The organism is Vibrio sp. 10N.261.51.F12 (genome assembly GCF_041471725.1).
Taxonomy (GTDB): Bacteria; Pseudomonadota; Gammaproteobacteria; order Enterobacterales; family Vibrionaceae; genus Vibrio.
In genome coordinates, this window is record NZ_JBFROV010000026.1 from 1 (window position 1) to 57,671 (window position 57,671).

A 57,671-nucleotide genomic window follows, 5' to 3' on the forward strand; every position below is an offset into this window, starting at 1 on the left:
TCGTCTTGGTCAACGTCACTGATATCCACTTTCGCGCCCACTGTCAGGTCGCCTGTAAGGTCATCAATGTCGTCGGTATTATCTTCGGTTACTTGACCTGATGAGGTACCTGAAATAACAGGGAGATCATTGCTGCCTGTTATTGTGATAACGACCTCTTCTGTCGTTATCGCACCTTTGTCATCGGTGACACTAACGGTGTAAACAATGTCTTGCGTTGCTCCATCTTGAAGGCTTTGGGTTGCATCAGAAGTATCATCTAACGTGAATGTCCAGTCTCCTGAAATGGGATCTATGACAAAGTCACCATAATCACTATCACCACTAAAACCGAAACTTGCTATGGAATCAGCATCTACGTCGGTAGAAATCACTGTCCCTGTTACTGTTGCCGCGCCAGGAACATTATCACCAGATTCAGTCACCGCACCGGACAAATCACTCATTGAATCGATTACGGGTACATCATTGGTTCCCGAAATAGTAATAGTGACAACTTCGCTATTCACGGCACCAAATTCATCCGTCACATTGACCGTATAGCTAATGTCTTTAGTCTGCCCTTCCTCCAGAGCTTGCGTGTGAGCTGATTCATTATCTAACGTAAACGTCCAATCACCATTACTCAGAACTTCCAACTCACCGTAATCACTCACGCCGTCATCGATAGAGAATAACAATTGAGCGTCTGCGTCGACATCATCACCAAGCAGCGTCCCTGTCGCAGTAGGAATACCTGCGACTATGGTTCCATCATCTAGATGGCCACTTTCGGAAACAGCGCCAGTTAAATCGCTCTCACTCGTAATAAAAGGTTGGTCGTTTGTCCCTGTAATAGTGATGGTAATAGTGTCAGTACTTACCGCTCCAAATTCATCACGAATCGTGACAATAAAACCTTGTTCGTGAGTTTCGCCTTCTTTTAAAGCTTGGGATTGGGGAGAGGTATTGTCGAGAGTGAACGTCCATTCTCCATCTGCTGTGACATTCATTGACCCGTAGTCACTTGCGCCGTCTTCGATGAAAAATGTAAGGTTGGCATTGGCGTCAACATCGGAGCCGATTAATGTACCAGACGCAGCAGGAGTACCATCAACTAACGTCCCATCATCTAAATTTCCCGCCTCAACAACATCTCCTTGAAGATCGCTCGTTGACAAAATTTGTGGTTGGTCATTGGTACCTGTAATCGTAATCGTGACCGGTTGAATAATAAACGAACCATTGTCATCTTCTGCTTTGACGTTGTATACAACCGTAACTTCTTCTCCTTCTCGGAGTTCCTGCGTCACGGCAGAATCATTATCTAAATTGAACGTCCAAGCACCATTTTCGGGATTTACATTAAATTCACCATAGCCACTATCACCTTCAAAGGAGAAAGTAAGGTCACTATCTGAATCAGTTGCACGAATAATACCAGCCGCATTATCTTCTCCTGGCACTAGGGTTCCATCGTCAAGAACACCTGCTTCACTCACAGTGCCCGTTGTTCCTCTTGGGTCTACAATAACAGGACTATCATTGGTTCCAGTGATACTAATGGATATCACTTCACTACTTGTCGCACCAAATTCGTCTGTCACCGTCACGGTAAAGTCTAATTGCTTAATTTCACCTTCCGTGAGCGCTTGAGTCGCGTTGGATTCATTATCTAGCGTAAATGTCCATTTACCATCATCATCAAACGTAAGTTCACCAAAGTCAGTTGATCCATCAACTACCTCATAACTCAATGCCGCATCAGCGTCGACATCTGTTGCTACAAGGGTTCCTGTAGCAACAGAGTCATCACCAATGCCATCACCAGCTTCGGTAACCGTACCGCTCGTATCGCCACTCGCGCCAAATGTTGGTGCATCATTTGTCCCTTGAATGGTAATAGGAAGTGTCTGGGTAACTTGAGCGCCCTTATCATCCGTTACAGTAACAGTAAAACTTGTCTCAATCGTTTCACCTTCCTTTAACGCTTGGGTCGCGGGTGCATCGTTATCTAACGTAAATACCCATTCTCCTGTTATTTCATCGACAGCAATCGTTCCATAGTCACTTGTCGCATCCTGAACACCGAATATTAAGCTAGCATCCGTATCATTATCGGTTGCTTCTATTTTGCCACTTGCCGTGGCCACCCCACTAACCGCTGAGCCATCATCTAAGCTTCCTGCTTCAACAAGTTGTCCAGAACCAACCTCAATGATTTCGGGGATATCATTGATAGGATTGATGCTAACCAACACACCACCAGTTTGTACGGAGTTATCAGCGCCTTGCCCATCATCAACCGTATATGAGATTTGACCAGCATCATCGCCTAAGGTGTATTCTTCAGGCGCATCAAATTGCAAGCTCTCAAACTCCGACTTCGACAACACCTGTCCGATAGTCACTGGCGTGCCGTCAGCAAGTGTTAGGGTTCCTAGTTTAGGAAGCTCGGTAATTGTGAGTATTAACGTGTCGTTGTTCGGATCAGAAGGGAATGAAAGGTTTAACTCACCGTCCAGAGATTCCTCATCAAAGCTACGGCTATCAAACACGGTAACAGGTGCGGAGTTAGTTAATACATTCAGCAGGGTTTGGGATTGTGTTGGGGTAAGGTTGTCTCGAGCAAGGCCTTTAGTTTCGAAAAAGGTAGCAGCCAATACTTGATCATGTGTGACTTCTATGGTCGCCGCATTGGTAATACTTGAGCTTAAGTTTTCGCCAGCCGCCGCCGCTTTTTCTTCATTTTGGGTTGGATCTTGTCCCGCTTCGATCTGAGCAATGATGTCCGCGGCACTTTGTTCATCAGACTGGCTAAATTGAGCTGACTGGATAATTTGGCCGTTTTCACCAATGATATCAACACCAACAAGGTCATTGGTCGACTGGCCGTCAATGACAGAAAGAACGACATCTCCTTCCTGAAGCGCCATACCTTCAGCTAACACCTTAAGCTGACCTTTTTTATCAAGAACTAACGTACCCGTAATACTTGCCAGCCCCAAAAATACTGCAAAACCCATAGCGCGCTCCTTTACACCCAAGACTGTCGATACATATCTATAGAATAATCAATAACAAAACAGCAAATTGCCTACGTATAACTGCATACACAATAGTATAGGTAGGCTAACTAACATTTCGACTTTATATAACACTAAATACCAGATTTAATTACAAATATATATCAGAGAGTTGTATTATTTTCTATGATTCTCAGAAACGAAAAACACAGTCTCTAAAACAAGACTTAAAAAAGAAGGGAGTATCAGCGTTTGTTAATTATTTTAGCTTTAGGGAAGCGAGAACGGGTTATACCTACAGTGTATCTAACAACTCGGCATTGACGCCAAAACCTGTCTTATGCTCTTCAATCACCACTTCACTACGAGTTTGGATAACACCGGGTAGGGTACCCAATTTAGTGGACATAAATGATTGGTATGACTTCATGTCTTTGGTGCGTACTTTAATCATGGTGTCAAAGTCACCCGAAAGAGAATAACATTCCTCAATTTCTGGCATTAGGTCTACGGCTTTGGCAAATTTTTCAAAAATGGAGAAGCTCGTTTGGTCGAGTCTGATATGGATAAACACTTGAACATCTAAGCCCAACTTTTCTGGATTTAGTTCTGCATGATAACCAAGAATGAACCCATCTTTTTCTAGACGTTTCACTCGATCGGAGCAAGGAGAAGTGGTGAGGTTAACTTGTTTGGCCAACTCTACAATCGGCATTCGACCTTTACGACTTAAGATTCGCAGTATTTCTAGGTCAATTTTATCTAATGCAGTTACAGCCACTATAATATCTCGAACAAATATTGTTATTCGATTGTAAGGTAAATGTACGCATTGTAAAAACGTTATCGATCACACTCTGCGACTAATCTTACTTCGCTGATCATATTTTCAGCCAAGCACAAAAGTCGCTAAGTATGATTGAGCTTATATCTAAGGTAAGTAAATTTACTCTTAAGCAAGATTGGCTTGTTGAGTTAACACAGGTTTAGCCTCAACTTGATTCTCTTGATTGCATACACGGCAAATAATGTGACGTTCCATTTTGTAGTAACCACTGCCACTGACTAATTGAGACATCAGCTGTTGAAAGCTTTGTAGTATCGATGTGCTTTCATTTGGGCTGCGCTTCATCACCGCTTTGTGTGCTGTTTTCTTCTTGCACGCCGCACAGTAGTTAGTTGGCATTTTGCTATTCTCCTAGTGGTCTGATCATTTGCTGACCATATTGTGTTCAAGGTTGAGTCGATTAGAAAACGATCATTGCAGAAAATGTGGATTACATTCCAAATCTATGTCATTTATTTGCGAATTTTTGATCAAGATGTCGAAACTTACTTACAAATTTATCGATATATCGAATTGCGACCACAAATTAGTCGCAATTCTCATTCATTCCTAGAAAAGATCCTATCTAGATAAAAAACGTCTAACACAAAAAAAGCCCACGAGAATCGTGGGCTTGAGCAAGTCAATCAAACACTATTTTGCCGGTTTAATCCTAAAGAAAATTGCAAATAATACCGGTACCACAATCAGTGTTAGTACAGTAGCGAATCCAAGCCCAGCCATAATCGTAACGGCCATTGAGCCAAAGAACGCATCAAACACCAATGGGATCATACCCAATATGGTCGTCAAGGCCGCCATGCTGACAGGACGAACACGACTCACGGCACTATCAACAATGGCAAGGTATGGATCTTTACCCGTGCCTAATTCCAGGTTGATCTGATCCATGAGTACAATGCCATTCTTCAAGATCATGCCACTTAAGCTCAACAAACCCAACAAGGCAGTAAAGCTAAATGGCATACCGGAAAGCAACAATCCAAAGGCTACACCGATAATCGACAACGGTACCGTAAGCCAAATCACTAATGGTTTTTTAAACGAGTTAAACAACAGCATTGTGATGATAAACATCAACAAATAACCCATTGGCAATGACTTAAACATGCTTTCTTGCGCATCTTTAGACGATTCGTATTCCCCACCCCATTCTAATGAATAGCCCTCTGGCAGAGCAATCGCTTCAACCTGTGGTTGGATACGAGCAAATAAGGTCGCTGCCGTTTCATTACCCAATACATCATGATCGGCAAGAACCGTCAATGTACGCTTTCTATCACGACGTTGGATCAAAGGCTCGCTCCAATCCAATGTGACATCATCAACCACTTGTTCAACAGGCACATAGGTCTGAAGCATCGGGCTCCATATTGATATGTTTTGCAGCGACGAGTAGTCCACTCGCTCCTCTTCGGTTAAACGCGTGACAATCGGTAGTCGCTGAGTTCCATCACGAAACACACCTATTGCATTGCCACCAAAGGCGAGTTGCAACGTATTCGATAAATCTTCTTTTGAAATCCCGAGTCGACGAGCTTTTGATTCATTAAATTGTGGCACCAGCTCCTTGGTACGTTCTCGCCAATCATGGCGGATATTGCGAGCACCTGAATCAGCGAGCAAGATATCTTCAACCTGAACGGCCACGTCTCTCAATATCTGTGGATCCGGCCCGATTATTCGCGCTTCAATCTTAGAGGCTGGCGAAGGTCCAAACTCCATCAAACGTAACTGGAATGACGGCGCAGCAAATTCATGCGATAGCGTATTATCAAGCTTGTGTAACAACGCAAACATATCGTCGCGGCTCGTCGCTCGGACCTGAAGTTGTGCATAAGCTTCATAACTTTTTTCCGGCTGATACGTCAGCATGAATCGTTGCAAGCCCTGACCGACCGATGTAGACACAAAGTCAACGTCGTCTTGAGCGCTAATGTACGCTTCCACTTTTTCAGTCTGCTTTAGCGTTTGACGAATGTCTGTACCTTCAGGCATCCACATATCAACAAAGAACATCGGAGTGTTAGAAGCTGGGAAAAATGATTGTTTTACCATGCCAAATGCCATAATTGCAGCAATGAGCATCGCGACCATACCCGCTACCGTTAGCCAGCGCAGTTTAAGAGCAAGCTCCAACGACCAGCGGAAACTGGTAAACAAGAAGCCTTTATAAGGGTCCTCTATTTCAGTCTTAGCGGTCGGCTCCTCTTCTTTCAACATTAAGTCTGCAAGAAACGGCGTCAATGTTAATGCGGTTATCCAGCTTAAGAACAGCGAGAAGCACAACACCCAAAACAATGAACCCATAAATTCACCGGTGGCGTCTTGGGATAGCCCGATAGGCGCAAACGCGGTAATGGCAATCACTGTCGCACCCAATAACGGCCATTGTGTTTGTTTCGCAATTGCCTTCGCTGCTTCGGTTTTTGTTTTGCCTTGTTTTAGACCAACCAATATCCCTTCAACGACAACAATCGCGTTATCCACCAGCATACCTAGGGCAATAATCAACGCGCCAAGGGAGATCCGATGGAGTTCTATATTGTTGATACTCATTAAGATAAAAGTACCAAGTACCGTTAATAATAAAACGATGCCGATGATCAGACCGCTACGCACGCCCATTGCAAACAACAACACAACGATAACGATCGCCACCGCTTGTGCTAAGCTAACCACAAAGTCTTTTACCGACTTATCGACTTCCGCCGATTGATTATAGAAATAATCAAGATTGACGCCCGCAGGTTTAATATTCTCCAATTCAGCAAGCTTTGCATCAAGTACATTCCCAACATCTACAACATTGACCCCGGATGTAAATGAAATCGCCAGATTAATAGCTGGTTTGCCATTAAAAGTGATGACATTCGATGGCTTTTCTTGGATACCTTTTGAAATCGTTGCAACGTCTTTTAATCGAATGAGATTACCGGTATCACGACCATGGATAATTAAATTCTCCAGCGATTCGACAGAGTTAAGGTTACCGTTAGGACGAATCGCTAGGTTGTCACCATTAATCATGATCTCACCAGCAGACTGAACACTGTTTTGCTGATTCAGTAGACCGGCGACAGTATTCATATCCAGATTGAGTGCCGATAATCGGTTAAGAGATAACTCAACAAACAGCATCTCTTGCTGATCACCCGCAATCGCGACCTTACCGACGCCATCAACCAACTCAATCTCACGGCTTAAGTAATCGGCATAACGTTTGAGTTCGACATAATCATACCCATCACCGGTCAACATGATCATCACGCCAAACACATCACCAAAATCATCAATGATTTGTACAGAGTTCACACCGCTTGGCAAACTCGGCTTCAAATCATTAATTTTTCGACGCATTTCATCCCAAATCTGTGGCAATTCGTCTGGACCATAATCCATACGCATACTGACCGTAATCTGCGACATTCCATCCGATGACGTTGACTTGATATTGTCGATATAAGGCAGCTGTCTGATCTGCTTTTCCAGTGGATACGTGAGCTCTTCTTCTACTTCTGTCGAGGTCGCACCTGGATAAGTCGAAATAACCATGGCATCTTTAATCGTAAATGCAGGGTCTTCGAGGCGCCCTAAATCCATAAACGATATAATGCCGCCAGCGGTCAAAATGACGATAAAAAGCCAGCTAATCACACGATTTTTAATTGAATATTCCGTCAGACTCATTACTCTTCATTCCCCTTGAGCGCAACGAACTCGCCATCTCGAAGCTTTCTTAAACTTGAATTTATCAACACGTCACCTTCAGTAACCCCTTGGTCAACAATGACACCAAAACTATTAATTTGGTCAACATGCACTAAGGTTTTGATGGCTTTCCCATCGATGTATTTCCAAACATAAAATTCAGCTGGCGACGTACCAGGCTCTAAGACTGTCATCGGTAATTGGTACCCTTGAATTGAACTCAAGCCAGCAGCAACCATATCAACGTGCACTGCCACACTCGTCCCTGGTAAAATACTTTGTTTAGGCTGTGGCATTTGCAACCATAATTCATAAGCGCGAGAGGTAGCATCGGGTTCACTAGAATGCTCTAGGTATTGCATAGTTAACCCCTGATCTCTACCTGGGAAAAAGGCCAGCGGTTGATAATTGTTGCTCTGTGTATCCGGTGTCATCGACGCCAAAATATAATCTGACAAGCTGATTTTTACGTAGACTTTGTCCGCTTGGTATATTGAAGCAATGGTTTCAGCTGGGCTGGTGTTCTCAAATCGCTCTTTCACGACATCGGCTACAACGCCTGTAAAGGGGGCACGCAAGCTCGTGTATTGAATCTGATGTTGCATATTTTGGTAGCGCGCCTTCGCCAACTGTTTATTAGACGTCAACTCATCCAGTTCAGAGCTCGAGATCATGTCCTTGGCAAACAATTCAGCTCCACGACGTAGCTGTTTGGTCGCTAATTCAAATTGTGCTTGAGCATCTCGGTACTGTTGCTGTAATTTTCTGTCATCTAGTTTTGCAATCACCTGACCTTTCTTAACTGACTGACCGGGCTTTACAAGAAGATGAGCGATCTCGCCACTAATGCGAAAAGCAAGATCGGTTTGCTCCGCCGTTACCACTTGACCACGAAATTCACGAAATTGTTTTGATACCGGTTGAGTGACGTCAAATGACTCAACGGTCATCTTGGCGGCACTGCGCATCGCCACATCTGAATTACAGCCTTGCAAACCAATCAACGCTAGGGTGAATGTCATGAAAAATAACGTCTTCATTAGATGCCACCTTCACGAGTCCACAACTTAACTTGTTGTCCCTCAATTAGATTTCTTGCACCGGCCACCACGACTTGGTCGCCATGTTGAAGGCCCGCCGTAATTTCACCTTGCTCATTGAGCATCAATTTAATTTGATGCACCTCTTGAGTTGACGGCTCAAATCGCCACACTTGGCCTTCGCCATCTTGTTGGTTTATCCATGCACTTAATGGCAGAGAAATAGTGCGATCGGTTGTTTCACGTTGAATGTAAACCTGCCCAGACATTCCAGACAATATATTGATATTATCTGGTTTTTTTATTGATACTGAGGCCGTATAACTGTTCGTGTCGAGATCTGGCTGCATCGCTATTTCACGAAATGTCGCTTCAATTTGTTGGTTTCGGTGGCTGTCTAAGGTGACAAAAAATAGCTGTTCTTTAAGCTCAGCAAATGTCATGGATTTCACAACAGGAACCGGAATCGAAAAGGTCACATCCAATTCATTGCTGCTAATTAGATTCAATATCGGTTGTTTCTCGCCAACGACTTCGTACGCCTTGTGATAGGTCATTGAAATCACGCCATCAAACGGGGCAATAATTTGGGTATACCCTAGGTCTGATTTTGCTTGCTCCAACGCCGCTTCAGCAGCCTTATATTGCGTTTCTTGACGATCAAACATATCTGCGCTGATGAGCTTTTTCTTAAACAATTGCTGAGCGCGAGTAAGCTGAGAGTCTGCCAAATCAAATTCCGCCTGGCGAGCATCCAATGCCACTTGATAGTCGGTCGGATCTAGCGTCGCAAGGATTTCTCCCGCCTGTACCGACTCACCCATCTTAACGTCTATTGATGCTACCTGGCCCCCTACCTGAAACGATAGTTGCGCTCGATCGGTTGCATCGACTTGCGCCAAATAATTATTGATTGGCGCAAAATTTAACGCCGGAACCTCAATCACCTTAACGGGCTTGATCACCGGTTCATGAACTTCTGACTGAGCTGGATGGCATCCCGACAGGCTGATGGCAGCCAGAGCAGGAAAAACAATCACAGCACTTCGTTTGAATAGACGATAAGTGTTCATAGTATTTATCTCTGATATTGTAATTATACTTTACAGTTGTGCAGTATATGTATAATTTACACAAGATCAATAGTTACTGCACATGTGTATAGTATAATTTTTTGTCTGATTCAGAGCTGTTTTGGTTATATACCCACAAACCTCTATAAAGCATTCTTGATGAGTCATTGATGTACGCCTTGTCGATTGATAGGCACATGCAGTACCCTATATAGGCGTATCAAAATTAAAGAAGGTATCGAGTGGAGAAGAAAAAAGGTCGCCGCAGCGCTACTGCAGCAGAAGAGACAAAAACCATCATATTGACCGCCGCCGCAGACATGTTCTGTGAGCTTGGCTATGAACGGGTGTCAATTCGCAATATCAGTGAAAAAGCGGGCGTATCGCACAGTTTGATCCGTCATCACTTTGGTAGCAAAGATAAAATTTGGTATTGCATCAGTGACCATTTGCACGCGTACATGCAAAAGTACATCTTACATTTGCTCGGTGAGCTTCCAGAATCAACGCCTGCCAATATCAAGCTGTATCGATTTGCCGTTGAGATGCTCGCGCACGTCATCGTCATTCGACAGCCCATCCAACTCATTGCCGATGCGATGCGCCAAGAGAACGAATTCTTTGATTATTTTATCGATAGTCACGGTGAGATTGAATGTATCGTTCAGCAACTTGTCGACGAATACAATACGGCGCACCCCACTACAGCACTGAACATGCAGGAACTGAAATGGCAGATGATGCTATTTGCGCATGGTGCTGCCTGTATGCTGCCAATGTTAAAGGCAACCTGGTCAAAAGACGGTCTTGATACCGACGCTTGCCTCGTCAAACACTGGTCGCTATTTGAGCAACAGATTGCGTGCCGATTTAACATCGAATCATCGGACCGATTAACGCCCACAAAACTAGACGATATCGTGCATAAAGTAGAGTGTGGCTGGGAAGAAGCACCGTTGTAATCGATGGTATTCATGTCTCTAGCGAAGATTAATGGCGCTCGAGAGTATTAATCTATCTAGAGAATAATAGTGAACCTAAAGGACAGTAATAGACACCAAGCGTACTTATCGGGATAACGCCTCCACGCTACCATAGATATCAATAGTAAAATCACGTTGTTGGATATAGTGATTGGGCGTCAACCCAATGTGTTTTTTAAGGTATCGAATAAGGTGTGGCTGATCACTAAATCCAAATTGATACGCTACCGTCACCCAATCTATATCGGCGCTCTCTCGCTCATAAAGATACGCAAGCATCAACTCAAGCTTGTTCATCGCTTGGAACTGCTTCAGCGTCAATCCAACGACTTTACTAAAACTTCGCTCTAACGTTCTCTGAGAACAGTGAAGCTGCGTGCCTAAGCTTGAAATTGGCATCGTAGCCAACAGAGGTAGTGCTCGTCTTGTGAGCTCACTATGCTGATCTTCCCGTACTGTATCCAACCAGGGTAACAACACATTCGCTAAACGATAGCAGCATTGATCAACATCCGTTCTAGCCAACTCGATCAATGACGACTCTTCCTTTTGTTCAAGGCCGATTAACGCTGCCATTTCAACAGGCGTAACAGAATCCAAAATAGGCTCAGTACCACCAATGTTTAAGCCATACAACGCGCCAACGTTAAACTTGATGCCTAAGTGTGAAAAAGGCTTTGAGTGATCAAGTTGGTAGGTTCGACAATGAGGAAACAACCAATGGCTGCCGCAACCGCTTAAAGGCTCCGAATCCCAATCTTGTGGCACGATATCATGTGCATATTGATAACGCTGAGATGGAGGCGATAGGATTAGATGTCCAGAAGGATCAGGGTTCAGTTTAGGGTATGATGATGTGGTCGAGCCCATTGGCTTTTCTATGAACCAAAAGCATTCTACATACCGAGCGACGACCTCATTTGTGGGCCGCTTTAGCCAGTGGATCATCCCATTCTCCTTGAGTTATATCTCTTGGGGCTATTCAACGGCGAAAGTAAACTGTACAAGGCGGTTCAATGCACGTAGTCCAGCGTTCTCAATCGCTTTTTGAGCACCGATATTGTTTGATTCCGTAGAACACATTGCCGTCAAGCCTTGTTGTTTAGCGGTTTCGATTAAGGCTAATAATACGCCGGTAGCAATCCCTTTACCACGCTCGTCTGGCGCAACAATCATCCCCAAATCTGCGTAATGTGTTTGGTAATCATCAAACAAACGACACTCGCCCGTTGCGAATATTTGCCCGTCAACCCAGTAACCCCAAAGTTCTTGGCGGTCAATTAAGTTACCATAATAGCCTGTTAACCATTCCTCAGGCGCCCCGATACTTTGCACCGAAAATGCCACATACTCCGAGAGTTGCTCTTTAGTCGCAAGCTGAAGAGGAAGGGGGTCTGCGCTGGTCAATAACGCGAAATTACTATGTTGGTACATTTTTGCGTTCACTGTAAAACCCGATGAATTATCTAGGCAAAGAGATTGATAACGAGGCTCGGCAGTACTCACAAATGCGCCTTTGACATCCCCAATGACGGCACTGTTACCTTGCGCAACAAGCGAGAACAACTCTTCAGCCTTAATACCAGACGCTGGTGATAAGTAAAACTGCAACATGTAACTATCACTATTAATCACACAAAAGCCAACCAACGAGCCGTCTTCATAAAATCCAAAATGGTCGGACATTGGTACAAAGCCAAAATGCCACATACCATCTAATGGTGCCGTTGATGAAGCAAAATATTCCGCTTTGAATTCCTTCAATGCCGCTACAGAGTCGATTTTTTTTATGTCTAACATGATGATGTCCATTAAATTGGTTCGTCGTTTTTATTTGCCGAGCATAGATTTTCTTCACCCGATAATGATACGAGTTCACCCTACTCTGGCGTCTTAATAACGAATATATTAACGCTCCATACGGAGAATAGATTGAACAAAAACGACAACTACGACTACAACTACATAGATAAACAAAAGCCCACTGTATGCATACAGTGGGCTTTCTTCTCTTAATTTCTAGGTTACTTATTTATTCATGCGCGGTTGAATCAAGTTGAAACTCGCAGGGATATTGCTATCGAGCACGCCCATAAACTTACCTAGCACACTCTGATCGCCCGTGACTTTCAACGCGCCGCTTGCTAAGGCGTCTTTAACCGTCACTTTGTGTCCAATAATACCAAACAGTGTCATATTGTCGGCTTTCACTGTCGCCGCTGAATCTTCTGGATGAAAGTTCAGCGTCGAATTCATCACACCATTTTCAACCTCAACACCAAATGATTGTCCATTGAGTTCAAAATCAAAGGCAATACGACCAGCATCTAGCGACTTTTGCGGAACGATGCGTGTGGCAAACACATCCATCATGAGATCGGACGGTATCGCTTTAATCACATCAGGGCCTGCTGAGTTTACAACCTGTGGTAGCAAGTCGTTACTACGTAGCTCTTTTGCTGCCATTAGATACCAGTTCCGATTAAGAGCCGTTTCTTCTTGGAAGCCTAGCTGTTCAAACGCATCTGCCATTAAATAATTCGCTTGAGTATTATCTTTGTTATATGCCTCAATATTATTAAGGAGCTGAACCGTAAACGCATAATCACCTTGTTGATAATAATCTAACGCTTTTTCAATAACGATACTCTCGCCACCGAAACTTTCTACGTAACGTTTACCCGTATCCGCATCGGTATGACGCGCAATCTCGACGGGGTTTCCATCGAACCACCCTAGATTATTCACGTACGTCGCAATCACATTGTTTTCAAAGTTGCCGTAGTAGTCGCGGTTGTTCCATTGCTTCATGATTGGATCTGCAATCTCAATATTTTTCGCTATATCACGAGGACGATAACCGTAGTTTGCTAAGCGTGTCGTTTGATCGTTAATGGCTTTGTACAAGTCACGCTGACCTTTCATGTAATTGATCACATCTTCATTGCCCCATGTTGGCCATGTATGAGGACCAAATAGCACTTTGGCACTGTCATGCCACTCCACAATCGCATTGTTGATGTACTTCGCCCACTTTCCTGCGTCACGCGTTTTTGCACCGCGCATCGTGTAGATATTGTGCTGTAGATGATTGACATCCTCAGCCATTGACACGGCGCCCCATTTTGGAATTTCAAAGACCATTTCTGATGGCGCTTCTGATTCAGGAACAAGACGGAAATCAAACTGTAAACCATCGATAGTCACCGACTCTTTTTGTTGTGTGATCTCATGAACGGTGGTTGGTAACCCGTTTGCCCCCGCTGCCACCAATGGACCTAATGCAGCAGTCGTAACGCCCTTCTCATTTTTTGGTAGCAAGAAACCATATTGATAGACAGCTCGACGGCTCATGATGTTGCCAAATAGAACGTTTTCGCCTACCGCATGCTCGACAAAGCCTTGTGGAACATAAACGGGAATCTTGCCGCTAGCGATGTCTTCTTCTGTTGCTAGCCCTGATTTAATGACACCTTCAATACCGCCATAATGGTCTGTGTGTGAATGCGAAATGATAATCGCTTTTAAAGGTCTATTCCCTCTGTGTTTAGCGTAGAGCTCATACGCCGCTTTCATCGTTTCAGGTGAATACTCAATATCATAAAGAATGATGCCGTTGTCTGTTTCTATGACGGTTAAGTTCGACACATCATTACCACGGACTTGATAAATTTTGTTGGGCAACACCTCATACAAACCACCACGGTTAACAAGCTGAGAATGACGCCAAAGGCTTGGATTTACTGTATCAGGCGCCTCTTTACCTTGGACAAATTGCATAGCTGGGACATCGGCAATGCCTTTGATTAGCCCACCATTTTCAAGCGGTGCAATAAAACCACGGTCCACTTCTTCAAAGGCTTTTTTATTGTCAAAATCAAGCTGCTTATACACCTCTTGATTAGCACTAGCCGTATAGGAAGACGCTTCTTTAGAGTTCGATGAAAAATCGTAGCTATCTAGCGGTGCTGCACTGATAGTTTGAGCGACGACCATAGTCAAAGGAAGAAGAGTAAACAGTGTTTTTGTGGATTGTTTCATGTGAACCTCGTTTAATTGATTGCTTGATTAAGCTGACGAGGTGAATATTAGCGAGGTCGCCTAAGACAAACGATGGTGCTACTTTCAGATGTTAACTGAATATAATTCAGTTAACAATATTACCTATAAATACAAACACTTAAACATCGTAAGCTCTATAAAAATTATCGTTTACTGGTAATAAGCGAGGTACAATTAATTATTACGATGGTGATTTAACTCGCTTATTTTTCCAGTTAACAAACTGAGTGATGGCCAAGATAACGAACCAGAGCAACACAAAGGTCACCGCCATATCAAGTGCTCGATGAGCAAACTGGTCAGCGTTTATGCTATCCGCATGGCTATATAAACTAATCGGGATAAGTGTGGCCATAAGCAGTGATATTTCAAAATTTGGAATTTCATGATCGCGCGCTTCCTCACTCATCATTTCATGAATCAGCCAACCAATAAGTACAAAAAGTAACACTCCCCAAGAAAGCAACCACAGATCAGGGCCAGAAGCCAAGACGTTTACCGCCAGGCCTAATAGGCAACCCGTTATTTGAATGGGTAGAATGGTACGCAGACTCTGATGCATCTGCTCTAAGCTCAAGGAAGCCATCGCCCCAATAACCACAACAGCACAAAAAATAGCGGTGTTCACTTCGAAATAAAGATAAAAGCCCAAGACTAAAGTTAATACCAACGTAAAGACACTCGCCTTTGATGTCGTAATTTTGATGGGTTTCACTGTGCTTTCTTGAGGCAACGTAGAGGAGGCATGGCTGGGAATCCATTGATAAAATAGCCAAGCGATAGGCAGCATAATCACAGTAGCGGTCACTAACCCTCGGACTGAATTTTCACCTGGAATATCATACGTGGTATTCACGATCGCCATGAAATAATAAAAAATAGGAGAGGCGTATTGTGGCAGTTTGTGTTCATGTGTTGCTTTGAGCGTGATGAGATAGAAAAAAAAGGAGGACAAGATAATCAACGTCAATTGATGTTGGTAGAATATTTCGCCAACAATGACACCCGTAATAAGAAACTTAAATTGCCTCGTTATACTTTTAGTAATAGGCGCTAAGTTAAACGTTGGCGCCATAATGAGAGTTGGTGCCAAGAGTACAAAGAACACCGGACTTGGCACATCGAGTATAAATGCGATGAGTATTGACAGCGTGATAAACCCAGTGCGACGCAGCCATACTTTATCCTTTTCTAACAACAGAGGGTTCAATAGACATACCTAAATAAAGCTGTCGAATACATGGTAATATTTGAAAAATATTGCCAAAAAAGGCTATCTTCTCGGTACACCATCACCGTCGCTAGCGAACCCGCTACCAATTGTTCTGGCCACTCATTGAGGCTAATTCTAACTTGAATATTTTGGGTTTTTCTTATCCAGCGACTACTTTTACTCGTGTCAGCGAGCTCACCTTCTGTGACATTATTGAGCGCAACCGCCGCATCTATACTCGCAACCTGTCCTTTAAATACCTTGCCCGGTATCGCATCAAAGACAACTGAAACCGTTTCGCCTCGCAAGCGCCCTAGCCCTTTTTCATTGAAGTTTGCCACCAGCCAATGACCTTTTTTAGAGACAACCACTAACTTAGTCTGACCTGCAGACGCAAACTCACCTTTTTGTAACTGCAGATTGGTGACAACGCCAGAATGGTCAGTATAAACCTGTGTCCAATCTAAGTTCAATTTGGCACGTTTTTGCTGGGCAATGGCCACTTGAAGCGGCGCATAAATGCCATCCTCTCCCAATTTTGCTTGGGTTTCTTCAACTTGTGTGAGTGCAATAACATAATTCTGCTTGGCAACCTCAAACGCTTCTAATGTACTTTCGAAATCATCTTGCCCAATTTCCTTGCGAGCAAATAATTGCTTATACCGTTCATAGTGCGAACGAGCACGAGCGAGTTGCGCTTCATTTGATATCACATTCTCTTGTTGCGCTTTCAACTGGAATTGCAGTGAGGATAATGCCTGCTCCGCATTAAGAACGGACATAGTTGCAGTCTCAAAATCAGCCTGATAACCCTGTGAATTTATTGTAAATAAAGGACTGCCGACCTCAACAAACATACCATTAGTCACAGACACCGTTTCGATTGGCCCAGATACGCGAGGGGCAACATTAACGATTTCACCTTGCACTTGCGCACTTGTCGTGTAAGGCGCGTGAATATCAGAAAGGATGAGGAAAACGGCAACAAAACTAAGAGAAGCCACAACAAACCAACGAGCCACTCGGGACTTTTTATAAACCAAAAATACACCCCTCTATCAATTAAACCATAATCAGACACGCTTAAATGATAGCCATAAAGCCGCTGATGTTGTTACCTATTAACATAGAGTGCCCAACGCTTATTTTCAATGTAGCGATGTATGCACATGAAAAAAAGAGATTTTAACTTTCCCTATGGCCACTCACACCTTCTAAAACATCCATGTTGACCAGTGAGTCACGCCGTTTAATGGACTATGCAATAAAACTAAAACCTCTTTTCAACATCAATCAATAGTCCTAAATCGTGCCAACACTTAATATTCCCTCATCGAAACGGAATCAAGTTACTCAAGGAACGTTCACTACTCTTTTTCTGAGGTCTACCATGAAAACAACACCTTTAATCGCTGCGCTCTTCACTGTGTTATATACGAGTGCAAGTTTTGCCAATGTCATCGTCGATACTAAAGGCGTCGATATGGAAAAATACAACGCTGATATGTATGAATGCCAACAGCTCTCCAGTCAGGTTCAGCAACAAGCTGTAGCAGGAGTAGGACAATCCGTCGTAGGCGGCGCAGCACGCACTGCCGCTCTAGGCGCAGCGGGTACGGCAATTGCTGGCGGCCATGGGTCACAGGGAGCGAAAGTAGGCGCTGGTGTTGGAGTGGTAGGAGGGTTTCTACATCACCGAGCAGATGTGAGCCATAGCGAAGCGCAATATTCACAAGATGTCGATCAGGTTATGAAGCAATGCATGACCGGTCGCGGCTATAACGTCCTGAACTAGGAAGTAATATTATGAATTTAGTCTTAGATTACGGCTCCCTTGCCATCTTATTTTTGGTGTTATTAATTTTGGTTTACGGACTGATAGTCGTGCATGATATTCCTTACGAGATAGCAAAAAAACGCCAACATCCTCACGCAGATGCCATACATGTGGCCGGATGGATCAGCTTGTTCTTCTTACATGTTCTTTGGCCACTACTTTGGATCTGGGCCACCATGTACGACGGCAATAACCAGCAATGGTTAGGGGAGAAGTCCTCCGTTTCAAAACAAAATTATGAAGACCTACTCATTCGAATCAACGAGCTTGAAAAATCAGGCGGGGAGAAATAATGGAAACGCTCATCATCCTAAGTTATGCCGCCCTTTGCGTGATCATATTCCGAGTATTCCGCGTTCCTCAAAACAAATGGACAATTACAACGGCTTCCGTGATTGGTATGTTTATCGTTGGGTGGATCTTTCTCTATATGGCGATGTATCAACCTGTGTCAAGAATGGCACGAGTGTACAGTGTAACCACCCCCATTACCTCGCAAGTCGAAGGCCTAGTGACGAAAGTCTTTGTGAAAGGGAATCAATCGGTAAAAGCTGGAGACCCGCTTTACCAAATTGACCCAACACCGTTCAAGGACAAAGTTGCACGCTCTGAAAGTGACGTAAAAAGAACACAATCCGCCATCGAGTTTTATGAAACAGAGCTAGTTCGATACCAAAAACTTGGGCGTAAAGGGTTTTCTTCGCAAGAGAATATTGACAACATCGAGACGGAACTTCTGGAACAACAAGCTAATAAAAACAAGTATCAAGCTCAACTTGAATTGGCACAATTCAACTTAAGCAAAACAACGGTTACTGCCCCAACAGATGGCTATGTCACTCAAGTTGCATTGCGACCTGGGATGAAAAGCAGAGTTATACCATTTCAAGGTAATTTGACCTTTGTGCACAAAGAAGACAAGCAGCTATTTGCGGCATTTAAACAAGCGCCCGCTCGCTACGTTAAAGTAGGTTATCCTGCTGAGGTCACATTTAACACAATTCCAGGACACGCCTACAAAGCGCATGTCGTACAAGTCAATGATATATTTGCACAAGGTGCTATTGCCCCATCAGGCACAATGACTTACGCAGAGAAGATACCAGCAGGTGGACGTATCCCAGTAAAAATAGTGCTTGATAACCCAGAGCTTTTGAATGGCATGCCGATCCCTTCAGGCACCGATGCTCACGTTGCTGTGTACTCACCAAAATGGGAGATGTTTAGTGTGGTTCGAAAAGTAATTCTAAGAATGCAAAGCTGGCAAAACTGGTTGTTCGAAGGATAAATGCCAAAAGGAGAACATCGCTGTTCTCCTTTTTTGCTTGGCTCATCATTCACACATTCAACGTTGTCGTCAAACTTTCAACCTAGACTTCAAATCTACCTGCTACACGACTCCAACTAGTGCTTCTTTAATCGCTTTTCTAAACCATTCATGGCCAGTGTCATTTTTTTGTGACTGGTGCCAAGTCATATAGACAGGCACATTTTTTACTTCAAAAGGAACAGGAAATACATTAATCCCAAACTTATCAGCTAGGTCTCTTGCATGCCATTCACTTGTCACCGCTAGCCATTCTGTCCTAGACACAAGCTGCAATGCCGTTAAAGTAGACCCCGTTGAGTAAGCAACTTTTCGAGTCGGCAATAACTCTTCCATCACTACGGAATCAAGCGCATTCGTATTCAGTCTTTGCGTCTTCCATGTGACATGCTCTTCTTGCATAAAGTCATCACGTGTTAACGTGTCCTGAATACGAGGGTGTGTTTTACTTGCTACCACCACGAGTTTCTGTTCAAACAATAATTCATTATGATAACCATGCTCACTGAGCGGAATGGTTGCCAAGATAACATCAACGCGCCTACGTCTTAAATCATCCTGACGGTCTTGCTCATTAAGATGTTCAATATCAGCTTGGATAGTCACATGTGGCGCGTTCTCTTTTTTATAATGAGTCAGTGCTGGCACCAAAATTAGGTCTATATCTTTATGGCTGGAAATTCGGAATGTTCTTTGGCTCTGGCTGGGCTCAAAATCATGACGAGACGTTGAACTATTAACCAGCAAACTCAAGGGTTCTTGTATTTCAGAGTGAAGTTCAATTGCGAAGTTAGTGGGTGTGATGCCTCGCCCTTTGCGAATAAAAAGTGGATCTTGATACTGTTCCCTCAAACGGTTAAGCGTATGACTCACCGCTGGTGCGGTAATATTTAAGACTTCAGCAGCCTCATTAACACTCTTCGATTTCATCACTGCGTCGAAGGTTTTTAATAAATTCAGGTCCATATTCTTTCTCACTACTCGTCATCTTGTGAACATAATACATGACGATAGCAATGCTGAAAACTTCTCGTACGATGTTGATTTTGTTCTAAAGAAAGGGACATTTCACTTAGGTTATAATTCGCTTGTTTAAGCAAAAAAAGATTCATAAGGCCATGTTAAACCGGAGCAAACAACAAGTAATTTAATCACCCTTTAACTTCAAGCAAGCTCATCGCCATAGTATGTGCTTCACCCGCATCATAAGCATGACCAAGTTTTTAATTTAGCCCTTTATCAGTAATTCCTACCGCCGCTTGTGTATAAACCGCCATTGGATCTGGTATGTCCTGCACAGCGACTACCTGATTAGCATTTGCAAAGAAGCAGCACATAAGCACTCTATACCGTTGGTGCTTCATTTAGACCATCACGAAGATCTACAAGATATCCACCACAAAGTAGAGCACGGTATTCGCTCGGTTATGATTGATGGCTCACATTACGCCTTTGATCAAAATATCGAGATAGTTCGTTCGATCGTTCAATATTGCAATCGCTTCGATGCTAGCGTAGAAGCAGAACTTGGTCGTCTCGGTGGCCAGGAAGATGATCTCATTGTCGATAGTGCGGACGCCTTAATGACAGACCCCGCCTCGGCTGCAGAATTCGTACGTCGAACCGGAATCGATTCTCTTGCTGTCGCTATTGGTACCGCACATGGACTATACAAAGCAGAGCCTAAATTAGATTTTGACCGGCTTGATAAGATTCGTTCTGTTGTGGATATTCCATTGGTATTACACGGTGCATCAGGCGTGCCAAATGATATGGTAAATCGCTGTATTGATCTCGGTGTCTGTAAAGTCAACGTAGCCACTGAGCTAAAAATCGCATTTTCAAATGCCGTAAAAGCACACTTTCATGAACACCCAGATGCCAATGACCCTCGAAAATACATTACCCCAGGTAAAGCAGCGATGAAACAAGTGGTCATTGATAAAATTCACATGTGTCGCAGTGAAGGACGACTTTAAACCGTACAAAAATGCTCGAAGATACGCTGTATTTAAGTAAATAACTTCAACTACACACCTGCCCCCTTTAATTCCAGGTGTAAAGGGCATTTCTAATGAAATGCCCTTCTTCTTTCATCTTACCCATATATCAGAAGGAGATAGCACTCATTCACTGCTGTACTTTCACAATAAAAATTCAACAACCTCAATGATTCAAATTATAGGTATAAAAAAATCCTCGATACGATATCGAGGATTTTTTAAGCAGAATAGAAAACTCGTAAGCTTAATCTAATTCAATCAGATTCTTCTCAAACACATCATGTTGATCTTGTACGTCTTTCGAAGGGCCGCCAGTTAAAGCACTCACTGCAATGATTGAAATCGTAGAGAGAATGAACCCTGGAACGATTTCGTATACATCAAAAATCCCACCGCTGATTTGTTTCCAAACCACAATCGTAATACCACCCACTAGAATACCGGCAATCGCGCCATTTCGGTTCATACCAGCCCAATACAAGCTTAGCAATACCGCAGGACCAAACGCGGCACCAAAGCCAGCCCATGCATAGGAGACCAAACCAAGAACCGAGCTATCTGGTGTCATGGCGAGTACTAACGCAACAATAGAGATAACAACAACACCAATACGGCCGATTTTAACCACCTGCTCAGATGTCGCTTCTTTATTAATGACTTGCTTATAGAAGTCTTCTGCAAGCGCAGAAGAAGACACCAACAATTGTGAATCCGCGGTACTCATGATCGCTGCCAGAATAGCCGCCAATAAGATACCCGCAATCACTGGGTGGAACATCGCATTGACCAGCAACATGAAGATTTTCTCACCATCCGCCAGTACGTCACCACCAGAGTTCGTCACGTAAAGTAAGCCAATCACACCGACCAGCATCGCACCTATCATCGATAAAGCAGACCAAACCACAGCGATACGACGAGCGGTTGTCAGGTCTTTGTTGCTACGTGTTGCCTTAAAACGCGCCAAAATATGAGGTTGACCAAAGTAACCCAGACCCCAAGCGACAAGCGAAATAATCGCAATAGCTGACAATGGCTCACCTTTCGTATCATTCCACAATGTGAGAAGCTCTGGATTGATGGCATTTAAGTCATCGATCACTTGCCCAAAGCCGCCTTGCATCGCTGCAATCGGGACAATCATCAATGCAGCAGCCATTAATAGGCCTTGCACTAAATCGGTCCAAGATACGGCTAGGAAGCCACCAAACAACGTATAAGAAACCACACATACCGTGCCAATAATCACCGCGGTGGTGTAATCCAAGCCAAAGACCGTCTCAAACAGTTTACCGCCTGCCACTAAACCTGAACTGGTATAGAAAAGGAAGAAAAGCAAAATAAAGAACGCAGAAATAACCTGAATCATTTTTGAATTGTCGTTGAAACGACGAGAAAAATATTCAGGTAAGGTTAGCGCGTCAGTCGTAATACTGTAAGTACGCAGGCGTTTGGCACATAGTAACCAGTTAAGCCAAGTCCCCATTAATAAGCCACCAGCAAGCCAAAAAGCTTCAATGCCGGCAGCATAAGCGTAGCCTGGTAAACCAAGCAATAACCAACCACTCATATCAGACGCGCCCGCCGACAAAGCCGCAGGCCATGGTCCTAATGAGCGTCCGCCCAGAAAGTAGTCGCTTGAGTTTGATGTGCGCTTATAGGCAATCACACCAATGGCAAGCATCATCGCTAAATACGCGATAAAAGTTGTCGTAATAGCAAAGCTATTTTGAATCATTATTATTTCCTCATCCTAGAATTCAGCCCTCACTAAGAATAGTCAAAGCGAAGGCCGATAGGGGGCATTAGCAAAAATACCGTTTAACTACCGAGTTCTAACAAGGTAGCGTTCCCCCCCACTGCTGTAATATTGATGGTTCGAGTTCGTTCTGTAATGAACCTCAATACTAAGTTTGGATCGTGTGACGTTGGCATGGACGTCAGATCCGTTTCAGACACCAATAAGCCGATCGCGCTATCACGATTCGCCAATTGGTGATTGACCTGCCATAGCGTTTCTTCCGAGCCCACCAAACCTACCACTCGAACATCTAAGTCGATAAAGGCACTGGCTTCTTCCAAAGGAACGATATGAACAAGCTGTGATGGCAGCTGAGAACGCTCAACCGCCGAAACTAAAAGTTGATTAAAGGCCGTGTTGTTTGAGCTAACAATCACCCCATTACCTGAGATTAATGCCGCCGTGATTTGAGCCATTGCAGCGATGCTTGCATGAGCGTCTTCACTTTCAACGACAATAAGCACCACTCCACGACCCGCCGCATAAAGCTCGTTCGTTTCACCCGTTGGGCCTGGCATCAAATGAGGGGTAGCCAACAAAACATTCGCTTGTTGGATGTGATAAGCCATCACGCTTGCCAGCGTCCCGTTGACTTCGTTCATGTTGCGTTGAACGGACAGCACACACTCACGTTGTTGTGCAAATTCAGTGACGTTCCACTGCTCCCAAGCACTGTAAACATCAGAGAAAATCGTTGTGTTATTGACCATGGTTTTTCTCCTTATTTCGATACTTGGATAGCATCAGTAAAACGATATAGATAGTGAGGTCCGCCGGCTTTTGGACCGGTTCCAGAAAGGCCTTGCCCGCCAAATGGCTGAACACCAACCACTGCGCCCACTTGATCGCGGTTAATGTAGCTATTCCCCACTCGAGTGTGTTTTTCGATCCAGCGATAGGTCGATTCATTACGACTGTGGATACCCAGTGTCAATCCGAAGCCGGTTGCGTTGATGCGCTCCACCACATTAGGTAACTCTGCCGCTTTAAAACGAACAATATGCAAGATCGGACCAAACTGTTCTTCTTTTAAGATAGAAATATCCTCAATCTCAAAAGCACTTGGGGCGACAAAATCACCTTCATCACATTCGTTACCCAAGGATAACTGCGCCACTTTTTTGCCGTGAATATGCATCGTTTCAATATGGGCAAGCAGCTTTTCTTTGGCTTTTTTATCGATAACAGGGCCTACATCGGTGGAATGTAAGTAAGGTAAACCCACACTGAGTTCCGCCATTGCACCTTGGATCAGATTGATAACGCGGTCTGCAATATCATCTTGCACAAACAGCACACGCAACGCAGAACAGCGTTGGCCAGCAGAGGCAAACGCGCTGCGCACAACATCACGTACCACCTGTTCAGGCAACGCGGTAGAGTCGACAATCATGGCGTTTTGGCCACCAGTTTCAGCAATAAACGGAACCGGAGCGACCTGACGCGCGGCTAGGGTGGCATTAATGCGTTGCGCGGTAGGCGTTGAGCCCGTGAAGGCCACGCCAGCAATCGCATCGTGAGAGGTCAATGCATGACCTACGTCTGCGCCATAACCGGTGATTAACTGAATAACGTTGGCAGGAAAGCCCACTTCAAGCATGAGCTCTACGGCTTTAACCGCTATCAGCGAGGTCTGCTCCGCAGGTTTGGCGACAACGGTATTGCCCGCTACCAACGCGGCGGAGATTTGACCGAGGAAAATAGCCAGTGGGAAGTTCCACGGACTGATGCAGACAAAGACACCACGCCCACGACGAGTAAAGGTTTTCGACTCACCATCAAAACCGAGCAGTGACTGAGCGTCAAAAATATGAGGTTGTTTCGCGTAGTAGCGACAGAAATCAACCGCTTCACGAACCTCATCAATCGAATCATGAATGGTCTTACCGGCTTCTTGATGACATAACGCCACCAGCTCATGCAAGTTATCTTCTAGCGCATCCGCAAGGCGCAATAAACACTCGCCGCGTTGCTGATAGCTGACTTTTGACCAAGATTCAAACCCTTGCTCTGCGACACGAATGGCATCTGAAACCTGTGTTTGATTCGCCATCGCAACTTGACCAACCACCTTGCGACGATCGTACGGTGCGGTCACCGTATCAAGCGTGGCACCTTCCTTGATCATGCTTTCGTAAAGCGAGACTCCATTAATGATCGGTGCGCCTTTCCACTGCTTGCTCAGGAACGCGTCGACTTTATGTTCGTACTCTTTCACTTCCGATTCAATATCGACATTAATACCGATTGCGTTTTTGCGGTCAGCAAAAATAGTCGGTGGTAAATCAATCTGATCGTTATGCAAGACCGAATTAGCGTTCAAGGCATCCACGGGGTGCACCGTTAAGGTATCAACTGGGCATCGAGCATCAACAAGACGATGGACAAAACTGCTGTTCGCCCCATTTTCAAGTAAGCGACGTACGAGATACGGTAGCAGGTCTTTATGGCTTCCCACTGGAGCGTAAATACGGACCGGTTGTTTGTGGGTCTCCATCACATGGTCATACAGAGAATCACCCATGCCGTGTAGACGTTGGAATTCATAGTCCGTATGCGGTGCCATCGTAGCAATCGCCGTCACCGTATGTGCGTTATGACTCGCAAACTGAGGGAAGATGTTGCCGCGAACGTTATCGCTCAATAGGAATCTTGCACAAGCAAGGTAGGCGACATCCGTCGCTTCTTTGCGAGTAAACACTGGATAAGCATCATAACCGGCTTGCTGAGACCATTTTACTTCGCTGTCCCAATACGCGCCTTTCACTAAACGAAGTGGAATCAAATCCCCTTGTTGCTTTGCTAACGCATTGATCCACACAAGAACTGGCAAGGCACGCTTTGAATAGGCCTGAATCACCAAGCCAAACTTGCCCCAGCCTTTTGCAACGTCGCTACGGTACACTTTCTCGAACAATTTTAATGACAGCTCAAGGCGGTCTGCCTCTTCTGCATCGATGGTGATCGCGACTTCCAATTCACGCGCACGGGTTAATAACTGAGTTAACGTTTCACATAACTCCGTCAATACACGAGCTTCGTTCGCCACTTCATAGCGAGGATGCAATGCCGAAAGCTTGATAGAAACCGAAGGCGCAGGGCTCGTGTCTAGCCCGTACTTATCGCCGCCGACCGCTTCAATAGCCATCAGGTAATCTTTGAAATATTTGTCTGCGTCTGCTCTTGTTAGTGCAGCTTCACCCAGCATGTCGTAAGAGTAAGTAAAACCGCGGTCTCGCATTTTCTTGCCATTTTTTTGCGCTTCGCTGATGCTGCGACCTAACACAAACTGATGGCCCATGACTTTCATCGCTTGATACATCGCCTTGCGAATCACGGGCTCTGAGAATTTGTTGACCAGTTTATTCATTGCATTAGCTGGGCTTTGTGCTTCTTGGTCACCCAAGCCAACCACTTTACCCGTGAGCATCAACCCCCACGTTGATGCATTCACAAAAACAGAGTCAGAGCTTTTTAAGTGAGACTTCCAATCTGCCACACTCAACTTATCGCGAATCAAGGCATCGGCGGTGGCAGAGTCTGGAATACGCATTAAGGCTTCGGCCAAACACATCAACAAGATCCCTTCTTGAGTATCTAGGCTATATTCCAATAGCAGCGCATCGATCATTTGAATCGCATTTTTATCGGCACGAATGGCCTCGATAAGCTGCGTGGTTTTTTGTGGGATTTGTTGGGCTTCGTCACCGACTGGTGCTGCCAAAGGCAAAAGCTGTTGTAACCATTGTGATTCATCCACCATGTATAGTGGAGAGATCAGTGACCAGAGTTGCTCAAGGGGTTGCTCGGCAAACTCTTTTTTAAGCACATCAGTTGCTGTAAACATGCGTCATCCTCAATCTCGCTCCAACCGCAATAGGCGGCAGGCGTACTACAATGGCAGGGAGTGTATTGTGAGTGCACGGCGATTACTTGTCAAAAACTCCGAGCTTTTTGCTGTTTTCTACGCTTATTAACAAAATTAATACAAGGTCACATCCTTACAAGCAAGACAGACGATTACAATTTGCAACTAGATTAACATATTGCTTCATTTTCAATATCAATGACAACGCCATGTTGTCTGTTCTCGCTCTCAATATCGAAAAGCAATGAGTGTATAAAGGACAAACTGGCCGCCACATTTGTAATATCCACTAACACTTCAACGAATAACTCTTCACCTAATCAGGACCACCATCCGCTATACTGTCTGCGATTAAAATCAGGTAAACCATATTAAATTGGGATGACATTGTTTAAACGCTTTTACCAACTCTTTATCGCTATCATCATTACAATGTGTACTCACTTTGTAAGCGCTGACGAGTACGTAACGTTTGAGCCATCAAGTTTAGAATCAAGCATCTCATTTGCTCTTGAAGAAAATAGTGTGTTAGACGAGTTTTCAGACTCAATGACAGACGAAGACGGATCGGTGTTGAATGACAGCGCGGGCCCTTTATTTTTATCGGTCTCTCGACGCGCGATCACCGATGCCACTCAATCCGTTCAAGGGCTCATCCCAGACTATTATCTACTGATCGCATTTTTACCGCCGCCGCTATTGAAAATAGCGACGACAGCAACCTCCATGACTTCCCCCCAACTGCATTGGACAAGCCGTATTAGTTCTGCTCCTTCTCGCCTGTCCGGCTGGAAAGACGCCAATACCTTGTACACCCACCAACACGCAAGATTTAGCTAATCCTCTATCAAACATTAAGAAACCACTCCCGATATCGTTAGGTTTTCATCACGTATAGCGTTCATTTTCGGCTTTAAACGGGCGATGACGACGCTATGTTGATGATCACTATGTGCTGATAATAACTTTGCGCTGATGAAATAATACGCTGAGTTGTCATGCAACATTTTGCTATACGTATGCATTTAATCATTCGTATACATTGTGTTTTCAGCGATCTCGAGAGTTCACTATTGATACGTTTTAGAGAATTTTCTTGTGAAAAAAAAGACCCAAAGCACCATTAATCGCTTCGCGAAATGGAAATACATTGTGCTCGCAATCAGCTTAATCATCATGCTGTTAAGTGCACTCCCTTCCTTGTATGGCGAGAATGCAGCATTGCATATTAATCATCGCGGACATACCGTGGATGCCCCCCAAATATCACAACGCCTGCAACAAGCTGGCATTACGCCGACTAACATCGACCAGCAAGGCGACAGCACTATTGTCATCTTGTCGGACCCAACGCAACAAGCCCAAGCCCAGTCGGTCTTAAATCAATACCTCGACCCCTCTATCACCGTTGCACTTGCCATGGAAGCCGCTGCGCCAAAATGGTTGCTCAGCGCCGGGTTCTCTCCTATTGCCCTTGGTTTGGATTTACGTGGCGGCGTGCAGTTCTTACTAGAAGTCGATATGGAACCGGTCTACCAAGCACACCGCCAAATGGTGATTGATGAGTTTGCCTCTGAAATAAGAGCAAGCCGCGGACGAGTCGTTCAAGATGCTGTTCAAATTAACTTATATAACGACCAGGATGTCACCACTGCTCGTACGTTGCTGCGTAGTCAATTTGCCAATTGGGACAGTCGTATTAGCGGCAATACCGTCACGCTTTCATTATCTGATGATGAAAAAATTGCATTGCGAACCCTTACCGTTCAACAAAATTTGCAGATCATGCGTGGGCGCCTTGCTGAACTTGGCATCACCGAAGCCTCTGTGCAGCGTCAGGGGGAAAGCCGAATTCGAATTGAATTGCCCGGCGTACAAGATCCTGCAGCGGCGAAAGATGTGATTGGTGCCACCGCATCCTTAGCATTTCATTCAATGCCTAACACGCAATCCAGACAATCTCTGACCTTACTTGATAACGATGGCCATACCGTTCATGTGGATCGTCGTGCTATTTTGGCGGGCGAGCACATTATCGACGCAAGAGCCGGACTTGGGGAGATGGGAACGTCAGAGGTAAACATCTCTCTTGATTCCAGTGGCGGACGAAAAATGTCGCAATTTACTCGCACCAACATCGGTCAGCCAATGGCAACGCTGTATAACGAATACAGCCGAGATGCCTCAGGAGAGAGCCAACAGGTAAGTAAAGTCATTAGCGTCGCAACCATTCAGTCTCAACTGGGTAGCCGCTTTCGAATTACCGGTGTGGGCAGCATGCAAGATGCCCAAGAGCTTGCCCTTTTACTCAGAGCAGGATCGCTTACCGCGCCGGTGACCATTATAGAAGAACGCACTATTGGCCCATCACTTGGTGCTGAAAATGTGAAAAACGGCTTTGCTGCACTCGCGTTAGGTCTAGCGCTTACATTGAGCTTTATTGCACTTTGGTATCGCAAGATGGGCTGGGTCGCCAACGTCGCTTTGCTCGCCAATATGGTGTGTTTGTTTGGTCTCATTGCACTGCTTCCTGGCGCGGTTCTCACGCTACCGGGTATTGCTGGCATGGTATTAACTGTCGGCATGGCCGTCGACACCAATGTGTTAATTTTTGAACGGATTAAAGACAAGATGCGCGAAGGAAGAACCTTTGCACAAAGTATTGATAAGGGCTTTAACAGTGCTTTCAGCTCCATTTTTGATGCCAACCTAACCACAATGATCGTCGCCATCGCACTGTACACCATAGGTAACGGCCCCATTCAAGGGTTTGCCATCACACTTGGGCTTGGATTATTAACCAGTTTATTTACTGGTGTATTTCTGTCTCGCGCCATCATCAATCTCATTTGGGGGCGTGATCAGCGCCGTGAAGTAAAGGTCTAATTATGAAACTCTCTCAATACTCTTTAACTCACACTCGCTATGCTATGTCCGCTATTTCAATGCTGCTTCTACTGATGGCAACGCTGTTCATTACCTTTAAGGGATTTAATTGGGGACTGGATTTTACCGGTGGAATTGTCGCAGAGGTTCGTCTTGATGAAAGCCTAACGGCAACAGAGATCCAACCCTATCTAGATGAAGCATTAATGCAGGAAGTCCATCTTGTCAGCTCAACAGAGCCTGGACGATGGATCCTCCGTTACCACCCTGTTGAGGATGAAACGCTGGCTTTGTCTCCGATATTAAAATCGTTCAGCCAACAGGTAGAAGTACTCAACAGTAGTATCGTTGGACCCCAAGTGGGACAAGACATGGTAGAGCAAGGGGGCGTCGCCATTTTAGCTTGCTTCGTGTTAACCATGTTGTATCTCAGCTATCGATTTGAATGGCGATTAGCGTTAGGTGCCCTTGTCGCATTAGTCCACGATGTCGTCATCGTCTTAGGATTATTCTCCGTCACTCAAATGGAATTCAACCTAACTATCCTCGCGGCCGTGCTGGCGGTACTTGGCTATTCGTTAAACGACTCAATTATTATTGCGGATCGCGCTCGTGAGCTGTTTAAATCTAAGCCTAAAAAGTCAGCCGACGCACTCATCAACCTCGCCGTAAAAGCAACGTTTTCCCGAACTTTGGTCACTTCCGGCACCACCCTCGTCACGGTATCCAGCCTGTGGCTACTTGGAGGCCCTGCCTTAGAAGGGTTCGCAATCGCATTGTGCTTAGGTATTGCATGTGGCACATGGTCATCCATTTCATTGGGGGTCACCTTGCCGCAAATCATTGGCATCAGCCCAATGCATTATCAAGTCACGAAACCAACGCCAGAGGAGGCATTGCCATAATGAGATTAATCAAACAAGAAGTGATGTTCTTACTAGGTCTGCTCACGGTAGTACTCTTCAAGTTTGGAGGGGAAAGCGTGTTGCAATCGCAGATGGGTTCTCCCGTTGGCTTATTGCTCACTGTCGGGCTGTTTGTTGTCGTGATGGCCGCAATATTTGCGGTCGTACGTCATTCCGACGCACTTGCGATTAAGTTAGGTGATCCCTACGGGACTCTCATTTTAACGCTGTCAGTGATTTTACTCGAAGTCGTGATGATATCGTCCGTTATGCTTACGGGCGACGCCAATCCGGTCCTCGCTCGAGATACAATGTTTGCCGTTATCATGGCCGTACTGAATGGTTTAGTTGGGATCACCTTGTTAATAGGGGGGCTTAAATACCACACGCAAAAATACAATCTAGACGGTTTAAAATCGTATCTTGTCGCAATTGTCCCATTAGCGTTGTTGTGCCTTGTGCTACCCAACTTCACCAGTGCTGATAAATCAGGAGCAATGTCAACCGCACTGATGACCATGCTTGTCTTTGCTTCTGTTGTTTTATATGGGGTATTTTTGTTCATCCAAACCCGCAGTCACACCCATTTCTTTATGGATGAAGATCATCAAGATGAACATGAATTCCATGGGCCACTGGGCAGCAATTTATACCACTCAATCATGCTGGTGGGTTACTTACTCATTGTCATTTTACTGGCCAAGAGTTTAGCGATCCCAATTGATGGCACCGTGGGGTTGCTCGGTGCTCCTGCGGCATTAGGTGGGCTTATTGTTGCCATTTTAATTTTAGCCCCAGAGGCGGTGGGCGCCGCGAAAGCAGCGCTCAACAATCAATTACAGCGTGCTATGAATTTGTTCTTTGGTTCGGTGCTCGCCACTATTGCTTTAACCGTTCCCGCCGTTTTATTGATCTCCACTGTCATTAGTCAGCCAATCCAGCTGGGTCTAGCTCCGGCAGAGATGGTATTGCTCGTTACCACATTACTCATGACTGGCATCAGTTTTAGTAGCGGTAGAACGAACTCTTTAAATGGCGTCGCGCACCTCATACTGTTCGTTGCATACATCGTTTTGATGTTCGAATAACACGCTTTATTTAGCCTTGTGCGATCTCCGCACAAGGTCTTTTTATTCATATTGAAGGATTTTGTATGCTGGACATTTTTACTGCGATTTGGCACCACGACTTTGAAGCACTTCAGCAAATAAGTTCGTTAAACGGTTTTTTGATGCTGCTTGCTTTCATATTATTGCTCGAATCAAGCTTCGTTTTCTTACCTCTACCAGGAGACAGCTTAGTCCTTTTCGTAGGTGGCTTGGTTGGGCTAGGGATCCTTGATTTTTATCCGGCGGCAGGTGCGCTTTGCTTCGCAGCCTCACTTGGCAGTATCAATGCCTACTTACAAGGTAGAGTGCTCCATAAAACACGCTTTGTGCCCTTTCTAAAACGAGTGTTACCCAATGATGCGTTACCCAAAGCGAAAGACTTACTCCATCGCTATGGCTTCCTATCATTGTTTATCTCACGCTTCATCCCATTTGTTAGGGTGCTCACACCGATGCTAATGGGGCTCTCAAAACTCAGTGTTTGGAGAACGGTCATCATTAGTACAACCAGCTCTGTATTTTGGTGTTTGCTACTAATGATATCGGGGAAGTGGTTAATGATTCACCCAAGGCTGAATGACTATCAAGAGCTTATATCTAAAGGGCTGCTTTTATTTAGCATGTCGCTGGTGGCAATCGCAGTTATTGGGTTGATATATCGCTACATGACGTCAAAAAATGAAAGTTGTAATTTTTAACTCTTACTGCTGGTTCAATATACAAACCTGAACCAGCATCTCACTACCATATTTAATGGCCTCACCACATAAAACTGCACTTAAGATAAGTTCCTAACAATAGTTATTTTAAAAAAATATATTTTATCAACAAAAAACACATTAAATTTAAACATCAGACTTAATAATAACATAATCATATTGTTGTTTATTTGAATTTGTGACATTAATCACACATCAAGTGACATATATTGATACTCCCATTTATTTTTTTGAAATAGAATCACAAAAAAATAAATCATAATAAAGAGAATAAAATTGAAAAAGACAATATTGAGCAGTGCTATATTTTCAGTGTTATTAATATCAGGGTGTGGCGGAAATTCTGACGATAATAAAGAAGCGATACCAGGTAAAATAATCACCGTTATTGACGGTTATATTGAACATGCCGAAGTCTGTGCAGACCGAAATGCGAATGGTGTTTGTGATAGTGGTGAGTCACTAGGTTTCACAAATGAAATAGGAAAGTTCAACATACCACATTCGGATTTGACTCACCCTATCATTACTCGTTCCATTGCAGGCTCTTCTATCGACAAAGACCGCATTGGGTATGTGGCACAAAGCTACGAAATGATTGCAGAGCCCGGCGCTGCTTTCGTTACCCCTTTTACGACGCTCGCAAGTGCAAAACAAATGACTGTAGAAGCCCTAGCAAACGAGCTAAGTCTTAACCACGATGTTATTTCTGGGGACTATATAGCAGCAAAAAGTGATGACGCAAACGGAGAAGACGCCATTGCTGCACACGCGCTAGCGCGTAGCCTTGTTCATGAATTACCATCAAGTGCATCTGAGCTAGATGGTGATGCGTTGTTGCAATCTGCGACCATAATTCAAGGTGCAATTGAAGATCATGTCAATGATTCTGGTACAGAAACACTAGAGGATATCGACTTTGTCCGCTCAGAGAGTGGAAACTACGAAAGTGTTGATATTATCAACGACTTACAGTCTTACTTAGTCGGTAATAACACAACGGTAAACAACCCAGAAACGGTATGGAACATTGCAGGCTTCAACACCTATTGGGCAAAGAAAGAGGGCATATTTCCGGCCTGGCTCACTCATGACAAGCTTTGTATCGATGAAGATGACACCGTAAGTTGCGGGGAGTATTCAGTAAATAACCACACAATTTCTATTCCAGGTGATAGCGGTGACGAGCACAACGAGTTTATCTATACGTCCTCCAATCTATCTTTTGTTGTACCAGACCAAGGTGATCTTAACCTTTGGACAACAGAAGACTTAGTAAGCGCTAACCTTGAGTTCACTAAAGAAGATTTCGAGAACAAGACGTGGCACATAGTCTTTGATGACTCTAACAGTCCTGTTTCGCTGCCTACTTACGCTACATTCGATTTTAAAGGCTTCGATACAGCACTCAACAAAGGCGACGTTATAGTCATTGAAGACGGTGAAGAGGATTACGCCACCACTTGGAATCTTGACAATGGTAACTTGACCATTGTTTTTGATGAATACTCTAGTGAGAACAATATTGAATTACGTTATGCGACAACTGATGGAGCTATTATGATAGTGGCCGATTTACAGCATGACGAAAATGTATTTTTATTTATGACTCAAGATGGCGACCTTGCACAAAACATCACAAAGAAATGGAAAGAGGCTAAGTAATTAAAAATATCTGGCGTGTACTTATTACACGCCAGGTAAGTAAACACCTACAATATTTAAAATAATCAGGCCAACCACTAATTTAGACTAAAATACAAATAATAAAGGGCAACATAAATAACCAGTTAGATATTTATAGCGACGATTATTTATATCCAGATAACATAAATGTTGTCATGATTTATATATTGTTGTTATTTTCATCTAAATGTCGTCCATTAGACGCAATGACCTTCTTATACCAATAAAATGACTTTTTGCGAGTGCGTTCTAACGTACCGTTACCCATATCATCTCGGTCAACATAAATGAAGCCATAGCGCTTACTCATTTCTCCGGTAGACGCAGAGACCAAATCAATACACCCCCAGGGGGTATAACCCATTAATGGCACACCATCTTCAATGGCATCAGCCATCGCTTCAATATGAGCTCGTAAATACTCGATTCGGTAGTCGTCATGAATCTCACCATTCTCATCAACGACATCTTTTGCCCCTAACCCATTTTCCACGAGAAAAAGTGGTTTCTGATAACGGTCATACAGCGTATTCATAGCAATTCTGAGCCCCATTGGGTCAATGACCCAGCCCCACTCACTGGCTGCTAAGTGAGGGTTTCGAATGGATTTAACGACATTCGCTTCGCTCGTATTTCCCTGATTCATATCAGCAGAGGCGCAGCGTGATGCGTAATAGCTAAAAGAGATAAAATCGACCGTATTCGATAGTATCTCAAGATCACCATCGCGGATATCAAGCACGACACCCTTATCATTAAAAGTACGTTGCGCATAAGATGGGTAATACCCTCGTGCTTGCACATCAATGAAAAATAGGTTTTCTCTGTCTTTATCCAGCGCCATTTTGACATCTTCAGGCTTACAAGAGTAAGGGTAAAAATTGCCGCCCGCTAACATGCAACCCACTTGATTCTCAGGGTTAATCTCATGAGCAATTTTGGTCACCAACGCACTCGCGACTAACTCATGATGAGCAGCTTGATACTTCACTTGTTCCTTGTTCTCACCTTCTTCAAACCGTAACCCAGCGCCAGAAAATGGGCTGTGCAACAAGATATTAATCTCATTAAAAGTCAGCCAGTACTTCACCAAGCCATCAAAAGACTCGAAACACGTGCGGGCATACCGTTCAAAGAAACCAATCATTTCCCTACTACGCCAAGAGCCGTATTGATTGACAAGGTGCATCGGAACATCAAAATGACAAAGCGTCACCAGTGGCTCGATTCCGTGCTTTTGGCACTCGCGAAATAGATCTAGATAGAAATCGATGCCTTCCTGATTCGGCGCTAATTCATCCCCTTTTGGAAACAACCTTGCCCAAGCGATAGAGGTCCTGAACACCTTAAAACCCATTTCAGCCAATAAGGCGATATCGCTTTTATATCGATGGTAAAAATCAATCGCATCGTGACTCGGGTAATAATCGCTATCATCCAGATTGGCACAATGGTTCAATCCAAGCTTAATCGGCATACGATTATCCCCATATGGGATCATGTCGACCGTTGACAGACCTTTATTTCCTTCTAGATATGCCCCTTCAGCTTGATTGGCAGCTATCGCGCCCCCCCATAGAAATTTGTCTGGAAAAACTGACATTTTCATTCCTTAAACATTCATTAGCCTATCATGGCCCATCTTTTAATTAATTTCAGATATGCCATTTAAAATCAAACAGTTGATCATTGATATATCAGCCGTTTAATCATTTTATTGCCCATAAAGTTACCAGTAACACTATGACTGTAAACGACTATAAATAGAATATTTCAATTGTGCGGAATGACTCATAATTTTGGCTATAACGAAGAAACTTAAGAAAGAAAAATGCACCAAAATCAGTGAGGCTCATAATTGAACGTGACTCAGCTCATGCCATCGGGACTCGTTTTGTATTATTATATCATTCAAGAATAAAAGAGATGTCCCCTCCTCTTCCGTTTGACCCATGCTCAATAAGGTAACGCTTTGTCCTCCCATTCCTACATAAGAAAAAACTTTTCGCTTGCGTGGCCGCTCGCGTTTAACGCATTGCTGATGCAATCCATGTTAATGATCGATACCTTGATGGTGTCACCACTTGGTGAGATCCCTCTTGCGGCAATGGGCATTGCGACCACCGTGGTGGCGTTTATTCTTGGTATTCAGATGGCATTGGCCAATGGTACTCAGCTGGTATTGAGCAGAGCCGTGGGATCGCAAACGTCAGGCGCATTATCGAAAGCCTTTTTATCGGGCATGATTATTAACTTGTCAGTCGCCTCATTATTTTGGTTACTGCTCACACTCTTTGAACAACCGTTGCTGCACGCCATTACTGATGATATGTCGCTACATACGGAAATCAGTGGCTACCTAGATGTTTCCAAGTATCTGGTCTTATTTACCTCGGTCACACAGGTTATCACAGCATTATTTAATAGCATGGGACGCACAAAAGTTCCGCTCAAAGGGTACGTCCTTGAGCTACCAATTAATACGGCTCTCTCTTATGTTCTCATTTACGGAGTGTCACTTTCTGAGGGGGTAAGCATTGAAGGGACCGGGGTTCAGGGGGCCGCATTGGGCAGCGTCATTGCCATTGCGATTCGTCTCATTTTCTTGTGCTTATGTGTGCACCTTGACTCCGCTATCACACTCAACATGCGCGACCAACTGTCGACGTTAAAGCGTAACATCCGCCTACATTTTGTAGAGATTTTCCCTGTCGCCGCCAACGTAACAATTTTGTCTATTGGTGCTACCACGTACCAACTCATGTACTCACAACTGAATATCAACGCCTATGTTGCCATCACGTTAGTGTTCCCTTGGATTCGTGCAGGAACACAATTTATTACCGCGTGGGCACACTCGTCTGCCATCACGATTAGCCAAGCAATAGGCTCTCGTAAAATGGATGATCTAACGAAAAACGTGGATACAAGTATTGACGTCGCGGTAGGGATTTCCGTTGTCTGCGCTGTGTTTTTTGCTGGGCTCAGCCTCGTCATTGCCAATGTGTATCCCGATTTAGATCCATCAACCTATGAAGCGCTTGCCATTATCGCGCCACTCTACATCTTTTTGCCTATTATTCGCGGTTACAATACCGTGCATGGACACGTACTGAGAGCGCTTGGCAAGACAACGGCTGTATTTAAAATCAACTTCACGGGGCAATGGGTAATCTCTATCCCATTGTGTGCGCTTATAATTTTTGGTTTTGATGGTTCAATATTTTGGGCATTTGCTGTGCAGCCATTTGAAGAAATCGTTAAAGCCTTGCCTTTCAGAGCCCTCGCAAGAAAATCACTCAAAGAGTTCGATATGAAAAAAGCCGATGCGCTTATGTATGATTAATCAATATAAATAGATCATTAAAACCGTCTTCTAAGTCCTAGCTAATCAAGCCAAAGAAACGCACATTGGTTAGGACTTGTACCTTATTCTACTCTGTAAACTACCACTCACTCGGTAAATAACGCGACAAAACGACCTGCTGACTAGCTTATCCAGGCTTTTATTTCGATACAATTATCACTAACCGCCAAGTCAGTCACAATTTTTGACGAATATACTGTCTTACACGTGACGACCGTCAAGCTACATATTCTTACAACTAGAAACAAACTCTTAGATCATACAATATTATTGCATACTAAGTTCACGGATATGAAGAGAGTTTATGATGCGAATGACTAAGATTGCGGCTGCAATTACCCTTTCAGCAGGTTTATTGGTGGGCTGTAATGGTCCAGAGCTAGTCCAAGAGCCAGAGGTCACGCCCCCAGCACCGACTTCACCTTTAGCTGGTGGTAATTGGCAATTTGGCGATACTAGCGGTGCAGCTGCTATGGCAGATAGCATGGATTTACCTGATGTTTATGTATTTGATGGTAAAACTAATCAAAAATTCTATACCGATTTTGAAGTTCCTGGCACTTACCGCATTTACTCGAATGATTACAGTGATGGTTTTGAGTCAGATCCTCAAACCATTGATTTTGTTTACCATGAAATCAACGGTACTACTATAACTTCCACTCCTATTTCTGGCGCTACTTTCACAGTGACCGGTGACGCTTTAGTTATTGATAGTGGTGGTAGCTTTGGTGAGCTTTCAGCATCAGATGTAGCAAACAACCAAGAAGTGACCGATGCAATTAAAGCAGCTAATGAAGCATCGGGGGTAAACAACCAAGTTCAAATTTTAGATACGCTTACCGATGATGTTGGTGAATTAAGACTCAAACTATCAGATTCATCAACAGGAGCGACAGTAAGCAGCATTGCTTCAGGTAAGCTGACTGTAGATGTTATTTATCAAGTAGATGAAGAGACAGAACAAGAAGCAGATGGTACCGGTGACAACGCTTACATTTCACTTTATACCAACGGTACATCGAACAAAAACCTGTATGGCGAGATCATTCTGAGTGAAGGTAAAGTCAAATATCGAGGTGCAGGAGTTGGGGGTGTAAGTGGTGGTGAAATTACCGAAACCAGTGGAACATTTGAAAATGGCGAAGAACTAGCCATCGAAGTGACTTGGGGTAATAGCGAATTCAAGTTTACTGTCAACGATGAAGAATTTATTGGTGCGATAACTGAAGATGCAGCAGTCACCGTGATTTCCCTAAAAATCGGTGATACAAAAAATACAACAAACTTCAAATTCGTCGGTGATAACTTAACGGTTTTCTCCAATGACACCGGTAGTGAAGAGCAGGTGTTCAACGATAACTTCGATGGTTACGCGACCGGACAAGTCCTAAAAGGTAACCCATACAATAGCAGCACTTCCGAAGCAACTGTCATCGGTAATGGCGATGATACAACGGATCCAGTAGAACCTGGAGACTTTCCATCAGCAGTGCATGAGTTCAAGTTTAATAATGGCGACGCTACAACAGACTCCGGAACAGCAGCAAGTAGCAATACGAAATGGACAGGTAATGCCACACTTACATCTACGGCTGGATCAACAGGCTCAAATGCAACAGCGATTGATGTTGACCAAGATACAGCTGGTTACGGTTATGCCTATTACACTGCAGATGGAACCACTGGTGCAGACCAAATTGAAGGGTCTTTTTCGATTGAGACAGTAATCAATCGAGATCGCGCTAATGCCTCTGATGTAGCACTTGTCGACTATGCTGACACAAGTAATTACCTTGGTTATAAACTTTACATCGAATCAAACGACGACACACTCAAATTTAAAGTTTACGGTGGCGTTGTAGGTGACAGTAACCTTTCTACAGAAGCGGTCTCATCGGTCTCTATTATGGATGACACATGGTATCACGTCGCAGCTGTATACGATGATGTTGCAAGTGAAGCAACCATTTACCTCAACGGAGAACTTGTCGCAACTAAATCTGTTGACTGGGATTTAGCGAAAAACTCAGGAGATAAATTCATCCTGCTGGGCGGTGCAACGAGCAGTGACAAAAACTTTGATGGCCAAGTTGATAACATTGGCCTTTGGAATGTAGCACTAACCGCTGAGCAAGTTGCTGAACGTGTAACTCAATTTAGCGCTCAATAACACTGCCGAGTTTCACCTTAATAAAGGCCCAACTGTTTAGTTGGGCCTTTATTCAATACGGACGATGAACTTGTATCCAAAGGGTATCCTTCAATGGCTATCAAAATTGCTCTACTCGGAGTCGCTTTATCCGCGCAATTTTTTAGTTACAGTAGTCGAAATTAAACTCGCAACTAGTGAGCAAGTTGCACCTGCTTAATGTTGACGGTGAAACCAAACTTGATCATGACATTACTTATTGGAAACACATGCTGAGTTACTTCAAAGCGGGAATCTATAACCAGTTTAAACATGGTACCGGTGAAGTGCACTTCTATAGCCTTGATTATGCTATTGATAAGAAGTAAGCATTGTTGTTTTAGGGCACGTAGGGTGCCTTTTTTTATTTAGATTTGAGTGACGAATATGAACCGTAAACCCTCGATTCTTCAAGCTGCCATTGTTGCCTATTCTTCCTTATTATTGTCCGCCTGTGGTGGCAGCAGTAGTGAAGACACACCATCAGATGTATACCACCCTCCTGTTGATGATTCCGGGCAATATTATGTAATCAGTAGCACTGATCTTATCGCGGATGGTGCCAATGGAATGGCAACCTATGACTTGATAGAGAGCATACTCGGAACCGGCTCTATTGAAGCGCCTGATCTCTATGGTGACGCTAATCATCCGCACATTGACCATATCACGGAAGACAATGACAACATGGTCGGTAACTACTTCCGTTTCGTCTTACACAGAGATGAAGATAAGGACCGCGATAAAGACTATACCGATAGGCAACGTAACGAAATTAAGGTGTACGATAAGTCAGATGACTCTCTAAAAGGAGTAATGGACAAAACCTTCGAATATCGTTGGAAGTTCAGGGTCGGGGATGACCTCGCTGTCACCAGTCACTTTACCCATTTATTCCAGCTTAAAGCGGTAACCGATGGCAGCGATCCGGTCAGTCAACCGCTGGTCACGATTACCGCCAACACCAAGAGCGGTGAAAGTGGGCTCGAAGTGAGACATGTTACGGCCGATAACACCAAAACCATGTTGTTGCATACCTCTCAGATGGATATTGACTGGGCAACGCAGATACAAGGCCAGTGGTTAGAGGTCATGGTGAGAAGCACATTTAGCGAAAAAGGCGCACTGTACTTATCGGTCACACCCCTTGGCGAACAAACCCCGTTGTTTGCCGTTAATGAAAGTAATATCGAATTGTGGCGCTCCGGGAGCAATGCGAGCGACGGTAATTTTGTCAGACCAAAATGGGGAATCTACCGCTCTCTGAACGATATCGCATCTCTCAACGAGGGTGAGGACGAGGTTTGGTTTGCTGATTTCTCAATTAAAGAAGTAGAGAAAATCACGGAGTAAACCGTGTCAGAAATAACGGAGTGATTGGCATTGTTCATACCAATCACTCCGATAAATACCAAAGTCGTCGTTTTAACGCACTAAACCGACCACTCTAATACCTGCCAATTCTCTCTATCGCTCATTGCTTTGAGTCTCGGACATGGGTTTACTAAATAAGCAAAATCCGCATATTCACACAAAGGGAGGTCGTTAATCGAATCCGTATAGAAATGGATCGAGGTGTAATGTCTATCGCCTGCTTCCAACCATTGCTTTAGCCTTAAGACCTTACCGTCACGATAGGTTGGAATGCCTTTAATCTGTGCGGTATAGGCATTTTTGTCTTCGATTAAATCAATGCCCATCGCCGTATCAATGCCTATGCGTTGACCAATCGCTTGGACAAGAAAACTAACGGAAGCAGAAATGATAACCGTATCAATCGCATCACGCTTTAGCTCAGCCAATCGTGCTTTTGCTTGCGGAAAAAAACGCGGCATAATTTTTTCATCGATGCACTCATTCACTAAACTTGCGACTTGAGACTTACTCACACCCTGCAGCGGTGCCATGGAAAAAGAAAGGTAGTCTTCCATGTCCAGTTCCCCCTGAGCGTACAGCGTCATCAAGCGCTGATCTTGCTCTAGGAAATCCACTTGTATCGCGATCCCTTTCTCGACCAAAAATTCATTCCAAAGCATGGCACAATCCGCATCAAATAGCGTCTCATCCATATCGAATACATAAAGGGGTTTTGACATTCTAAGCTCTCACAGGTTGAATTTCGTTTAAATTGAATAACAGTTCTAGCTGACTTCCCACCGCCAACAAACGCTCTGAAGATCGATTTAGCAAGTCGACCGTCAGCTCACAATCGTCGATATCAACTTGATAACGAATGACATTGCCAAGTAACTGATGATGAAGAATCGTGCCGAATTTAGGGGTGGATATATGCTGACCGTAATGTCGTCCCTGTTCTTTTACGTAAATTGATTCAGGACGAATCGCGACTTTCGAATCCACATCAATATTGAACAATGACTTCGCTTTTTGTGCATCAACAAGGTTGTAGTGCCCCATAAATCCAGCAACGAATTCATTAACAGGGTGCGTATAGATATGCTCTGGCGCGCCTTGCTGAACAATCTCCCCTTGGTGCATCAAAAAGATACGGTCTGACATAATCATGGCTTCTTCTTGGTCATGAGTGACAAACACGGTGGTCAAGTTCAATTCTTTTTGTATTTTCCTAATTTGTTGTCGCAAATTCTTTCTGATTTTAGCGTCAAGGGCCGACAAAGGCTCATCGAGCAGCAAGATACGCGGCTTCACTACCAAGGCCCGAGCAAGCGCGACACGCTGTCTCTGCCCACCAGACAACTGATGGGGATATTGCTTTTCTTTGCCACCTAACTCCACCAGCTCAATGACTTTTGCCACCTCTAATGAAATAGTCGCTGAATCAAGGCGCTGCATTTTTAATCCGAAGGCAATATTGCCTTCCACCGTCATGTTTGGAAATAACGCGTAAGATTGAAACACCATCCCAATGCCACGCTGTTGTGGCGCTAAATGGGTAATATCGACACCATCAACCCAGATCTCTCCACCTTCGACAGGATTGAGTCCGGCAAGGCTGCGCAGTAACGTTGATTTACCGCAGCCACTCGGTCCCAATAATGTAATAAATTCACCTTGCTCGATATTAAACTCAATATCCTCAAACACGGTATTGGCACCAAACCGTTTGGTAAGTTGCTTAACATTGACATAACTCATAAGCCGCCCTTTTGTTCGCTGTGACTAAAACGACTGGCAAGCCAAGTCAGTAAAAAAATGAAACTGAAGTAAGTCATCACTAACGCCGACGTGAAGTGTCCGCTAGTCTGACGCATGTTGTAGAGATAAATTTGTAGCGTCTCAAAACGAGTACCCACCAGAATATTGGCAAAGACAAATTCACCGAGTAAAAAGGAAAAAGACAAGAACAAGGAGGCCAACAAGCCCTTTTTAAGATTCGGAACGATGATCAAGAGAAAGGCTTGGGTCGTACTCGCGCCCAACAGGTGCGCGGCATCCATTAAGTCGTTAAGATTGATCGCCTCAAAGCTGTTCGAGATTGCTCGATACATAAACGGCAACGCAATGGTGAAGTAAGTACCAATCAAAATCCACGGAGTGCCAACCAGCGGTATCGCACTATCAGCATAGATTTGCAGTAATCCTACTGAAGACACCACTGGAGGCACTGCAAACGGTAGTAGAATCAACACATTCATCAGCTTGTCTAATTTAGGGAAATAGTAAAATACGACGAAAATGGCGGGAAGAATAAGAGCAATACTTAACGCCAATGCGGCAAAACAGACCAATAATGAACGCCCAAACGCCGCGAGAAAACGCGGGTCAGTCAGCAACTTTAAGTACCAATCAAGAGTAAAACCGTCAGGTAGAATCGTCGCCCCCCACTTAGATGAAAGTGAGTAGACCAAGGTCGCGATAATAGGCACCAGCATAAGGCCAACAATGCCATAGACGATGAACTTGTGATAGTAAGTGCTAACATTACGTGTATTAGAATAATTACTTTGAGGCATGATAACTCCTCGATAGCAGCCACTGATTGATAATGGTAATGAACGCCAATATCGCCATCAGTATCACCGAGATCGCAGCGGCCAGATTGGGCTCCAAAAACAAGTCACCCGATACCAAACTGGCAATTCGAACGGTGATAACGTTATAGTTTCCTGCCGTCAACGCATACACGCTCGCATAAGCGCCCATCGCGTTCGCAACTAATATAATCAGGGTACCCAGCAACGCAGGGGAAAGAACAGGAAAGCCAATCTGCGTCCAATATTGCCATGTTTTTGCCCCAAGCAAAGCGGATGCAGATTGCCAATCATCTTGCAGTGCATCAAAGGCGGGATACAACAACAGCACCCCTAGCGGAATCTGGAAGTAGATATAAATAACCAACAATCCCCATTTCCCGTAAAGGTTAAACTCTTCAATAATGCCGTACTGCTTAAGCAATAGGGTCACTGCACCATTGACGCCAAGGATGATGATAAACGCGAAAGCAAGCGGAACACCGGCAAAGTTACTGCTCATATTCGTAAAGGCGATAACGCCATCACGCAATTTACTGTCCACACGACGCAACGATGACACCAGTAAGGCCGCTATGGACAGTCCGATTACACTTGACCAAATAGCAAGCCAAATACTGTTGCTAAACGCTTGCATCATGAAGCTAGAATCAAACACTTCCAAATAGTTTTCGAATGAAAACTCACCGTCATACTGAAAGCTGTTTAAGAATACCCAGCCCATTGGAGCAAGCTGAAACCAGTAGAAAAACAATGCAAACGGGACTAATAAAATCGCCGGCTTCAACGCCTTCCAACGTCGCTGTTTATGATGTGAACTCTGATCAATTGCAGATTCTGACCGTGACGGCGTGAGTGTTGAGGAATTCATAAGGCGATAAACTCCGGTGGAAAAGGCTTGGAATGTTGAAGACCAAGTAATTGGCAGCACACTCCACATATTTCAGTCTGCTTGAGATCGATAGAGGCATGAGTAAACGCATCGCCAATCACAAACAAAGGTACCTCCCGTTCTTCAGGCAAAATACCACCATGTGACAAATCATCATTCATCCCATGATCGCTTGTCACCAGGATCTGATATCCCTCCGCCAGCCACTTTTCAATATAGTTAGATAAGTAAATGTCAGCATGACGTGCTGTATTACGATACTGCGAAGAATTTAAGCCAAACTTGTGCCCGGCATCATCAATATTCATAGGATGAATCAGTAGAAAATCCGGTTGATGTTTTTGTCTTAACGACTCGGCGTCAAGAAACAATGCCTCATCCGGGTAGTGATCCCAATGATAGAAATGACCGTGTTGTATGTTCAATTGCACATCATCGGTAAAGCGATCGCGCACGGCGTCATAAGGTACACGATTATACAGTTCACTGACCCAATGATAGGCCGCTGCGGCGGTCACTCGGCCTTGTTCTTTCGCCAAACTGAATACCGAATCATGCCTAGACAAGCGCACTATTTGATTGTTAACAATGCCGCTAAGAACCGGTGTAACACCCGTCAAAATACATTCATAAAGAGGCCGAGACATGGAGGGAAGCTCACACTGCAGCGGATATAACGTTGCTTTTTGTTGCTCGATTAACCCATTCAAGTAGCCCATGCAATCGCGGGCTACTTGATAATTGAGGCCATCGAGAACAACAAGGATAACCTTATTGCTCATGTTCAACCCTTATTGCTGGTGGATAAGCACGTTTTCTTGCCATTGACGAGGCAAGCGACGAGCAGACTTTTCCCATGCTTTAAAATCTGTCACAGGGTGAACGTTGTTGTACTGGTCGTTTGCAATCAATTTAGCTTGCACAGAATCAGGCAAGGTGACATTGCTGCGAATCGGACGAGCATATCCTTCGGCAAGGTTGATTTGGCCGCGGTCACTAAAAATATGCTCACGTGCCAGCTTTGCGGCATTGGGGTTTTGAGCAAATTTGTTGATGATAGTGGTATAGCCAGAAATAACCGAACCATCTTGAGGAATCGTCACAGAAAAACGATCACGGTCGATTTGATCGCGATAATTAAGCGCGTTAAAGTCCCAAAGAATAGCCACTTCAACTTCCCCTTTTTCAAGGTTAGCGATGTTCGGATCGTTAAACGATAAGCGACCTTGTTTAGCTAATTTAGAGAAAAATTCAATCGCAGGTTTTAGATTACTTTCATCACCGCCATTAGCAAATGCTGCAGCCAATACGGCATTATTAGCTTGCGCCGCAACACCGACATCCCCAACAGTGACCTTGTAGTCCCCATCAAGCAGGTCTTGCCAAGATTTAGGGGCATCTTTGACTAAGTTACTGTTAGAAATAAACGCAATAGTACCGGTATAAGCTAATGCCCAGTGACCGTCTTTATCTTTCGCCCAATCCGGAATATCATCCCACGTCGTTGGTTTATAGGATTGCGTTACACCCTTTTGAACCGCGACGCGTGCAAATGCAAAACCTACATCACCAATATCAGCCGTTGCGTTTTTCTTTTCCGCTTCAAACTTTGCAATTTCTTGCGCCGAGCTCATATCCGTATCTTGATGTTTCAAGCCATAAGTAGACTGTAAATCGCTCCATGTATCTTTCCAGTTCGCCCAGCTATCGGGCATGCCGACACTATATACAGCCCCTTCTTTTTTTGCCGCTTCGACTAAAGTTTGAATGCTGTCTTCTTTGGCAAATGCCGACGACGATACCGTCGCGATCAACAACGTTGTTGCAGAAAGTTTTGCGCAATTTAGCAAAGTTTTCATTGTCTGTTTCCCTTTGGACTAGGTCAGTAAGTTCACTTTTTATGCTATGTCCAAAATGTGACAATTGGTGGGCGCTAATTTGACGCTTTTATTTAAATTAGATGGCAGATTCATGTCACCTAAACCAATTTTTATTACAACAACATCATAAGATGGCTGTCATTAAACTGTTACGCGGTTCCAGTAGCTTGTTTAGAACCGGATTCTTGGACTAGATCAGCATGCATGCGCGTACCCAGCTTGGTAAAATTAAAACCACTCTTCGATCCCAAATTGAAAGTGATATTCTCGTTGCGGGGGAAAAGCTCCCCTCAGAACGAGAGCTCAGTGAACTCTTTTCGACGACTCGTATCACCATTAAAGATGTCTTGACGTCACTGGAAACGGAAGGCTTGATCTATAGAGAGAAACGCCGTGGGTGGTTCGTATCGCCACCTAGGATAAGGTACAACCCATTGTCTCGCTGTCATTTCCATCAAATGATCCGCGATCAGAATCGAATTGCAGAAACCAAACTCGTCAACACTCGAAGTGAGCTTGCCAGTGGAGAGTACGCCAGGGCATTGATGGCTGAAAAAATTACACCAATCCACGTCATTGAAAGGTTGAGATACATTGATGGGCGAGTCGTGCTGTTTGTCGAAAACTGCTTAGTCGCGACATTATTTCCAGGGATTTTGGACGAGAATTTGACGTTATCGTTAACGAGTTGCTATCGAGATAAATACCAGTACATCACACAACGTTCCCATTTTGATGTCATACCAACATCCGCGCCAAGCCATGTTGCCCAAGCACTCAACCTTGCTGAAGGGCAACCGGTTCTAAAAATTTGTAGAGTCAATTACAAACAAGACGGGCAACTGATGGATTGCGAATTTGAGTACTGGCGGCCAGACGCCGTAATGATCTGTATCGACAGCGAATAGAAACATACAAAAATTAAAATAAGATCGAAACAATAGGCGTATAAGCACTATTCAAGAAAAACGTTTCCTGTAGCGAGAAGGCGAGACACCTTGCAAGCGAGAAAAAGCATGCGTGAATGTGCTTTGTCCAGAAAACCCGGTTAACTCAGCGACTTGACCAAGGTTTAAATGACCTTGCTCAATCAGCCTTTTTGCTGCATCCACGCGCTTGTTCAAAACATATTGGTGAGGTGTGATACCGAGCTGTTCCTTGAACAACATATGAAACTGACTTTCTGCCAAAAACACACTACCAGCTAGCTGTGAAACCGATATTTTATGGCATAAGTGCTGATCGATATAACGATCGATATGCTCAAGATCGAAGCGCGAATCGCGCATAGACGTTTTTAGCTCAGAAATATGACGCTGCAGAAGCGCAATCACAGTATCGTTACACGCACGACTTAATAATAAGTCATCAGGGCTACTGGTCATCTCCGCTACCAGCATCTGGATCAGTTTCTGAATCTGTGTATCCAGCTGAAAGTACGTTCGATTATGAGATAACTCATTGATACGATGGAGCAATACGGGGTCATCATCGTTGGGTATAGGTAGGTTGAGAACCAAAATATCGGGTTGATCAATGACACCACCGAAAGCATGATCAAGGCCTGAAGTCACCACACAACCCTGCCCTGGTCCCACCAAATTCCCAACGCCACCCACATCAAACTCAGCATGACCTTTTAAACCGATCACAACTTGCGAATAATGATGCTCATGAGAGTCCATATGTGAGGGTAGACGGACAATTTCAGCCGGTTTTGGGGAAGCATGATCAAGAGGATGATTTGATTTATTCGGCATGTTTCTCGGTGTCACTGTTCGCGGTGTAGAATCCGTGAGTATAGCGATTTACCTCTATATTGGAAAAGATATTCACCGTCGATTCACCGAAACCGTTATAAATGCCCATTATTCAGTCCATTATGCACACTCAAAAAGGATCCTCACTTGATCAAGCTTCCGGAACCATGATCATGAAGCAGTAACTTACGGTGGTTGTAATTTGAACTATTTCACATTTTAGTCATAAAAAAACCGCGGTAATCGCGGCTTTTATTGTAGTAATGGTCTTATATTTCAGTCACTAAGGTGCCAAACGCTCGATATCCCAATGCCCTTCATTATCACCTGTAAAGAGAAAACGATCATGAAGTCGATGCTCTCCACCTTGCCAAAACTCGATCGATTCAGGGCGGATTCGGTAGCCCCCCCAAAATGATGGCACAGGGATCTCACCTTTTTCGAACTTCTTCTTTAGCTCAAGGTACTTACCTTCCAGGACACCACGAGCCGAGATGCGACTGCTTTGTTTGCTGGCAATTGCCGCGAGCTGACTGTCTTTAGGGCGTGATGTGAAATACTTCATATTTTCCAAGGTAGACAGTTTTTCTGCGGTCCCCGTAATATGCACTTGTCGCTCTAATGGATGCCATGGAAAATGCAGGCTAACTTTAGCATTTGCCTCAATATGCTGAGCTTTACGACTGCCTAAGTTGGTATAAAAGACAAACCCACTTTTATCTACATTTTTAAGTAGTACGATACGCTGGAATGGCTGACCGGATTCATCAACCGTTGCAACGGTCATCGCCGTTGGGTCTGTCAATTTAGCCTCAACAGCCTGTGTTAACCATGCATTAAATTGATCGATCGGATCTGCTAGTAAATCCTGACGGCGCAACCCACCCTTTGAATATTCGCGGCGGATATCTTCGAGTTCCATAACCATTCCTCTACGTTTTTTTGAATTTTGCGCTTATCAGCATGAGAAAACAAGCCTCTATCGGCCAACTCATCATCGATTTTCGTCATTGATGTTCTAGTTTATCTCTATAAAACGTATCAACCACTCAAAGAAGACAATATTTTTATATTTCATAACTTTGCATTCACAAAAGTAGTACTAAACTTTACTATGTCTATGCAGACACAATCGCTTACTAATTTAATGATACTCAGTAACCTTCGTCGTTATTGCAAAGTAGGTCGAGTCTTCACAACGCAACGGTTACAATTTGACCACGGTAATAATAGTATTAAAACGATTGGATAGATTCGTCCAATGTGAATCGCGGATAGAGCATGAATAAAAGCGAATACAACAAGGTTTCTGACGCCGAGATCGATTATATCGATGACAAAACCGCGGCTCTACTACTCAACACGCCCACCAGCGCAAGAATAATGCTGTGGATTGTGGTGCTGTTTTTCATTTGTGCGGGCGTATGGGCATCTTGGGCGGAGATCGATAAAGTCACTGTAGGTCAAGGGAAGGTCATTCCCTCATCTCAGATCCAAGTCATTCAAAACTTAGAGGGTGGCCTGGTCAAACAGATCCTTGTAAAGGAAGGGGATTCTGTCACCGCAGGACAACAACTGCTTCTCATCGATGATACGCGCTTTCGCTCTGACTTTAGAGAGCGAGAGCAGCAAGTACTCAATTTAACCGCCAATGTTTTACAGTTATCGGCATCCTTATCCAGTGTCATCATTAATGAAGATGTAGATAGTAATAAATGGCAGCAATCTGTCACTCTCGATACGACAAAACTGGCGTTCCCTCTTACATTTGAAACCGATTATCCAAAGCTTGCCAGCAGACAAAGGGCCGAATATCAACAAGACCTCAATGAGCTTAGGAACCAACTTTCTGTCGTTGATTACCAAGTTCGTCAAAAACAGCAAGACTTGGTTGAGATTCAAGCAAGGGTTCGCAGCCTTAGACAAGGCTATAACCTAGCGCGAGACGAACTCAATATCACGAAGCCTTTAGCCGATGAAGGGGTAGTTCCCAAGATTGAGTTGCTAAAACTGCAACGCCAAGTGAACGACACAAGAAGGGAGCTAACCTCGACCGAACTAAAAGCGCCCGCATTGCGCTCAGCTATACAAGAGTCAATGTTAAGCCGAATCGACATTGCTCAAAAGTTTCGCTCTGAACAGCAAGAGAAGCTCAATCAAGCACAAGATAAGCTGTCCTCAATGACGGAGTCTGCGGTTGGTCTAGAAGATCGAGTGAATCGAACCAACGTCGTCTCTCCTGTAAATGGCACCGTTAAAACACTCAACGTCAATACCGTGGGTGGCGTTATTCAGCCGGGTATGGACCTGGTCGAGATCGTACCGACGGAAGACACCTTGTTGGTTGAAGCAAAAATTGCCCCCCAAGACATCGCCTTTTTACGTCCTGATTTACACGCGATCGTTAAGTTCAGCGCTTATGATTTTACTAAATATGGTGGATTAGACGGCGTACTCGAACACATTAGCGCTGACACCACACAAGATGAAGAAGGCAATAGCTTTTACATCGTAAGAGTGCGCACCGAAATTACGAACTTTGGTCAAGGCGAGGAGCTACCGATCATTCCGGGTATGACGGCTTCCGTCGATATCATCACAGGTAAACGTACGGTATTAGATTATCTATTAAAACCGCTTATTAGCGCTCAAAATAACGCGCTGAAAGAATAAAGGCGAACGGTGCTCAATAATACGCGGACAGGACGTCTGCAAAAAAGACTCCAGCGATGTGTCATCAGTATCACTGCCGCAACGTGTTTAGTCGTGGCAGGCTATTCTGGTGCATACTCCAAGCAAGAGCAGGTGTGGATTAATACGGTATCGAATATCTATGGTGCACGCGCAGGAAAACGGGTTGAAACATGGCGAGCCGTGCTGTCGGATTTGCAAGGACAGCCTGAGAAAGTGCAACTGGAGAAAGTAAACGCATTCTTTAACCAACTTAATTTTGTTGATGATATTAAATTATGGGGAAAGAAAGATTATTGGGCGACACCATTGGAGTTTCTGGGAAGCAATGCAGGTGATTGTGAAGATTTTACCATCGCCAAATACTTCTCTCTTTTAGAACTCGGCGTCTCCGACAAAAAGCTTCGCTTGGTATATGTTAAAGCCATTGAACTGAATCAATTTCATATGGTTTTGGCGTATTATGAAACCCCTCGTGCACAACCTTTAATATTGGATAACCTAATCGGCGAGATTAAACCCGCGTCAAAAAGAAATGATCTACTGCCGATATACAGCTTTAACGGTCGCAACCTTTGGGTGATGAAAACCACACAAGGTAAACTGGCTGGTAAGTCGTCGAGACTGAAATTATGGAATGATTTGCGATCGAGAGAGCGCTCATTGAAGTTAAGGAAACCTAAGGTAAATTACGACGAGTAAACAATTATGACACTATACAGACAGCTAGTGGTTAGCATGATAGCGGTATTTATCCTGCTCTTGACGTCGGTGTTTATCATCGAGTTTAACACCACAAAAAACTTCCTTGAGCAGCAACAACGTTCTGAAGTCAACAATACCATCAATACCGTCGGGTTAGCACTTGCGCCTTACCTAAAATCACATGATACCGTTGCGGTAGAGTCCGTCATTAACGCGTTATTTGATGGCAGCACCTACTCATCAGTGAGCTTGGTTTTCCTCGAAACCGACCAAGAAATTGTTCGTAGCTACCCAATTAAGCCTAATGGTGTTCCAACGTGGTTCACAAGCCTTGGCATATTTAGTCCAATACAAGATTCTCGAGTCGTGACAAGTGGTTGGCTGCAATTAGCAGAGGTGAAAATTATTAGCCATCCCGGGCACGCTTACGCTGAGCTATGGCTTGCCTTAGAACGCTTGGTTATCGCTTTTGTGACTATCTTTGTTCTCGGTATGTTGGCTATAGCCCTCATTTTGCGCCGAGCACTAAACCCTCTGAGAGCCATCGTTCAGAAAATGGAGCAAGTTGCCCATAAACAATTTGGGGACCCGTTAAAACGGCCAAAAACCAAAGACCTTATTGCGGTTGTTGACGGCATAAATAGCATGTCTGAACACGTGGAAGAATCGTTTAAACAGCAAGCAAAAGAAGCGCAAAAACTTCGCGAACGTGCCTATATGGACCCCGTTTCTCATCTCGGAAATCGAGCGTTCTATATGGGGCAATTGAATCAATGGCTATCAGAGTCATCACTTGGTGGGGTTGCCATTCTTCATGCAGAGTTTATTAAACGAACCTATAAAGCAGAAGGATACGAGGCAGGGGATGGGTTAGTGAAAGAACTGGCTGATTTGTTGTCCCTCAGCATCAATATTCCTAATACCGTGATCGCACGTATTTCTACCGATGAATTTGGGTTCGTCTTCCCTAGCATTGATGAGAGTGAGCTTAAGCTTGTTGCCAGTAATATTGTCAGCTGCGTACAAGACCTAAACTCAGACCCAACCGGCCTGAGCAAAGCCAAGTCTGCTCTGGGTGTTGTTTTTAATGAAGAGCGTAAAAATTCGACCCAAATACTGTCTGTATTAGACAATGCCTTAACAAAAGCAAAATCTGATCCAGCGCTAGACTACGGCTATGTGTCTAATGAAATTACGGGCTCGATTCTAGGTAAGCAGCAATGGCGTAGTATGGTCGAAGAAGCGATCAGTAATGATTGGGTGACATTCCGCTTTCAAGCCGCCAATAGCAGCTGGGGAGAGACTTACCATAGAGAAGTATTCTCCGCTATCGAAAAAGACGGTGAACGCTTTACTGCCAACCAGTATCTTCTAGCCTTAGAGCAACTTAATGCCAGCCATATCTTTGATGAACATGTAATTGTATCGGTGATTGATAAACTCGAAAAACAAGAGATGTCAGATCCGATTGCCATCAATATCGCGCCAACCAGCATTGCTCAACCAAGCTTTATCCGTTGGATCACTCAAACATTGTCGAAGCATCGCAGCATTAACGAGAAGTTGCATTTTGAGATACCAGAAACCTGCTTTATTAATAACCCTCACCACACTGCATTATTCTGTAATGCGCTACGAAGTGAAGGCGCAAAATTTGGGGTAGATAACTACGGTCGAAATTTTCATTCGTTGGAGTATATTAGCGAGTTTAGGCCCGACTATGTAAAACTCGACTATCTCTACACACATCAATTAGATGATGAAAAACAGAAATTTACCCTAACGTCAATTTCTCGAACCGCACACAACTTAGGTATAAAAACTATCGCCTCTCGAGTGGAAACGCAGACTCAGTTAGACTTTTTATCTGAGCATTTTGTGGATGTATTCCAAGGCTTTATCGTCGATAAATAACAAGGTGCCGATAGCATGAAGGACCCTTTACTGAATTCGCTGATTTATATCAGCCGATACTACGGGCTAGCCAACTCCCCTGAGGCGTTGATCAATGGCTTGCCGCTGTCAGAAGGTAAACTGACACCATTTTTGCTTCCCAGAGCTGCTGAACGAGCAGGATTGGTCGCAAAAGAGAACCGCTCAAAGCTTGACGGAATTCCGTCTATTGTGTTCCCTGTCGTTTTATTATTAAAAGGCGGAGATGCTTGTGTCCTAAACAGCATTGATGCCGAGAACAATGAAGCAGAAGTCATCACGCTTGAATCTGGTTTAGTCCCTATTTCAATTCCTCTTGATGATCTTGTCGAACAGTTCATCGGTCGCTACTTCTTAGTGAAGAAGCAGTTTCGCTATGATGAGCGCTCTCCCGAGGTATTAAAAACTCGTGATGGTCACTGGTTTTGGGGCACCATTTGGGAATCAAAACACATCTACCGTGACGTATTAATCGCATCGCTTGTTATTAATATCTTTGCTGTCGCTGCCCCACTCTTTACTCGGCTTGTCTATGACAAAGTCGTACCCAACCTAGCGTTCGAAACACTATGGGTGTTGGCTGCAGGTATCTTCATTGTCTTTGGTTTTGATTTAGTACTCAAACTGATGCGGAGTTACTTCATTGATGTCGCGGGGAAAAAGTCGGACATACTTATTTCTTCTAAACTGTTCAGTAAAGTAATGGGAATCCGCATGGAATCTCGGCCACCGTCTGTTGGGGCATTCGCTCGTCACCTGCAAGAATTTGAGTCAATACGAGAGTTCTTTACCTCAGCGACCATTGCGTCTCTCATCGATCTCCCCTTTGCACTACTATTTTTGCTGCTCATTTGGTTAATGGCTGGCAACTTGGTGATTATACCTATTGTAGGCGTGGTCATTCTGATCATTTATTCCTTACTTATCCAGGCGCCTCTTCGACGGGCTATCGAGGAGGGATCTCGACTCGCTTCTCAAAAATACGCCAACCTCATAGAGAGTCTAGCGGGGTTAGAAACTGTCAAGATTTTTGGTGCACAAAGTCAGTATCAATACCGCTGGGAAGAAGCCGTCGCACACATGGCTAACTGGAATATCAAAAGTAAGCGCATTACTGATGGCATCCAAAACACCGCAGGCTTTGTTCAACAATCTTGCAACGTGGGGATGGTTATTCTCGGTGTCTATCTGATCTCGGATGGTGAACTGACCATGGGCGGACTGATTGCAGCAACGATGCTAAGTAGCCGTGCCATCGGGCCGTTGGTTCAACTTTCATTGCTATCTACCCGCTATAATCAAGCTAAATCCTCCATGACGATTATTGAACAAGTAATGGCGATGCCTGATGAGCAAGAAGAAGGTAAGCGTTACATTCACCGTCCAATCATCCTTGGCAAGATAGAGCTGGATCGCGTGACCTTTCACTATCCAGACTCACCAATGGCCTCAATTAGAGATTTAAGTTTAACCATCGAGCCCGGAGAAAAGGTCGCGATCATAGGTCGGATCGGTTCGGGTAAAACGACGCTTGAGCGCCTAATTATGGGTTTGTATCAACCGACTGAGGGACATGTTCGCATTGATGAAACCGACATTGCACAGCTTCATCACGTGGATGTGAGACGTAACATTGGCTGTGTACCTCAAGACTGTAACCTGTTTTTTGGTTCTATTCGCGACAACATCACCCTTGGCCGACCATTGGTTGACGACCGAGATGTTATGGACGCAGCAAACCGCGCAGGGGTAACGGTATTTACTCAGCAAGATCCTGCAGGACTAGAGCGACAAGTGGGTGAGGGTGGATTACTGCTTTCAGGCGGTCAAAGACAAGCGGTGGCCATCGCTAGAGCATTGCTAGCACGTCCACCAATCCTAATTATGGATGAACCCACAAGCGCAATGGACAATCGCTCTGAGTTACACATCAAGACTCAACTAAAACAGCTTAAGGATTCTGAAACACTGATTTTAATCACGCATAAAACCTCAATGCTCGATGTAGCAGATCGAGTCATCGTGATGGAAAAAGGGGCCATTATTGCGGATGGTCCAAAGGCGAAGGTTCTCAACGATTTAAGGCAAGGAAAAGTGAAAGCGGCCGGTTAACTTTGTTCACTTTGTACCGCAACGTTCACACCAAGCTAACATGACCAACATGACTCAAAACGACCATAATTAACGTTACCAAAAAAAAGGTGCTGTCTTTAAAAGACGCACCTTTTTTCATCAACGATACTAACAACCGATCTTAACTGTCATGAATAATCACGATATTGTTGAGGATACTATTATCAACACCAGTGACGCCTTCAAGTTCGATCGTCACAGTTTTACCTTCGCCCTTGTCAACGTTTATAAAGGTATTCCCCCCCTCTTCCGTGACTTCTATAATGTTACTATCAAGCAAGCCCTGCAACGTATCGTCAGCTTCAAACAAGTCAATAAAGTCAATCACATCTCTATTGCCGTCTTGTTGCGAGAAGTCGGTAATCACATCATGGCTGCCATCTAGGTCAGAGCTGGTCCACTTGAAGGTGTCATCGCCTAAGCCACCGGTGAGTCTGTCGTTTCCTTGACCACCAATAATTAAGTCATCACCATCAGTGCCTGTGATGACCGTTACACCGCTTCCTCCTTGCACCGCATACTCAACATCATCAACATCTTCAACATTACCATTAGGAACAATATTGACGTCAACCGTCGCCGTCTCTGTACTTGCCAGTCCTTCAGAATCAACCGCACTATATTCAAATTGGTCTGAAACCTCTGCATCGACAACATCAACCGATTGCAAGACGAACCCAGCCTTTTTGCCATTGTCATCGACGGCTATTATCCGCATTTCATCAAATGGTAGATCTGAAGAAACGGGGATAGAGGCCTGATGGTCAACAATCGAATTGGTGTCCATTTGAATAGGCACATTAGTGACAAGCTCACCAGCGGCATAGAGGTATACGAATATTTTCGCTTGTCCGCCACCATTAACGCTAGCGCTAAACTGCCCGGTAAGACTTCCTACCCCAACCAACGCTCGAGTCATTAAACCAGGTGTGAACTTAACTGACATGTACTCTTTCGTCTGAGCTTCGGTCTCTTTGCCTTGACCATTTTCATCGGCACGCTTGGTATAATACCCTCTTTGTTTCGCCGCTCCAGCGCCATCAAAAGCAATGGATTCCAGCTCGGTATCGACATGAGGTAGGTTTCCACCATAGGTTCCCCCTGTAACAACAAGTCCTTGGTCAGCTAAATCACTGAGGCTCGATCCATAACCTTGAGACGTCGAATCAAAACCAACATCAAGGTCGTAATACACGTTAACGCTGTCCTCTATCAAATCACCGACATCGAGATCAAAACGGTCCCCAGAATCACTCAAGAAGTAAAGCTGTCCAAACTCTGGCTCATCCTCAATTTTCACCAATGTTTGCTTAGCCGCGCTTAAATCATCTTCAGCATCTGTCACAAACTCCGCAAAATTAAGCGGAATCGTATCGTCTTCAGCAAACGTTTCGAAATCAACAACGTTAGGTGCCGTGTTAGCACTAGGACTTGGGCGTTCAGCCACAACCAACTCTATCGATTCGGAAACAACCTGATCCGTTGTAGGATGAGTGTTATCGTTTTCCGACGATATTGCTTCAACCGTGAGCGGATAAGTACCCACGTTGTCAACGAGTACCTGAAGTTCTCCTAATGACTGCCAACCAGACAGATCAACCTCTAGTGAGTCGCTCACTTCAACGGTTTGAATTCCATTAGTGACAATAGTACCCACAGGGAGACCCTTGAGAAGTAACGTCAAAGACTCGGAGCCATCATAATCCGTCAATGCGGATGTAATATCACTCAGGTCGATGTAGGTATCTTCATAGCCATAATTATGGCGAGAGCTTAACGTAATGTTATCAAGCAATGCCCCGTAGCTATCGACTTGGTCCGACTCAAATAGGACGCGATAATTGCCATCGTTTGGTGTTTGGAACACAATACTTTCTGAGTTCCACTCTCGATTAACGCTATCATCAAACGTATACAATTCCGTTCTAACGTCTTGATCATCAACCAAGAACACCTGAACAGGCGAACCATTCACAGCGCGAGCAGCTATATCAAAAGACAAGTTATAAAACGAACCCGCAGTCCCTTCAAACTCGGTGTACAAGGAGTCATCCGTATGATGGCGACCTTCAATCTCAAAGATTTGATTATC

General features: G+C 44.3%; 44 protein-coding genes and 1 pseudogene (1 of these 45 running past the window's edge). 20 read left to right on the top strand and 25 right to left on the bottom strand.

What is annotated here, in order from left to right; all coding sequences use genetic code 11:
* The 6 genes from AB4405_RS15480 to AB4405_RS15505 all read right to left on the bottom strand — a co-directional run.
* A partial coding sequence (locus AB4405_RS15480) for a VCBS domain-containing protein (RefSeq protein WP_372061693.1) occupies window positions 1–3,005 on the bottom strand: 3,005 nt, incomplete at its 3' end.
* 295 nt (window positions 3,006–3,300) lie between these two features.
* On the bottom strand, window positions 3,301–3,786 hold the full coding sequence (locus tag AB4405_RS15485; RefSeq protein ID WP_372061694.1) for an Lrp/AsnC family transcriptional regulator: 486 nt from the start codon (window positions 3,784–3,786) through the stop codon (window positions 3,301–3,303).
* Between the two features lie 171 nt (window positions 3,787–3,957).
* The gene (locus AB4405_RS15490; RefSeq protein WP_102470330.1) at window positions 3,958–4,191 is read right to left on the bottom strand and encodes a hypothetical protein; all 234 of its coding nucleotides are present in this window, start codon (window positions 4,189–4,191) and stop codon (window positions 3,958–3,960) included.
* Window positions 4,192–4,485: 294 nt separating this feature from the next.
* Complete coding sequence (locus AB4405_RS15495) at window positions 4,486–7,542, bottom strand: efflux RND transporter permease subunit (RefSeq protein WP_372061696.1); 3,057 nt, start codon at window positions 7,540–7,542, stop codon at window positions 4,486–4,488.
* On the bottom strand, window positions 7,542–8,603 hold the full coding sequence (locus AB4405_RS15500) for an efflux RND transporter periplasmic adaptor subunit (RefSeq protein WP_372061698.1): 1,062 nt from the start codon (window positions 8,601–8,603) through the stop codon (window positions 7,542–7,544). The genes AB4405_RS15495 and AB4405_RS15500 overlap by 1 nt, the downstream gene beginning before the upstream one ends.
* Complete coding sequence (locus AB4405_RS15505; protein WP_372061699.1) at window positions 8,603–9,676, bottom strand: efflux RND transporter periplasmic adaptor subunit; 1,074 nt, start codon at window positions 9,674–9,676, stop codon at window positions 8,603–8,605. The genes AB4405_RS15500 and AB4405_RS15505 overlap by 1 nt, the downstream gene beginning before the upstream one ends.
* Before the next feature lie 242 nt (window positions 9,677–9,918).
* On the opposite strand from AB4405_RS15505, the gene AB4405_RS15510 reads away from it, so the two are divergent.
* Window positions 9,919–10,638: a TetR/AcrR family transcriptional regulator gene (locus tag AB4405_RS15510; RefSeq protein ID WP_372061700.1), complete on the top strand. Its 720-nt coding sequence runs from the start codon at window positions 9,919–9,921 to the stop codon at window positions 10,636–10,638.
* Window positions 10,639–10,743: 105 nt separating this feature from the next.
* On the opposite strand, the gene AB4405_RS15515 is transcribed toward AB4405_RS15510, so the two are convergent.
* From AB4405_RS15515 to AB4405_RS15535, 5 genes are all read right to left on the bottom strand, one after another.
* A complete protein-coding gene (locus tag AB4405_RS15515; protein ID WP_372061701.1) occupies window positions 10,744–11,607 on the bottom strand; it encodes a helix-turn-helix domain-containing protein in 864 nt (287 codons plus the stop codon).
* Between the two features lie 30 nt (window positions 11,608–11,637).
* The gene (locus tag AB4405_RS15520; protein WP_372061702.1) at window positions 11,638–12,459 is read right to left on the bottom strand and encodes a GNAT family N-acetyltransferase; all 822 of its coding nucleotides are present in this window, start codon (window positions 12,457–12,459) and stop codon (window positions 11,638–11,640) included.
* A gap of 228 nt (window positions 12,460–12,687) precedes the next feature.
* A complete protein-coding gene (locus tag AB4405_RS15525) occupies window positions 12,688–14,700 on the bottom strand; it encodes an alkyl/aryl-sulfatase (RefSeq protein WP_372061703.1) in 2,013 nt (670 codons plus the stop codon).
* A 202-nt stretch (window positions 14,701–14,902) separates the two neighbouring features.
* The gene (locus AB4405_RS15530) at window positions 14,903–15,931 is read right to left on the bottom strand and encodes a hypothetical protein (RefSeq protein ID WP_372061704.1); all 1,029 of its coding nucleotides are present in this window, start codon (window positions 15,929–15,931) and stop codon (window positions 14,903–14,905) included.
* On the bottom strand, window positions 15,928–16,977 hold the full coding sequence (locus tag AB4405_RS15535; protein ID WP_372061705.1) for an HlyD family secretion protein: 1,050 nt from the start codon (window positions 16,975–16,977) through the stop codon (window positions 15,928–15,930). Before AB4405_RS15535 ends, AB4405_RS15530 begins: the two co-directional genes overlap by 4 nt.
* Window positions 16,978–17,324: 347 nt before the next feature.
* On the opposite strand from AB4405_RS15535, the gene AB4405_RS15540 reads away from it, so the two are divergent.
* The 3 genes from AB4405_RS15540 to AB4405_RS15550 are packed head-to-tail and all read left to right on the top strand — an operon-like array spanning window position 17,325 to window position 19,059.
* A complete protein-coding gene (locus tag AB4405_RS15540; protein ID WP_372061706.1) occupies window positions 17,325–17,729 on the top strand; it encodes a glycine zipper family protein in 405 nt (134 codons plus the stop codon).
* Window positions 17,730–17,740: 11 nt separating this feature from the next.
* Window positions 17,741–18,064: a DUF3302 domain-containing protein gene (locus tag AB4405_RS15545; RefSeq protein ID WP_102470341.1), complete on the top strand. Its 324-nt coding sequence runs from the start codon at window positions 17,741–17,743 to the stop codon at window positions 18,062–18,064.
* Window positions 18,064–19,059 carry an HlyD family secretion protein gene (locus AB4405_RS15550; protein WP_102470342.1) on the top strand — a complete coding sequence of 332 codons (996 nt, stop codon included), beginning with the start codon at window positions 18,064–18,066 and terminating at the stop codon, window positions 19,057–19,059. The genes AB4405_RS15545 and AB4405_RS15550 overlap by 1 nt, the downstream gene beginning before the upstream one ends.
* A 102-nt stretch (window positions 19,060–19,161) precedes the next feature.
* On the opposite strand, the gene AB4405_RS15555 is transcribed toward AB4405_RS15550, so the two are convergent.
* The gene (locus AB4405_RS15555) at window positions 19,162–20,064 is read right to left on the bottom strand and encodes a LysR family transcriptional regulator (protein ID WP_372061707.1); all 903 of its coding nucleotides are present in this window, start codon (window positions 20,062–20,064) and stop codon (window positions 19,162–19,164) included.
* A 332-nt stretch (window positions 20,065–20,396) separates the two neighbouring features.
* Between AB4405_RS15555 and gatY the strand changes: the two are divergent.
* Window positions 20,397–21,077, top strand: a pseudogene (gene gatY / locus AB4405_RS15560) (tagatose-bisphosphate aldolase subunit GatY); the annotation flags it as partial.
* Between the two features lie 268 nt (window positions 21,078–21,345).
* On the opposite strand, the gene putP reads toward gatY, so the two are convergent.
* The 3 genes from putP to putA all read right to left on the bottom strand — a co-directional run bounded on the left by putP (window position 21,346) and on the right by putA (window position 26,749).
* A complete protein-coding gene (gene putP, locus AB4405_RS15565) occupies window positions 21,346–22,839 on the bottom strand; it encodes a sodium/proline symporter PutP (protein WP_372061709.1) in 1,494 nt (497 codons plus the stop codon).
* Between the two features lie 83 nt (window positions 22,840–22,922).
* Window positions 22,923–23,612 (bottom strand): 1-pyrroline-5-carboxylate dehydrogenase, encoded by a 690-nt coding sequence (locus tag AB4405_RS15570; RefSeq protein ID WP_372061710.1) that lies wholly within the window; start codon window positions 23,610–23,612, stop codon window positions 22,923–22,925.
* Between the two features lie 11 nt (window positions 23,613–23,623).
* Window positions 23,624–26,749: a bifunctional proline dehydrogenase/L-glutamate gamma-semialdehyde dehydrogenase PutA gene (gene putA, locus AB4405_RS15575; protein WP_372061711.1), complete on the bottom strand. Its 3,126-nt coding sequence runs from the start codon at window positions 26,747–26,749 to the stop codon at window positions 23,624–23,626.
* Window positions 26,750–27,151: 402 nt separating this feature from the next.
* On the opposite strand from putA, the gene AB4405_RS15580 reads away from it, so the two are divergent.
* The 6 genes from AB4405_RS15580 (at window position 27,152) to AB4405_RS15605 (ending at window position 34,054) form a co-directional block, all read left to right on the top strand.
* Window positions 27,152–27,610, top strand: coding sequence for a hypothetical protein (locus AB4405_RS15580; protein WP_372061712.1), 459 nt, complete (start codon window positions 27,152–27,154; stop codon window positions 27,608–27,610).
* Between the two features lie 258 nt (window positions 27,611–27,868).
* Complete coding sequence (gene secD, locus AB4405_RS15585; RefSeq protein ID WP_372061713.1) at window positions 27,869–29,656, top strand: protein translocase subunit SecD; 1,788 nt, start codon at window positions 27,869–27,871, stop codon at window positions 29,654–29,656.
* Between the two features lie 2 nt (window positions 29,657–29,658).
* Window positions 29,659–30,561 carry a protein translocase subunit SecF gene (gene secF / locus AB4405_RS15590; RefSeq protein ID WP_372061714.1) on the top strand — a complete coding sequence of 301 codons (903 nt, stop codon included), beginning with the start codon at window positions 29,659–29,661 and terminating at the stop codon, window positions 30,559–30,561.
* The gene (locus AB4405_RS15595; protein ID WP_372061734.1) at window positions 30,558–31,649 is read left to right on the top strand and encodes a calcium:proton antiporter; all 1,092 of its coding nucleotides are present in this window, start codon (window positions 30,558–30,560) and stop codon (window positions 31,647–31,649) included. The genes secF and AB4405_RS15595 overlap by 4 nt, the downstream gene beginning before the upstream one ends.
* Before the next feature lie 65 nt (window positions 31,650–31,714).
* Entirely contained in the window at window positions 31,715–32,368 is a 654-nt protein-coding gene (locus tag AB4405_RS15600; RefSeq protein ID WP_372061715.1) for a DedA family protein, read from the top strand.
* A 297-nt stretch (window positions 32,369–32,665) separates the two neighbouring features.
* Window positions 32,666–34,054 carry a hypothetical protein gene (locus AB4405_RS15605; RefSeq protein WP_372061716.1) on the top strand — a complete coding sequence of 463 codons (1,389 nt, stop codon included), beginning with the start codon at window positions 32,666–32,668 and terminating at the stop codon, window positions 34,052–34,054.
* Window positions 34,055–34,235: 181 nt separating this feature from the next.
* Here AB4405_RS15605 and ascB read toward each other — a convergent pair whose 3' ends face one another.
* On the bottom strand, window positions 34,236–35,684 hold the full coding sequence (gene ascB, locus AB4405_RS15610; protein WP_372061718.1) for a 6-phospho-beta-glucosidase: 1,449 nt from the start codon (window positions 35,682–35,684) through the stop codon (window positions 34,236–34,238).
* A 432-nt stretch (window positions 35,685–36,116) separates the two neighbouring features.
* Here ascB and AB4405_RS15615 point away from each other — a divergent pair, with 432 nt between their 5' ends.
* From AB4405_RS15615 to AB4405_RS15630, 4 genes are all read left to right on the top strand, one after another.
* Window positions 36,117–37,421, top strand: coding sequence for an MATE family efflux transporter (locus AB4405_RS15615; RefSeq protein ID WP_372061719.1), 1,305 nt, complete (start codon window positions 36,117–36,119; stop codon window positions 37,419–37,421).
* Between the two features lie 325 nt (window positions 37,422–37,746).
* Complete coding sequence (locus tag AB4405_RS15620) at window positions 37,747–39,615, top strand: LamG domain-containing protein (protein ID WP_102470353.1); 1,869 nt, start codon at window positions 37,747–37,749, stop codon at window positions 39,613–39,615.
* Between the two features lie 176 nt (window positions 39,616–39,791).
* On the top strand, window positions 39,792–39,962 hold the full coding sequence (locus tag AB4405_RS15625; protein WP_157933729.1) for a polysaccharide lyase family 7 protein: 171 nt from the start codon (window positions 39,792–39,794) through the stop codon (window positions 39,960–39,962).
* A gap of 58 nt (window positions 39,963–40,020) precedes the next feature.
* Window positions 40,021–40,986, top strand: a complete 966-nt coding sequence (locus AB4405_RS15630; RefSeq protein ID WP_102470354.1) for a hypothetical protein — start codon at window positions 40,021–40,023, stop codon at window positions 40,984–40,986.
* Window positions 40,987–41,066: 80 nt separating this feature from the next.
* Here AB4405_RS15630 and AB4405_RS15635 read toward each other — a convergent pair whose 3' ends face one another.
* Genes AB4405_RS15635 through AB4405_RS15660 form a run of 6 tightly spaced genes read right to left on the bottom strand, consistent with a single transcriptional unit; the run spans window position 41,067 to window position 46,337 of the window.
* On the bottom strand, window positions 41,067–41,729 hold the full coding sequence (locus AB4405_RS15635) for an HAD family hydrolase (protein ID WP_372061721.1): 663 nt from the start codon (window positions 41,727–41,729) through the stop codon (window positions 41,067–41,069).
* A gap of 1 nt (window position 41,730) precedes the next feature.
* Window positions 41,731–42,750, bottom strand: a complete 1,020-nt coding sequence (locus tag AB4405_RS15640; RefSeq protein WP_372061722.1) for an ABC transporter ATP-binding protein — start codon at window positions 42,748–42,750, stop codon at window positions 41,731–41,733.
* Window positions 42,747–43,568 (bottom strand): ABC transporter permease, encoded by an 822-nt coding sequence (locus AB4405_RS15645; RefSeq protein ID WP_372061723.1) that lies wholly within the window; start codon window positions 43,566–43,568, stop codon window positions 42,747–42,749. The genes AB4405_RS15640 and AB4405_RS15645 overlap by 4 nt, the downstream gene beginning before the upstream one ends.
* On the bottom strand, window positions 43,555–44,457 hold the full coding sequence (locus tag AB4405_RS15650; protein WP_372061724.1) for an ABC transporter permease: 903 nt from the start codon (window positions 44,455–44,457) through the stop codon (window positions 43,555–43,557). The genes AB4405_RS15645 and AB4405_RS15650 overlap by 14 nt, the downstream gene beginning before the upstream one ends.
* Window positions 44,454–45,260 (bottom strand): alkaline phosphatase family protein, encoded by an 807-nt coding sequence (locus AB4405_RS15655; RefSeq protein ID WP_372061725.1) that lies wholly within the window; start codon window positions 45,258–45,260, stop codon window positions 44,454–44,456. Before AB4405_RS15655 ends, AB4405_RS15650 begins: the two co-directional genes overlap by 4 nt.
* 9 nt (window positions 45,261–45,269) lie before the next feature.
* Window positions 45,270–46,337, bottom strand: coding sequence for an ABC transporter substrate-binding protein (locus AB4405_RS15660; RefSeq protein ID WP_372061726.1), 1,068 nt, complete (start codon window positions 46,335–46,337; stop codon window positions 45,270–45,272).
* A 221-nt stretch (window positions 46,338–46,558) separates the two neighbouring features.
* On the opposite strand from AB4405_RS15660, the gene AB4405_RS15665 reads away from it, so the two are divergent.
* Window positions 46,559–47,266 (top strand): UTRA domain-containing protein, encoded by a 708-nt coding sequence (locus tag AB4405_RS15665; protein ID WP_372061727.1) that lies wholly within the window; start codon window positions 46,559–46,561, stop codon window positions 47,264–47,266.
* Window positions 47,267–47,317: 51 nt separating this feature from the next.
* Here AB4405_RS15665 and AB4405_RS15670 read toward each other — a convergent pair whose 3' ends face one another.
* Both AB4405_RS15670 and pdxH read right to left on the bottom strand, forming a co-directional pair.
* A complete protein-coding gene (locus tag AB4405_RS15670; protein ID WP_102470362.1) occupies window positions 47,318–48,118 on the bottom strand; it encodes an AraC family transcriptional regulator in 801 nt (266 codons plus the stop codon).
* A 283-nt stretch (window positions 48,119–48,401) separates the two neighbouring features.
* Window positions 48,402–49,040 carry a pyridoxamine 5'-phosphate oxidase gene (gene pdxH / locus AB4405_RS15675; RefSeq protein ID WP_372061728.1) on the bottom strand — a complete coding sequence of 213 codons (639 nt, stop codon included), beginning with the start codon at window positions 49,038–49,040 and terminating at the stop codon, window positions 48,402–48,404.
* Window positions 49,041–49,399: 359 nt separating this feature from the next.
* Between pdxH and AB4405_RS15680 the strand changes: the two genes are divergently transcribed.
* The 4 genes from AB4405_RS15680 to AB4405_RS15695 all read left to right on the top strand — a co-directional run bounded on the left by AB4405_RS15680 (window position 49,400) and on the right by AB4405_RS15695 (window position 55,558).
* The gene (locus AB4405_RS15680; RefSeq protein WP_372061729.1) at window positions 49,400–50,791 is read left to right on the top strand and encodes an HlyD family type I secretion periplasmic adaptor subunit; all 1,392 of its coding nucleotides are present in this window, start codon (window positions 49,400–49,402) and stop codon (window positions 50,789–50,791) included.
* A 93-nt stretch (window positions 50,792–50,884) separates the two neighbouring features.
* A complete protein-coding gene (locus tag AB4405_RS15685; protein WP_372061735.1) occupies window positions 50,885–51,511 on the top strand; it encodes a transglutaminase-like cysteine peptidase in 627 nt (208 codons plus the stop codon).
* Window positions 51,512–51,517: 6 nt separating this feature from the next.
* A complete protein-coding gene (locus tag AB4405_RS15690) occupies window positions 51,518–53,428 on the top strand; it encodes an EAL domain-containing protein (protein WP_372061731.1) in 1,911 nt (636 codons plus the stop codon).
* 15 nt (window positions 53,429–53,443) lie between these two features.
* Window positions 53,444–55,558 (top strand): type I secretion system permease/ATPase, encoded by a 2,115-nt coding sequence (locus tag AB4405_RS15695; protein ID WP_372061732.1) that lies wholly within the window; start codon window positions 53,444–53,446, stop codon window positions 55,556–55,558.
* Between the two features lie 142 nt (window positions 55,559–55,700).
* Here the strand turns inward: AB4405_RS15695 and AB4405_RS15700 are convergent, their stop codons facing one another.
* A protein-coding gene (locus AB4405_RS15700; RefSeq protein WP_372061733.1) for a tandem-95 repeat protein crosses the window boundary here: on the bottom strand, window positions 55,701–57,671 show its final stretch. Its footprint extends 6,252 nt past the window's final position; only the last 1,971 of its 8,223 coding nucleotides appear in the window; the start codon falls outside the window, past its right edge; its stop codon occupies window positions 55,701–55,703.

Excerpts from the sequence above, each read along its gene's own strand:
- AB4405_RS15490 (WP_102470330.1), bottom strand. The coding sequence starts at position 4,191 with ATGCCAACTAACTACTGTGCGGCGTGCAAGAAGAAAACAGCACACAAA.
- AB4405_RS15495 (WP_372061696.1), bottom strand. The coding sequence starts at position 7,542 with ATGAGTCTGACGGAATATTCAATTAAAAATCGTGTGATTAGCTGGCTT.
- AB4405_RS15500 (WP_372061698.1), bottom strand. The coding sequence starts at position 8,603 with ATGAAGACGTTATTTTTCATGACATTCACCCTAGCGTTGATTGGTTTG.
- AB4405_RS15505 (WP_372061699.1), bottom strand. The coding sequence starts at position 9,676 with ATGAACACTTATCGTCTATTCAAACGAAGTGCTGTGATTGTTTTTCCT.
- AB4405_RS15515 (WP_372061701.1), bottom strand. The coding sequence starts at position 11,607 with ATGATCCACTGGCTAAAGCGGCCCACAAATGAGGTCGTCGCTCGGTAT.
- AB4405_RS15520 (WP_372061702.1), bottom strand. The coding sequence starts at position 12,459 with ATGTTAGACATAAAAAAAATCGACTCTGTAGCGGCATTGAAGGAATTC.
- AB4405_RS15525 (WP_372061703.1), bottom strand. The coding sequence starts at position 14,700 with ATGAAACAATCCACAAAAACACTGTTTACTCTTCTTCCTTTGACTATG.
- AB4405_RS15540 (WP_372061706.1), top strand. The coding sequence starts at position 17,325 with ATGAAAACAACACCTTTAATCGCTGCGCTCTTCACTGTGTTATATACG.
- AB4405_RS15545 (WP_102470341.1), top strand. The coding sequence starts at position 17,741 with ATGAATTTAGTCTTAGATTACGGCTCCCTTGCCATCTTATTTTTGGTG.
- AB4405_RS15550 (WP_102470342.1), top strand. The coding sequence starts at position 18,064 with ATGGAAACGCTCATCATCCTAAGTTATGCCGCCCTTTGCGTGATCATA.
- AB4405_RS15555 (WP_372061707.1), bottom strand. The coding sequence starts at position 20,064 with ATGGACCTGAATTTATTAAAAACCTTCGACGCAGTGATGAAATCGAAG.
- putP (WP_372061709.1), bottom strand. The coding sequence starts at position 22,839 with ATGATTCAAAATAGCTTTGCTATTACGACAACTTTTATCGCGTATTTA.
- AB4405_RS15570 (WP_372061710.1), bottom strand. The coding sequence starts at position 23,612 with ATGGTCAATAACACAACGATTTTCTCTGATGTTTACAGTGCTTGGGAG.
- putA (WP_372061711.1), bottom strand. The coding sequence starts at position 26,749 with ATGTTTACAGCAACTGATGTGCTTAAAAAAGAGTTTGCCGAGCAACCC.
- AB4405_RS15580 (WP_372061712.1), top strand. The coding sequence starts at position 27,152 with ATGACATTGTTTAAACGCTTTTACCAACTCTTTATCGCTATCATCATT.
- secF (WP_372061714.1), top strand. The coding sequence starts at position 29,659 with ATGAAACTCTCTCAATACTCTTTAACTCACACTCGCTATGCTATGTCC.
- AB4405_RS15600 (WP_372061715.1), top strand. The coding sequence starts at position 31,715 with ATGCTGGACATTTTTACTGCGATTTGGCACCACGACTTTGAAGCACTT.
- ascB (WP_372061718.1), bottom strand. The coding sequence starts at position 35,684 with ATGAAAATGTCAGTTTTTCCAGACAAATTTCTATGGGGGGGCGCGATA.
- AB4405_RS15615 (WP_372061719.1), top strand. The coding sequence starts at position 36,117 with ATGCAATCCATGTTAATGATCGATACCTTGATGGTGTCACCACTTGGT.
- AB4405_RS15620 (WP_102470353.1), top strand. The coding sequence starts at position 37,747 with ATGATGCGAATGACTAAGATTGCGGCTGCAATTACCCTTTCAGCAGGT.
- AB4405_RS15630 (WP_102470354.1), top strand. The coding sequence starts at position 40,021 with ATGAACCGTAAACCCTCGATTCTTCAAGCTGCCATTGTTGCCTATTCT.
- AB4405_RS15635 (WP_372061721.1), bottom strand. The coding sequence starts at position 41,729 with ATGTCAAAACCCCTTTATGTATTCGATATGGATGAGACGCTATTTGAT.
- AB4405_RS15640 (WP_372061722.1), bottom strand. The coding sequence starts at position 42,750 with ATGAGTTATGTCAATGTTAAGCAACTTACCAAACGGTTTGGTGCCAAT.
- AB4405_RS15645 (WP_372061723.1), bottom strand. The coding sequence starts at position 43,568 with ATGCCTCAAAGTAATTATTCTAATACACGTAATGTTAGCACTTACTAT.
- AB4405_RS15650 (WP_372061724.1), bottom strand. The coding sequence starts at position 44,457 with ATGAATTCCTCAACACTCACGCCGTCACGGTCAGAATCTGCAATTGAT.
- AB4405_RS15655 (WP_372061725.1), bottom strand. The coding sequence starts at position 45,260 with ATGAGCAATAAGGTTATCCTTGTTGTTCTCGATGGCCTCAATTATCAA.
- AB4405_RS15660 (WP_372061726.1), bottom strand. The coding sequence starts at position 46,337 with ATGAAAACTTTGCTAAATTGCGCAAAACTTTCTGCAACAACGTTGTTG.
- AB4405_RS15665 (WP_372061727.1), top strand. The coding sequence starts at position 46,559 with ATGCATGCGCGTACCCAGCTTGGTAAAATTAAAACCACTCTTCGATCC.
- AB4405_RS15670 (WP_102470362.1), bottom strand. The coding sequence starts at position 48,118 with ATGCCGAATAAATCAAATCATCCTCTTGATCATGCTTCCCCAAAACCG.
- pdxH (WP_372061728.1), bottom strand. The coding sequence starts at position 49,040 with ATGGAACTCGAAGATATCCGCCGCGAATATTCAAAGGGTGGGTTGCGC.
- AB4405_RS15680 (WP_372061729.1), top strand. The coding sequence starts at position 49,400 with ATGAATAAAAGCGAATACAACAAGGTTTCTGACGCCGAGATCGATTAT.
- AB4405_RS15690 (WP_372061731.1), top strand. The coding sequence starts at position 51,518 with ATGACACTATACAGACAGCTAGTGGTTAGCATGATAGCGGTATTTATC.
- AB4405_RS15695 (WP_372061732.1), top strand. The coding sequence starts at position 53,444 with ATGAAGGACCCTTTACTGAATTCGCTGATTTATATCAGCCGATACTAC.